General features: G+C 73.5%; 54 protein-coding genes and 1 pseudogene (2 of these 55 cut by a window edge). 30 read left to right on the forward strand and 25 right to left on the reverse strand.

Annotated elements, in window-relative coordinates; translation table 11 throughout:
- The 7 genes from E0W78_RS06420 to E0W78_RS06450 form a co-directional block, all read left to right on the forward strand.
- Positions 1-113 carry the 3' end of an enoyl-CoA hydratase-related protein gene (locus E0W78_RS06420; RefSeq protein WP_131403024.1) on the forward strand. Its footprint begins 631 nt before the window's first position, so the window shows 113 of its 744 coding nt (coding positions 632-744); its start codon lies beyond the left edge, outside the window; the stop codon is at positions 111-113.
- A 12-nt stretch (positions 114-125) separates the two neighbouring features.
- Positions 126-440, forward strand: a complete 315-nt coding sequence (locus tag E0W78_RS06425) for a hypothetical protein (protein WP_131403025.1) — start codon at positions 126-128, stop codon at positions 438-440.
- A 147-nt stretch (positions 441-587) separates the two neighbouring features.
- The gene (locus E0W78_RS06430) at positions 588-3,344 is read left to right on the forward strand and encodes a carboxypeptidase-like regulatory domain-containing protein (RefSeq protein ID WP_165570422.1); all 2,757 of its coding nucleotides are present in this window, start codon (positions 588-590) and stop codon (positions 3,342-3,344) included.
- Positions 3,345-3,379: 35 nt separating this feature from the next.
- Positions 3,380-4,810 carry a carboxypeptidase regulatory-like domain-containing protein gene (locus E0W78_RS06435; protein ID WP_131403027.1) on the forward strand — a complete coding sequence of 477 codons (1,431 nt, stop codon included), beginning with the start codon at positions 3,380-3,382 and terminating at the stop codon, positions 4,808-4,810.
- Between the two features lie 23 nt (positions 4,811-4,833).
- Positions 4,834-5,754: a hypothetical protein gene (locus tag E0W78_RS16500; protein ID WP_165570423.1), complete on the forward strand. Its 921-nt coding sequence runs from the start codon at positions 4,834-4,836 to the stop codon at positions 5,752-5,754.
- A 131-nt stretch (positions 5,755-5,885) separates the two neighbouring features.
- Entirely contained in the window at positions 5,886-8,000 is a 2,115-nt protein-coding gene (locus tag E0W78_RS06445; RefSeq protein WP_131403029.1) for a UvrD-helicase domain-containing protein, read from the forward strand.
- A complete protein-coding gene (locus E0W78_RS06450) occupies positions 8,000-9,565 on the forward strand; it encodes a metallophosphoesterase (RefSeq protein WP_131403030.1) in 1,566 nt (521 codons plus the stop codon). The genes E0W78_RS06445 and E0W78_RS06450 overlap by 1 nt, the downstream gene beginning before the upstream one ends.
- A gap of 1 nt (position 9,566) precedes the next feature.
- On the opposite strand, the gene E0W78_RS06455 is transcribed toward E0W78_RS06450, so the two are convergent.
- Positions 9,567-9,887, reverse strand: a complete 321-nt coding sequence (locus E0W78_RS06455) for a hypothetical protein (protein ID WP_131403031.1) — start codon at positions 9,885-9,887, stop codon at positions 9,567-9,569.
- Between the two features lie 187 nt (positions 9,888-10,074).
- Here E0W78_RS06455 and E0W78_RS06460 point away from each other — a divergent pair, with 187 nt between their 5' ends.
- Positions 10,075-10,422: a hypothetical protein gene (locus E0W78_RS06460; protein ID WP_131403032.1), complete on the forward strand. Its 348-nt coding sequence runs from the start codon at positions 10,075-10,077 to the stop codon at positions 10,420-10,422.
- On the opposite strand, the gene E0W78_RS06465 is transcribed toward E0W78_RS06460, so the two are convergent.
- Positions 10,400-11,599, reverse strand: a complete 1,200-nt coding sequence (locus tag E0W78_RS06465; protein ID WP_131403033.1) for an ArgE/DapE family deacylase — start codon at positions 11,597-11,599, stop codon at positions 10,400-10,402. The two genes, E0W78_RS06460 and E0W78_RS06465, sit on opposite strands and share 23 nt — an antisense overlap.
- Positions 11,600-11,778: 179 nt before the next feature.
- Between E0W78_RS06465 and E0W78_RS06470 the strand changes: the two genes are divergently transcribed.
- Complete coding sequence (locus tag E0W78_RS06470) at positions 11,779-13,653, forward strand: anthranilate synthase family protein (protein ID WP_131403034.1); 1,875 nt, start codon at positions 11,779-11,781, stop codon at positions 13,651-13,653.
- Positions 13,654-13,691: 38 nt separating this feature from the next.
- On the forward strand, positions 13,692-14,093 hold the full coding sequence (locus E0W78_RS06475) for a VOC family protein (RefSeq protein WP_131403035.1): 402 nt from the start codon (positions 13,692-13,694) through the stop codon (positions 14,091-14,093).
- Between the two features lie 3 nt (positions 14,094-14,096).
- Here E0W78_RS06475 and E0W78_RS06480 read toward each other — a convergent pair whose 3' ends face one another.
- Positions 14,097-14,990 (reverse strand): DMT family transporter, encoded by an 894-nt coding sequence (locus E0W78_RS06480; RefSeq protein ID WP_131403036.1) that lies wholly within the window; start codon positions 14,988-14,990, stop codon positions 14,097-14,099.
- A gap of 165 nt (positions 14,991-15,155) precedes the next feature.
- Between E0W78_RS06480 and E0W78_RS06485 the strand changes: the two genes are divergently transcribed.
- The 4 genes from E0W78_RS06485 (at position 15,156) to E0W78_RS06500 (ending at position 20,551) form a co-directional block, all read left to right on the forward strand.
- Entirely contained in the window at positions 15,156-15,512 is a 357-nt protein-coding gene (locus tag E0W78_RS06485) for a hypothetical protein (protein ID WP_131403037.1), read from the forward strand.
- A 43-nt stretch (positions 15,513-15,555) separates the two neighbouring features.
- Entirely contained in the window at positions 15,556-15,780 is a 225-nt protein-coding gene (locus E0W78_RS06490; RefSeq protein WP_131403038.1) for a DUF2188 domain-containing protein, read from the forward strand.
- Between the two features lie 150 nt (positions 15,781-15,930).
- Positions 15,931-20,181, forward strand: a complete 4,251-nt coding sequence (locus E0W78_RS06495) for a family 78 glycoside hydrolase catalytic domain (protein ID WP_131403039.1) — start codon at positions 15,931-15,933, stop codon at positions 20,179-20,181.
- A 112-nt stretch (positions 20,182-20,293) separates the two neighbouring features.
- Entirely contained in the window at positions 20,294-20,551 is a 258-nt protein-coding gene (locus E0W78_RS06500) for a hypothetical protein (RefSeq protein WP_131403040.1), read from the forward strand.
- 63 nt (positions 20,552-20,614) lie between these two features.
- Here E0W78_RS06500 and E0W78_RS06505 read toward each other — a convergent pair whose 3' ends face one another.
- The 8 genes from E0W78_RS06505 to E0W78_RS06540 form a co-directional block, all read right to left on the reverse strand.
- On the reverse strand, positions 20,615-22,087 hold the full coding sequence (locus E0W78_RS06505) for a trypsin-like peptidase domain-containing protein (protein ID WP_131403041.1): 1,473 nt from the start codon (positions 22,085-22,087) through the stop codon (positions 20,615-20,617).
- A gap of 55 nt (positions 22,088-22,142) precedes the next feature.
- Positions 22,143-23,552, reverse strand: a complete 1,410-nt coding sequence (locus E0W78_RS06510; protein ID WP_131403042.1) for a HAMP domain-containing sensor histidine kinase — start codon at positions 23,550-23,552, stop codon at positions 22,143-22,145.
- The gene (locus E0W78_RS06515; RefSeq protein ID WP_131403043.1) at positions 23,549-24,247 is read right to left on the reverse strand and encodes a response regulator transcription factor; all 699 of its coding nucleotides are present in this window, start codon (positions 24,245-24,247) and stop codon (positions 23,549-23,551) included. The genes E0W78_RS06510 and E0W78_RS06515 overlap by 4 nt, the downstream gene beginning before the upstream one ends.
- A gap of 48 nt (positions 24,248-24,295) precedes the next feature.
- Positions 24,296-25,159, reverse strand: a complete 864-nt coding sequence (locus E0W78_RS06520) for a fructosamine kinase family protein (protein WP_131403044.1) — start codon at positions 25,157-25,159, stop codon at positions 24,296-24,298.
- A gap of 66 nt (positions 25,160-25,225) precedes the next feature.
- Entirely contained in the window at positions 25,226-25,600 is a 375-nt protein-coding gene (locus E0W78_RS06525; protein WP_131403045.1) for an RNA-binding S4 domain-containing protein, read from the reverse strand.
- A 76-nt stretch (positions 25,601-25,676) separates the two neighbouring features.
- Positions 25,677-26,195 carry a low molecular weight protein-tyrosine-phosphatase gene (locus E0W78_RS06530; protein ID WP_242686257.1) on the reverse strand — a complete coding sequence of 173 codons (519 nt, stop codon included), beginning with the start codon at positions 26,193-26,195 and terminating at the stop codon, positions 25,677-25,679.
- 1 nt (position 26,196) lies between these two features.
- A complete protein-coding gene (locus E0W78_RS06535; RefSeq protein WP_131403046.1) occupies positions 26,197-26,574 on the reverse strand; it encodes a phage holin family protein in 378 nt (125 codons plus the stop codon).
- A gap of 4 nt (positions 26,575-26,578) precedes the next feature.
- A complete protein-coding gene (locus E0W78_RS06540; RefSeq protein WP_165570424.1) occupies positions 26,579-27,523 on the reverse strand; it encodes an EamA family transporter in 945 nt (314 codons plus the stop codon).
- 33 nt (positions 27,524-27,556) lie between these two features.
- Here E0W78_RS06540 and E0W78_RS06545 point away from each other — a divergent pair, with 33 nt between their 5' ends.
- Positions 27,557-28,612, forward strand: a complete 1,056-nt coding sequence (locus E0W78_RS06545; protein ID WP_131403048.1) for a histidinol-phosphate transaminase — start codon at positions 27,557-27,559, stop codon at positions 28,610-28,612.
- A 62-nt stretch (positions 28,613-28,674) separates the two neighbouring features.
- Here the strand turns inward: E0W78_RS06545 and E0W78_RS06550 are convergent, their stop codons facing one another.
- Complete coding sequence (locus E0W78_RS06550; protein ID WP_131403049.1) at positions 28,675-32,355, reverse strand: Ig-like domain-containing protein; 3,681 nt, start codon at positions 32,353-32,355, stop codon at positions 28,675-28,677.
- A 285-nt stretch (positions 32,356-32,640) separates the two neighbouring features.
- Between E0W78_RS06550 and pdhA the strand changes: the two genes are divergently transcribed.
- From pdhA to E0W78_RS06570, 4 genes are read left to right on the forward strand one after another with little or no spacing between them, the layout of a single operon-like run.
- Positions 32,641-33,768 carry a pyruvate dehydrogenase (acetyl-transferring) E1 component subunit alpha gene (pdhA, locus tag E0W78_RS06555; protein ID WP_131403050.1) on the forward strand — a complete coding sequence of 376 codons (1,128 nt, stop codon included), beginning with the start codon at positions 32,641-32,643 and terminating at the stop codon, positions 33,766-33,768.
- Positions 33,765-34,736, forward strand: a complete 972-nt coding sequence (locus E0W78_RS06560) for an alpha-ketoacid dehydrogenase subunit beta (protein WP_131403051.1) — start codon at positions 33,765-33,767, stop codon at positions 34,734-34,736. The genes pdhA and E0W78_RS06560 overlap by 4 nt, the downstream gene beginning before the upstream one ends.
- Positions 34,737-34,746: 10 nt before the next feature.
- The gene (locus tag E0W78_RS06565; RefSeq protein ID WP_131403052.1) at positions 34,747-36,051 is read left to right on the forward strand and encodes a dihydrolipoamide acetyltransferase family protein; all 1,305 of its coding nucleotides are present in this window, start codon (positions 34,747-34,749) and stop codon (positions 36,049-36,051) included.
- A gap of 42 nt (positions 36,052-36,093) precedes the next feature.
- Positions 36,094-37,395 (forward strand): MFS transporter, encoded by a 1,302-nt coding sequence (locus E0W78_RS06570; RefSeq protein ID WP_131403053.1) that lies wholly within the window; start codon positions 36,094-36,096, stop codon positions 37,393-37,395.
- Between the two features lies 1 nt (position 37,396).
- On the opposite strand, the gene E0W78_RS06575 is transcribed toward E0W78_RS06570, so the two are convergent.
- Complete coding sequence (locus E0W78_RS06575; protein WP_131403054.1) at positions 37,397-38,251, reverse strand: alpha/beta hydrolase; 855 nt, start codon at positions 38,249-38,251, stop codon at positions 37,397-37,399.
- A 96-nt stretch (positions 38,252-38,347) separates the two neighbouring features.
- On the opposite strand from E0W78_RS06575, the gene E0W78_RS06580 reads away from it, so the two are divergent.
- Positions 38,348-38,920, forward strand: coding sequence for a TetR/AcrR family transcriptional regulator (locus E0W78_RS06580; protein WP_131403055.1), 573 nt, complete (start codon positions 38,348-38,350; stop codon positions 38,918-38,920).
- A gap of 68 nt (positions 38,921-38,988) precedes the next feature.
- Here E0W78_RS06580 and E0W78_RS06585 read toward each other — a convergent pair whose 3' ends face one another.
- The 5 genes from E0W78_RS06585 to E0W78_RS06605 all read right to left on the reverse strand — a co-directional run bounded on the left by E0W78_RS06585 (position 38,989) and on the right by E0W78_RS06605 (position 43,678).
- Positions 38,989-39,459, reverse strand: coding sequence for a GNAT family N-acetyltransferase (locus E0W78_RS06585; RefSeq protein ID WP_165570425.1), 471 nt, complete (start codon positions 39,457-39,459; stop codon positions 38,989-38,991).
- 70 nt (positions 39,460-39,529) lie between these two features.
- Positions 39,530-40,471, reverse strand: coding sequence for an oxidoreductase (locus tag E0W78_RS06590; RefSeq protein WP_131403057.1), 942 nt, complete (start codon positions 40,469-40,471; stop codon positions 39,530-39,532).
- 9 nt (positions 40,472-40,480) lie between these two features.
- Entirely contained in the window at positions 40,481-41,011 is a 531-nt protein-coding gene (locus tag E0W78_RS06595; RefSeq protein WP_131403058.1) for a hypothetical protein, read from the reverse strand.
- An 88-nt stretch (positions 41,012-41,099) separates the two neighbouring features.
- Positions 41,100-42,962 carry an acyl-CoA dehydrogenase gene (locus tag E0W78_RS06600; protein ID WP_131403059.1) on the reverse strand — a complete coding sequence of 621 codons (1,863 nt, stop codon included), beginning with the start codon at positions 42,960-42,962 and terminating at the stop codon, positions 41,100-41,102.
- 68 nt (positions 42,963-43,030) lie between these two features.
- Positions 43,031-43,678: an HAD hydrolase-like protein gene (locus E0W78_RS06605; RefSeq protein WP_242686258.1), complete on the reverse strand. Its 648-nt coding sequence runs from the start codon at positions 43,676-43,678 to the stop codon at positions 43,031-43,033.
- 24 nt (positions 43,679-43,702) lie between these two features.
- On the opposite strand from E0W78_RS06605, the gene E0W78_RS06610 reads away from it, so the two are divergent.
- The 5 genes from E0W78_RS06610 (at position 43,703) to E0W78_RS06630 (ending at position 48,940) form a co-directional block, all read left to right on the forward strand.
- On the forward strand, positions 43,703-44,857 hold the full coding sequence (locus E0W78_RS06610) for a histidine kinase (RefSeq protein ID WP_131403060.1): 1,155 nt from the start codon (positions 43,703-43,705) through the stop codon (positions 44,855-44,857).
- Positions 44,854-45,516, forward strand: coding sequence for a response regulator transcription factor (locus E0W78_RS06615; RefSeq protein ID WP_165570426.1), 663 nt, complete (start codon positions 44,854-44,856; stop codon positions 45,514-45,516). Before E0W78_RS06610 ends, E0W78_RS06615 begins: the two co-directional genes overlap by 4 nt.
- A gap of 82 nt (positions 45,517-45,598) precedes the next feature.
- Positions 45,599-46,342, forward strand: coding sequence for an ABC transporter ATP-binding protein (locus tag E0W78_RS06620; protein ID WP_131403061.1), 744 nt, complete (start codon positions 45,599-45,601; stop codon positions 46,340-46,342).
- A complete protein-coding gene (locus tag E0W78_RS06625; protein ID WP_131403062.1) occupies positions 46,339-47,706 on the forward strand; it encodes an ABC transporter permease in 1,368 nt (455 codons plus the stop codon). Before E0W78_RS06620 ends, E0W78_RS06625 begins: the two co-directional genes overlap by 4 nt.
- Before the next feature lie 316 nt (positions 47,707-48,022).
- Complete coding sequence (locus E0W78_RS06630) at positions 48,023-48,940, forward strand: LysR family transcriptional regulator (protein WP_131403063.1); 918 nt, start codon at positions 48,023-48,025, stop codon at positions 48,938-48,940.
- A 42-nt stretch (positions 48,941-48,982) separates the two neighbouring features.
- Here the strand turns inward: E0W78_RS06630 and E0W78_RS06635 are convergent, their stop codons facing one another.
- From E0W78_RS06635 to E0W78_RS06660, 6 genes are read right to left on the reverse strand one after another with little or no spacing between them, the layout of a single operon-like run.
- Positions 48,983-50,224 (reverse strand): solute carrier family 23 protein, encoded by a 1,242-nt coding sequence (locus tag E0W78_RS06635; RefSeq protein ID WP_131403064.1) that lies wholly within the window; start codon positions 50,222-50,224, stop codon positions 48,983-48,985.
- Positions 50,225-50,260: 36 nt separating this feature from the next.
- Positions 50,261-51,010 carry an enoyl-CoA hydratase gene (locus E0W78_RS06640; RefSeq protein ID WP_131403065.1) on the reverse strand — a complete coding sequence of 250 codons (750 nt, stop codon included), beginning with the start codon at positions 51,008-51,010 and terminating at the stop codon, positions 50,261-50,263.
- 1 nt (position 51,011) lies between these two features.
- Positions 51,012-51,308, reverse strand: coding sequence for a DUF2470 domain-containing protein (locus E0W78_RS06645; RefSeq protein WP_131403066.1), 297 nt, complete (start codon positions 51,306-51,308; stop codon positions 51,012-51,014).
- Between the two features lie 9 nt (positions 51,309-51,317).
- A complete protein-coding gene (locus E0W78_RS06650; RefSeq protein WP_131403067.1) occupies positions 51,318-52,166 on the reverse strand; it encodes a metal ABC transporter permease in 849 nt (282 codons plus the stop codon).
- Complete coding sequence (locus E0W78_RS06655) at positions 52,163-52,894, reverse strand: metal ABC transporter ATP-binding protein (RefSeq protein ID WP_131403068.1); 732 nt, start codon at positions 52,892-52,894, stop codon at positions 52,163-52,165. Before E0W78_RS06655 ends, E0W78_RS06650 begins: the two co-directional genes overlap by 4 nt.
- On the reverse strand, positions 52,891-53,820 hold the full coding sequence (locus E0W78_RS06660; RefSeq protein ID WP_242686259.1) for a metal ABC transporter substrate-binding protein: 930 nt from the start codon (positions 53,818-53,820) through the stop codon (positions 52,891-52,893). The genes E0W78_RS06655 and E0W78_RS06660 overlap by 4 nt, the downstream gene beginning before the upstream one ends.
- Positions 53,821-53,911: 91 nt before the next feature.
- On the opposite strand from E0W78_RS06660, the gene E0W78_RS06665 reads away from it, so the two are divergent.
- From E0W78_RS06665 to E0W78_RS06675, 3 genes are read left to right on the forward strand one after another with little or no spacing between them, the layout of a single operon-like run.
- Positions 53,912-54,148: a hypothetical protein gene (locus tag E0W78_RS06665; protein ID WP_131403070.1), complete on the forward strand. Its 237-nt coding sequence runs from the start codon at positions 53,912-53,914 to the stop codon at positions 54,146-54,148.
- The gene (locus E0W78_RS06670; protein ID WP_131403071.1) at positions 54,145-54,570 is read left to right on the forward strand and encodes a GNAT family N-acetyltransferase; all 426 of its coding nucleotides are present in this window, start codon (positions 54,145-54,147) and stop codon (positions 54,568-54,570) included. The genes E0W78_RS06665 and E0W78_RS06670 overlap by 4 nt, the downstream gene beginning before the upstream one ends.
- A 41-nt stretch (positions 54,571-54,611) precedes the next feature.
- Complete coding sequence (locus E0W78_RS06675) at positions 54,612-54,833, forward strand: hypothetical protein (RefSeq protein WP_131403072.1); 222 nt, start codon at positions 54,612-54,614, stop codon at positions 54,831-54,833.
- A 4-nt stretch (positions 54,834-54,837) separates the two neighbouring features.
- Here E0W78_RS06675 and E0W78_RS06680 read toward each other — a convergent pair whose 3' ends face one another.
- Positions 54,838-56,052, reverse strand: coding sequence for an HNH endonuclease signature motif containing protein (locus E0W78_RS06680; RefSeq protein ID WP_131403073.1), 1,215 nt, complete (start codon positions 56,050-56,052; stop codon positions 54,838-54,840).
- Positions 56,053-56,124: 72 nt separating this feature from the next.
- Here E0W78_RS06680 and E0W78_RS06685 point away from each other — a divergent pair.
- Positions 56,125-56,658, forward strand: a pseudogene (locus E0W78_RS06685) (GNAT family N-acetyltransferase); the annotation flags it as partial.
- Positions 56,659-56,664: 6 nt separating this feature from the next.
- On the forward strand, positions 56,665-56,734 hold the beginning of the coding sequence (locus E0W78_RS06690; protein ID WP_131403075.1) for a DUF817 domain-containing protein. 737 nt of this gene lie beyond the right edge of the window; the window shows 70 of its 807 coding nt (coding positions 1-70); it begins with the start codon at positions 56,665-56,667; its stop codon lies beyond the right edge, outside the window.

A 56,734-nucleotide genomic window follows, 5' to 3' on the forward strand; every position in this document is an offset into this window, starting at 1 on the left:
TGGTGGCCCGCATCGACGCCCTGGGCGACGAGGTCGCGGCCCAGTCGGCGCGCCTGTTCGGCAGCGACGAGGCCCGCGCCGCCATGCAGGCCTTCCTGAGCCGGAAGGGCTGACAGGGGAGACCGATGGCGAAGAAGCGGAAGGTCGGGTCGCCGCGGTCGATCCGCATGATGAACTACGCGTTCTTCGACGAGCTCGGCCAACGGTGGGACTTCGTCAGGGCCCTGTCGAGGGCCGAGACCGAGGGGCTCATCTCGAGCCCGACGATCGCGCGGACGCTGGTGAACGACGTCGCCTTCAGCACAGTCCGGGCCTTGGACGAGCAGGAGGCGCACGACCTGATGTCGACGATGACGTGGGGGCCCGCGCCGACGCAGCTGCAGGCGGCGCTGTTCTCGCGGGCTGCCCTGAGCACGCTGGTCCTCGTCGTGGAGGACTGAGCCCGGTCGAGTGGTTGCGGGGGACAAAGGTCCCGCGCAACCGCATTCGCGCCCGCCAGGTCGTTCGAACTACGTACGGTGTCTCGACCGCCCGCGGGGGGTGGCCGCACGGACCGCTCGGTCGTGCCTCGACCGAAAGGGCCGACCGTGGCTCCTGCTCGTCCTTCTCTCGTCCGCCTCGTGCTGAGCCTGGTGCTCGCACTCGGCGGCCTCGTCGCCGTCTCCGGGACGGCCGTCGCCGACGACCCCCAGGTCCCGGCGCCGCTGTCGCTGGTGACCGGCAGCGTCACCCTGTCTGACGGCGCGCCGGCCGCGTCCGTCACCGTCTCGGCCGCGCCCAAGGCGGGCACCGACGGCACGACCGCGAGCACGTCCACCGACGCCAGCGGCGCCTACGCGCTCGAGCTCGGCACCGGCACCTACACGATCACCTACGGTCTCGATCGCTACGAGACCCGCAAGGTCGAGGACGTCATCGTCACGGCCGCGCGGACCCTCGACGCCGTCGAGCTGGTCCGCCTGTACCGCCTCTCCGGCACCGTGACGTTCAAGGACGGGACCCCGGCGACGGGCGCTCGCGTCCAGGCGTGGACGGAGGACGAGGACACCGAGCTCGAGTCCCGCACGACGGTCGGCAGCGACGGCCGATTCCAGCTGGACCTCCCCCGCGGCGAGTACGACGTCTACGTCGCCGGGCGCGGTGTGCCGGCTCGTGAGTACTACCTGGTGATGGACCGCGATCGGACCATCACGTACAGCGCGACCCGCACCCCGTCCGTGACCGGCACCGTCCAGCTGGACGACGGACAGTCGTTCGACCAGGTGGAGGGGTCCGTCGACGTCCAGCAGCGCATCGACGGCTACTGGGAGACCGTCGACTGGGCCGACGTCGAGAGCGACGGAAGCTTCGAGACCACCCTCGCGGCCGGCACGTACCGTTTCGAGTACTCGGCTGACGGCTACGCCTCCCGGACCGTGGACGTCGTCGTCACCTCGAGCGACCGGACGGTCGACTCCGTGGTGCTGGCGCGCCTGCCTCGGGTGACCGGGTCGGCCACGCTGTCCGACGGCGCGTCCTTCGCCGACGTGGACGGCCTGGTCGTCGTCGACCGCAAGCTCGCAGGCGGCGCCTGGGACGAGGAGCACGACCTGCGCGGCATCCGGGCCGACGGCTCGTTCACGCTGCCGCTCGCGCCGGGCACCTACCGGGTGTCGGTTCAGGCGTACGGGTACTCGACCGTCCTGGTGCAGGACGTCGTCGTCACGTCCGCCGACCAGGCGCTCGCTCCGGTGACCCTCACCCGGCTGCCGCGCCTGACCGGCACGGTGTCGCTCAGCGACGGCGGCTCGCACGCCGAGGCCGAGACCACCGTCGCCCTCATGCAGCAGCAGGCGGACGGATCGTGGGACCACCTCGACTACGCCTGGGTGGAGCCGGACGGCTCGTTCACCCTGCCCGCCCCGGAGGGCACCTTCCGGCTCGAGTACGACGCGTACGGCTACTCGCAGAAGCTGGTCGACGTCACCGTGACCGGCGACCGCGTCCTCGAGCCCGTCGTGCTCACCCCGCTCCCGGTGGTGTCCGGGACCGTGTCGCTCGCCGGCGGTGTGTCGCCGGTGTCCGTCGATGCCTACGTGGTCGCCGTGCAGCGGGACGAGGTGGTCGGCGGCGCCCAGGTCGAGGCGAACGGCTCGTTCTCCTTCGCCGTCCCCGACGGCGCCTACACGCTCGCCTACTACGCCGACGGCTTCGACACCCTCGAGCGGGCGCTCACCGTCTCGGGCGACACGACCGTCCCGGCCGTGACCCTGGCGAAGCTGGCGCGCGTCACGGGACGCGTCGTGCTGGGCACCGGCACGAGCCCGGTCAGCGCCAACGCGCGCGTCGTGGCGCTGCGGCAGCAGGCCGACGGCACCTACGTCCGTGAGACGGGGGCATGGGTCACCGCTTCCGGCACCTACACGCTGCTCCTCGGTGCCGGCACGTACCGGCTGCAGGTCAGTGCGGACGGCCACACCACGGCGACCCTGTCCGATGTCGTCGTCACCGGCGACCGCGCGCTGGAGCCCGTCGCCCTGACCCGCCCCGACGCGCCGCTGGAGAACCTCGTCGCTCCCACGATCCCCGCTCAGGTGGTCGCCGGCCAGAAGCTCACCCCCACGCCGGGCACCTGGAGCCGCGACGGCGTCACGCTCAGCTACCAGTGGCTGCTCGACGGACAGCCGGTGAAGGGCGCGACCTCGCGCACCATCACCGTGCCCGGCAGCTGGGTCGAGCGTCGTCTCTCGGTCGGCGTCAAGGCCACGGTCGCGGGCCAGCCCGCCGCCTGGGCGTTCTCGGACGAGGTGCCCGTGGGCGCTGGCCGGCTCGTCGTGACGACGCCCGTCGTCGTCGGGACCCCGCGGGTCGGCCAGGCGCTGCGCGTCGGCGGCGGTGCGGTGTCGCCGGCCGCCCAGTGGCTCGTCTACACCTGGCGGGTGGACGGCCGGATCCAGTACGGCAACAACAAGCCGACGTTCGTCCCGCAGGCCAAGCACCTCGGACGCCGCGTGACGGTCGAGGTCGAGGGCTCGCGAACCGGCTTCCACTACGCGAAGGCGATCTCGCAGCCGAGCGCCGCGATCGGTGTCGGCACGATCGGCGTCCGCGCCCAGCCGTCCGTCAAGGGCAAGTCGCAGGTCGGCTCGACGTTGACCGTGCGCCCGGGTGCCTACACGCCGGGCACGGTGCGACTGCGCTACCAGTGGTTCGTTGCAGGCCGGAAGGTCAGCGGCGCGACCGACTCGACCTTCCGACCGACGTCCGCCCACCGCGGTCGGAAGGTCAGCGTCCGGGTGACCGTGTCAGCGACCGGCTACACCACCCGCTCGATCACCACCACGGCCAAGCGCGTCGCGCGCTGAGCCCCGCACCTCCCCACGAAGCAAGGATCTCCCTCGTGCCTGCTCTGACCCCGTCGCGCGCTGCGCGGCTCCTCGTCGCGCTCGTCGTGGCCGCCGCCGCGTTCGCCCTCCCGGCCACGGCCGTGGCTGCCGTCCCCGGCCTCCTCACCGGCACCGTCGTGCTGGCGGATGGCTCGGACCCGTGGGACGCCAACGCCGCCGTCGTCGTCCGCTCCGGCGAGGACGACCTGGGCAGCGACTGGATCGACAGCGACGGCTCCTACGAATTCGACCTCGACCCGGGTTCGTACACGCTCGTCTACAGCGCGCGGGGATTCGGCACGGTGGAGCGCGACCTCATCGTGGACGGCGACGCCGTCCTGCCGACCATCACGCTGAGCGCCCCGGTGAAGGTGACGGGCCTGATCGTCCGCGCCGGTGCCGGCGAGGTGCCTCTCCCGTTCGCCGATGTCGAGCTCCGGGCGGTGAAGCCGGGTGGCGGGCTCGGCCGTCCGGTGACGACCAGCAGCGACGCGTCCGGGCGTTTCGAGGCCACGGTCGCCCTGGGCACCTACCGGGTGAGCTACACCTCCTTCGGCCGCATCCCGGTCGTGGTCCCGTCGGTCCAGGTGGACGCGGCCCGCGAGCTCGCGCCGGTGACCATGGAGATGCTGCCGGCGCCGATCGACAACTTGGAGCACCCCTCGCTGCGCTCGGTCCACGTGAACGGCACGGCGACGGTCTCGAACGGCCGCTGGAACTACGCCGCGCTCGACTTCGCCTACCAGTGGTACCTCGACGGCGCGCCGATCGCTGGGGCCACGCGGTCGACGTTCCCGCTCCAGGCCAAGCACGGGGGACACCGCCTGCGCGCCTCCGTGACGGCGAGCGGCAGCCACCGCGAGCCGGTCGTGATGTTCACCGAGGAGACCGTCGTGGCGGCTGCGCTGGCGACCCTGAGCGCCGCGCCGCGGGTCGTCGGCACCACGCAGGTCGGCCAGACGCTGCGCGCCGTGCTCGGAAGGCCCACCCCATCGAACGCGAAGGTGACCTACCAGTGGACGGCGGGCTCGGTCCGCGTCCCCGAGACCGGCCCGACGGTGATGCTTCGACCCGAGCTCCGCGGCAAGCGCCTGCGACTTCGGGTGCGCGTCTCGGCTCCGGGCTACAGCACCAACGAGTACCGGGTCCCGGCGACCACGGTGGTGAAGGTCGGCACGATCGCCCTGCGGTCGGCGCCCACCGTCTCCGGCTCGCCGAAGGTCGGACGCACGCTGCGGGCCCGGGTGGCCGTCGCCGCGCCGAGCGGCGTGCGCGTCCGGTACCAATGGCTGGCGAACGGGAAGGCGATCAAGGGAGCCACGAAGTCCACCGTGCGGTTGACGAAGGCTCAGCGGAAGCGTCGGATCAGCGTCCAGGTCAGCCTGTCCGCCTCGGCGTACTCGCCCCGCGTCGTCCAGTCCGCCCGCACCCGGGCCGTCCGATGACGCCCACCCGAGAGGCCCGACTCGTGACCACTGCCACTGTCCGTCCCGTGCGCGCCCTGCTGGCGCTCGTGCTCGCGCTGGCCGCGCTCGCAGCCGTGCCCTCGTCCGCGTCCGCGGCCGACGTCATCGAGAACCGTCTACGGCCGCGCGTCGAGGGCGACATCCGTGTCGGCGAGACGTCGGTGATCGACACCGGGGCGTGGAGCCACAGCGGGCTGACCTTCGCCTTCCAGTGGTACGTCGACGGTGAGCCGGTGGCGGGGGCGACCGGTCGCACGTTCGTCCCCGCGCGGGGCACGGAGAACCACCTGCTGAGTGCGACCGTGACCGCCAGCCTCCCGACGTACGCCCCGGTCACGGTCGGCACCGAGAACATCACGCACATCAACCGCCAGTACCTGGACTGGCCGCGGAACCCGTACACGCTCGGCACGTTGAAGGTGGGTTCCACCCTCCGCGTGGTGACCGGGCTGATCACGAAGACGCCCACCCCGCCAAGCATCCAGTGGTACGTCGACGGCCGTCGCGCCGCGGGCGAGACCGGCACGACCTTCGTCCCCCGTCCCCAGGACGTCGGCAAGCGGGTCATGGTCCAGGTGTCCGCCAGCGCGCCCGGCTACGAGCCGTTGACCCTGGGGAACTACGACCGCCACGCCCCGAAGGTCGCTCCGGGCACCATCGCGGTGCGCGTCCGCCCGACGGTGAAGGGCACGGCGAAGGTCGGACGGACGCTCCGGGTGCGGCCCGGTGCGTACGGTCCCGTTCCGGTCCGGCTGACGTACCAGTGGCTGGTCGGCGGCAAGGCCGTGGCCGGCGCGACTCGTTCGACGTTCAAGCCCCGGACCGCCCACCGGGGCCAGCGGGTGAGCGTCGTGGTCCGCGTGCGCTCGTCCGGCTACACGACCGTGAAGGTCACCAGCCGCGGCACGACGAAGGTTCGCTAGACCACGACGGCGGGCGGTCCTCCTGGGAGGGTCGCCCCGCCGCGTGCGTCCGGGGTCCGGGCACCGCCGCGCCGCTGGTGCGCAGTGCCTAGACTGGGGAGTTCCCGTTCGACCCCCTCCTGAGGAGCTCAGTGACCGCCACGCACGACCAGGCGCAGGCCGAGATCGCCCACGAGCAGGCGTACGTCGACGCCGTCTACGACCGGCTCGATGAGTCGGCCAAGGTCGCCACCTCGCTGGTCAAGGAGGGCTACGCCCGCGGGCACGTCGGCAACGAGGGTGGCCTCGTCGAGCGTGACGCGATGGTCTTCCAGGCCTCGAAGCGGCTCGCCGCGCTCAACGCCGCGCACGACGGCCTCGTGTTCGGCCGCCTCGACCTCACCGACGGTCACGCCCGCTACATCGGACGCATTGGGGTGCGCGACGCCGACCGCGAGATCCTGCTCGTCGACTGGCGCGCCCCCGCGGCCGCGCTGTTCTACCAAGCCACGGCCAACGAGCCGAGGGGTGTGATCCGCCGTCGCGTCCTGCGCTCGTCCGGCAAGACCGTCGTCGGCGTCGAGGACGACCTGCTGGACGCCGAGCACGCCCCCGACGACATGGTCGTCGTCGGTGAGGGCGCGCTGCTGGCCAGCCTCAGCCGCGCCCGCGACGCGAAGATGCACTCGGTCGTCGCGACCATCCAGAAGGAGCAGGACGAGGCGATCCGCGCGCCCGCCCGCGGCGCCACGATCATCGGCGGCGGCCCGGGCACCGGCAAGACCGTCGTGGCCCTGCACCGCGCCGCCTTCCTGCTCTACAACGACCGGCGCCGGTTCGAGTCCGGCGGCGTGCTCGTCGTCGGCCCGTCGGGCGTCTTCATGAGCTACATCGAGCGCGTCCTGCCCAGCCTCGGCGAGACCGCCGTGACGCTGCGCGCGCTCGGCGAGGTCGTCGACGGCATCCGCACCGACCGCCACGACGAGCCTGCCGCGGCCGCCGCCAAGGGCAGCGAGCGCATGGCCTCGCTGCTCTCGCGCCTGGTCACCTGGAGCCAGCCGGGCGAGCCGGAGTCGTTCCGCTTCTTCTACAAGGACGACGTGCTGCGCCTGGACCAGCGCCAGCTGCGCGGCATCCGTCGCCAGCTCATGAGCAACCTGCGCCGCAACCAGGCGTACGCCAAGGCGCCCGGGGCCCTGGTGGACGCGCTGTGGCGTCAGGTCCGGGGCGAGCGCGCGCTCGAGAAGGGCAAGGAGGGCTTCGCCGACGAGATCACCGGCTCGGCCGCCTTCCGCGAGTTCGTCGAGGACTGGTGGCCCCCGCTGGGGGCCGTCCAGCTCTGGCGCACCCTGCCGCAGGTCATCGAGCCGCTCGCCTCGCGCACGTACTCGCGCGACGAGGTCGCGGCGATGAAGGCGTCGTGGGAGCAGCACGCCGAGCCGTCCATCGAGGACGTCCCGCTCATCGACGAGCTGCGCTACCTGCTCGGCGAGGTGCCGGTCGAGGACGACGAGTCCGACGACGGGCCGCGCGAGCTCATGAGCTTCGAGCGGGCCGAGCGCGAGCGCCGCAACGAGCTGCGCTCCACCTCGTCCATCGAGGACGACGGCTTCGCCCACGTGCTCGTCGACGAGGCCCAGGACCTCTCGCCGATGCAGTGGCGGATGCTCGGCCGTCGCGGCCGCTACGCCAGCTGGACGATCGTCGGCGACCAGGCGCAGTCGTCCTGGCCGCACCGCGACGAGTCGGCCCGTGCCCGCGCGGCGGCGCTGTCGAACCTGCCGCTGCACGAGTTCCGGCTGTCGACGAACTACCGCAACTCCGCCGAGATCTACGACTTCGCCGCCGAGGTGGCCAAGGTCGCCGCCCCGGACGCCGACCTCGCGCGCGCCGTGCGCGAGACCGGTGAGCACCCGCAGCACCGCGTGGTGGCCGCGGGCGACGAGATCGGCGCCGTGGCACAGGCCGTCGACGAGCTGGCCGGCCGGGTCGAGGGCACCATCGCCGTCGTCACCGCCGTCACCCGCCGCGAGCAGGCCCGCCGCGACCTGGCCGACGCGCTCGCCCCGCACGGCGACCGCGTCCGCGTGCTCGACGGCCTCGACACCAAGGGCCTGGAGTTCGACGCCGTCGTCGTGCTCGAGCCCGACGAGATCACCGACGAGTCGCCGTCGGGCTGGCGGACGCTGTACGTCGTCCTCACCCGGGCGACCCAGCTGCTGACCACGGTCGGCACGAGCGACCGCTGGCTCAAGCGGGTCCGCTGATGCGCCGCGTCGTCGCGGCCCTGCCGCTGCTCGCCCTCGGGCTGGTGGTGACGGTCGGCGTCGGGCTGACCGCGTTCCTGCACAGCGAGCGAGAGGTCTCCATCGGCGCGCACTCGTCGCTGGTGCGCCCGACGTTCGACGGCTGGGCGACGCTCGACTTCGGCCCGCTGCTGCCCACCGTCCGCGTGCCCGTCGAGGGCACCGGCGGCATCGGCGTCGAGATCGACCTCGGCGACAGCCAGGTGACGTCGCTCGAGCAGCTCGCCGCCCAGGACGCGGTCATCGCCAGCCAGCCGGCCGGTGAGATCCGCAAGGTCACCTCGACCGTCGAGGACATGGCGTGGGTCGCGCTGTCCAAGGGCGCGGGCGCCGGCGTCCTCACCGTCCTGCTCGTGCTCGGCGTCTGGCGCGCGATCGGCGCCGACCGTCGGGCCGAGCTGCGCGGCTCGGCCCGTCGCGCGCTGCACCGGCGGCCGTCGCGGCGGACGGTCGTGGGCGGGGTCGTCGTCACCGCGCTCGTGGCCGGCTCGGTGGTCGCCATCGTCATGCCGGTCGACGACGCGGACGTCGCCGGTGACCGGACGTGGGAGCCGATCACCGAGGTCTTCCCCGAGCTCGACGGCACGGACCCCGTGCTCGACACGGTGCAGATCGCCGAGGGCGCCGCGGCGTCGGGCGGCAGCGCGCTCGTGCAGGGTGCGCTCAACACGTACCGCGAGTCGATCAGCTTCTACGGCGACCTGGCCGAGACGGCGTCGCAGGCCGTCGTCCGCACGCCCGCCGAGGGTGAGACGACCGCCCTGGTGGTCACCGACCGGCACGACAACATCGGCATGGACCAGGTGGCGCGGGCCATCGCCGACCAGGCGCAGGCGTCGACGGTGCTCGACCTCGGTGACGACACGTCGGTCGGCGGCAGCTGGGAGGAGTTCAGCATCAACTCCCTGGCCCGCGAGATGCGGGACCTCGACGTGGTGGCGATCGCCGGCAACCACGACACCGGTGGCAACATCCAGCGCTGGTACCGCGACGCCGGCTTCACCGTGCTCGACGGGGAGCCGGTGGAGGTCGACGGCGTCCGGTACATCGGCACCAGCGACCCGCGCAGCTCGGGCCTCACCTCGGGCTACGAGGGCGACGCGGCCGACAACAGCGCCGCGCTCAAGGAGCAGGACGCCGCGCTGACCGAGACCGCCTGCGAGGACGGCGACGTGTCGGTCGCGCTCGTGCACAGCGCCTCGTCGGCCAAGCAGCTGGCCGCGTCCGGGTGCGTCGACCTCGTGCTGTCGGGCCACCTGCACCGCCAGGTCGGGCCGGACGTCGTCGAGGGCGAGAACGGACGCCGCACGGTCACGCTCACCACGGCGTCCACCGGTGGCGCGGTCTACGCCTTCGCGCTGGGCAGCAAGCTGCGCCGGGCCGCGCAGGTCACGATCGTGACCTTCCGCGACGGCGCGCCGGTGGGGCTGCAGCCGGTGAACCTGGAGCCGGGCGGCATCGTCACCGTGCAGGACTTCGTGCCGATCACCCCGTCGCCGCGCGACGCGGTGGAGGCGCTGCGCTGAGCTAGCCGGCCTTCGCCGGCTCGACCTGCTCGAGCAGCGCCTCGACCTCCGTGGCGACCCCGATCGTCCGCTCGCGCTCGTCGCGCGGCCAGTCGGTGAGCCAGGCGTGCAGGGTGTCGCCGACGGCGACGGTGCGCACGGTCCGGCCCATCGAACGGGCGGCGGCGCGGGCGGCCCGGCGCCACGCCTCGAGCTCCAGCGGGCACTGCGGCGTCGGACGTGACACGTGGCCGCGCTCGCCGAGCGCGGCGCCGATCGTGGACTTCATCTCGTCGTAGGTGAGGCCGGCCGGCATCGGGGTCAGGCGGGTCCTGCGCTCCATCGGGGGTCCTTCGTTCGGGGACCGCCCCCGCGGTCGTAGGTCGCCCGACGAGCGCCGGGCACGTCCGCGAGGCTAGCCCTCCCCGGACCCGGCCGTCGGCGACGCGCCGGTCCGCGGGGCGGCGTTCGCGCGGTGTTCGTGGCCCGTTCCGCGCCGCGGCCTCGTCCGTTCGTGGGACGCTCTCGCCGTGAGCGCCTGGAAGAGCCTGGCCCTGGTGGCGGCGGTCCTGGTCGTCGGGTCGGGCTTCCTCCTGGTCGCCACCCCGTACGTCCCCGGCGACGACAGCGACTACCAGTGCGCGGCACCGTGGCGGATCGTCCGGTACGACACTGACTCCGTCCGGTGGGGCGAGCCTCCCGTGGACGAGGAGGGGATCGAGCGTCGCTGCCGTATCGCGGCGCACGACAGCGTCGACCTCGCCGGGCGGACCGGGACGGCCGCCCTGCTCGTCGCCGGGCTGTCCGTCCTGGCGCTCGCGCGGGAGCGTCGTGAGCGCCGCCCCGTCCGGACCCCTACGAGCAGCGGGCGAGGATGAGCCGGGCGTAGGTCTCGGCTGCGGCGACGACCTCGTCGACGCGCACCGACTCGTCCACGGCGTGCGCGTTCGCGATGTCGCCCGGGCCCAGCTGCAGGGTGGGGACGCCCGCGGCGGCGTACTGGCGCAGGTCCGATCCGTAGGGGGCGCCCACCGCCGCCATCGCCGGGTCGCCGGCCGCGGCGCGCACCTCGTCCAGGAACGGGTGCCCCTCGGGCAGGCTTCCCGCGGCGAACTGGCCGCCGGGCCAGGTGACGACGGCCGGGTTCTTCTCCAGCCACGGGTGGTCGGCCGCGGCCGCCGCGGCCTCGAAGACGGCCCGCGCCTGCTCGAACGTCTCGCCCGGGCGCGTGCCGAACCGTCCCTCGGCGACGAGTCGGTCGGGGATCGTGGAGGCCCAGTCGCCGGCCTGGATGGTGCCGACGCTGATCGGGAACGGGTGCGCGTCGAACGGCGCGGGCGGGGCGGCGTTGCGTTCGGCGTCGAGCCGGCGCAGCGCGGCGTGGACGGCCTCGAACACCTCGATCGCGCTCACGCCCGCGTCCGGTCGGGAGCCGTGCGTGGACGACCCGGACAGCTCCAGGCGGAAGGTCAGGGCGCCCGCGTTGGCGGTGACGATCGTGCCGGCGGTGGGCTCGGCGATGAGGCACGCGTCGCCGGTGTGCCCGCGGCGCAGCGTCGCGAACGCACCCAGGCCACCGTCCTCCTCGCCCACGACGGTGTGGACGGCGAACGGACGCTTCAGCTCGACGCCGCTCGCCGCCACGGCCCGCGCCGCGGCGAAGATGGCGGCGACCCCGCCCTTCATGTCGCACACGCCCCGGCCGAACCAGGTGCCGTCCACCTCGCGCAGCACCCACGGGTCGCCGCCGGTCCACGCCTCGGGCTCGCCGGGCGGGACGACGTCCACGTGCCCGTTGAGGATCAGCGCGGGCGTGCCGGGACCGGACGTCGCCACGCAGCCCCACGCCTCGGCGCGCTCGACCTCCTCGCCCGGGTGGTCGGGGTCGGCCCGCATCGCGTCGACGTCGATCTGCCACAGGTCGACGTCCAGACCCAGGCCGGCGAGGGTCGCGGCGCACCAGCGCTGGGCCAGCACCTCGGACTCGCTGCCGCCGACGCTCGCCAGGCTGACGAGCTGGGTGAGGTCGCGCCGCACCAGGTCGATGTCGATCATGGCGGCGAGCGTAGGACACGCCCCGGAGCCCGGCCGCCCTGCGGTACGCTTCGACGCATGACAGCCCGGCCCCTGACCTGGTGGCGCCACCCGTAGGTGGCCTGTCGACTTCTGCCCAGACCGCCTCACGGCCGGCTCTGGGCTTTTCTCTTCCCGGGCCGCCGAGCCAGGAGAACCACATGACGCACCTCGACGACCTGCTCGCCCAGCCCGCCTGGGCGATCGTGCGCACGCGCGACAGCGACACCGTCACGCTCGTCGGCGGCCCCCGCACGGACCTCGAGCGGCTGGCGGACGTCCCGCTGGGCGCCGGTCCGGGCCACGGCTGGGAGCAGCTCGTGCTCGTGCCGTTCCAGCAGGTGCGCGAGCGCGGGTTCGAGGCGCACGACGACGGCACGCCGCTGACGTCCATCGCCGCCGAGCTGCTGCGCGAGGTGCCGGTCGACGAGGTGCTCGCGCTGCTGCCCGACACCGAGATCGAGCTGGCCGACCGCGGCGGCTTCGAGACGTCCGACGAGGAGTACGCCGGCATCGTCCAGGCGATCATCGACGACGAGATCGGCCGCGGCGAGGGCGCCAACCTCGTGGTCGGACGCCGCTACCGCGCGCAGGTCGCCGACTGGGGCCACGACCGCGCGCTCACCGTGCTGCGCCGCCTGCTCGAGCGCGAGCGCGGCGCCTTCTGGACGTTCTGCGTCTTCACGGGCGACCGCTACCTGATCGGTGCCAGCCCCGAGCGGCACGTCAGCGTCGACGCCGGCCAGGTGCGCATGAACCCGATCAGCGGCACCTTCCGCCTGCGCGGGCTGGACACCCAGGCCGAGCGCAAGGCGGCGCTGCTGGAGTTCCTGCGCGACGAGAAGGAGATCTACGAGCTGTTCATGGTCGTGGACGAGGAGCTCAAGCAGATGTGCGACATCTGCCACGAGGGCGGCATGGTGCTCGGCCCGTTCCTCAAGCCGATGACCCACCTCGTCCACACCGAGTACCTGCTCGCCGGCCGGACCCGCATGGACGTGCGCGACGTGCTGCGCCAGTCGATGTTCGCGGCCACGGTGACCGGCAGCCCGGTCGAGAACGCCTGCCGCCTGATCAAGCAGTACGAGCCGCAGGGCCGCGGCTACTACGCGGGCGTCGCCGCGCTCGTCGGCCGTGACGCCAACGGGGCGCAGGTGGCGGACGCGCCCATCCTCATCCGCACCGCGGACGTCGACCTGCAGGGCAACGTCGTGGTGACGGCCGGCGCGACGCTCGTGCGCGACTCCGACGCGATGTACGAGACGAAGGAGACGTGGGCCAAGGCGTCCGGCGTGCTCAGCGCGTTCGGCCTGGTCGAGCAGGCGCCCGAGGCGGTGCCCGGCCACGACGACTTCACCCGCGACGACGAGGTGCTCATCGCCCTCGGCTCGCGCAACCAGCGGCTCAGCCAGTTCTGGCTGAGCGACCAGTCCGGCGCCGCGCCGCGGCCCGAGCTGGCTGGCAAGCGCGTCGTCGTGCTCGACGGCGAGGACGACTTCGTCAACATGCTGCGCCACGTGTTCGGCGTGCTGGGCATGACCACGGACGTCGTCCGCCACGACGAGTACGCCGACGGAGCGCTCGACGGCTACGACCTCGTGGTGCTCGGCCCGGGGCCGGGGGACCCGCGCGACGGCGACGACGCGAAGATCGCCACGATCGGCCGCGCCGCCGACGCCCTGCTCGAGGCCGAGCGGCCGTTCCTGGCCGTGTGCCTGGGCCACCAGGTGCTCAGCGGCAGGGTCGGCCTCGACCTGGCGTTCAAGGACATCGTCTTCCAGGGCACGCAGAGCCGGCTGCCGGTGCTGGGCCGCGACGAGACGGTGGGCTTCTACAACACGTTCGTGGCCCGCGTGCCCGACGGCGGCCTGCCCGAGGGCGTCACCGTCGAGCGCGACGAGGCCAGCGGCGACGTCCACCTGGTGGCGGGCCCGCACTACCGCGGCATCCAGTTCCACGCCGAGTCGGTGCTGACCCAGAACGGCTTCCGGATCCTGCGCGACCTCGTGCTCCAGCTGCTCGCCCCGCAGCGCTGAGCCGACCGGGTGCCCCGGCGCGGCACTAGCGTCGGGGCATGACCGCACCCGTGCCGTACCTGCTCCTGCCGGGCACCGCCCGGGACGCCCTGCGGGCCTACGCCGAGACGTTCGGCGGCCAGGTCGAGCTGCACACCTACGCCGACTTCGGCCGCGACGACGGGCCGGGCGACGCGGTGGCGCACGGCCACCTCGGCGGCGGCCCGGTCGAGCTGTTCGCCGCCGACGTGACGGGCGACGAGGCGTCGTTCCGGGCGGAGGGGCTGCTGCTGTCGCTGCTGGGAGCAGCCGACCCGGACACGGCGCACGCGTGGTTCACGGCTCTGCGGGACGGCGGACGCGTCGTGTCCGACCTGCAGCAACGGCCCTGGGGCGCGTCCGACGGACAGGTCGTCGACCGCTTCGGGGTGCCGTGGCTGCTCGGCTACGAGCCGGCGTGACGCCTAGGCCTCGGCGGCGACCTTGCGGCGGGGCCGGATGCGGGTGATGGCGACGCCGGCCAGGCTCAGCACGCCGCCGACCAGCGCGAGCGCAGCCGGGGTCTCGTCGAGCAGCGCCCAGGCGATGCCCGTCGCGACGACCGGCACGAGGTACGTGGTGGACGCCGCCTGGCCGCTGCTGATGCGCGCCAGTGCGTACGACCAGGTGCTGAAGCCGATCGCGGTCGGGAACACGCCCAGGTAGACCAGCCACAGCACGTCGGACGTCGTCGCGTCGCCGAGCTCGCGCACCAGCTGCGGCGCGAACGGCAGGCAGACCACCGCGCCGACGACGCAGCCCAGCCACACCGACATGACCGGCTTGACGTGGGCCAGTGCGGGCTTCTGGGTGAGCGTGCCGATCGCGTAGGTGACGGCGGCGACGAGGCACAGCACGACGCCGGTGGTGCTGGCCGTCGCGACGGCGTCGGGGTCGCGGGTGCCCAGCGCGATGAGCGCGACGCCGGAGAAGGCCACGGCGATGCCGACCAGCAGCGGCTTGGGGAAGCCCTCGCCCAGCACGAACCCGGCGAACAGGGCCACGAGCGCAGGCGCGACGTTGACGACGAGCGCCGCGGTGCCGGCGTCGAGGTGCTGCTCGCCGGCGTTGAGCGCGATGTTGTAGATGCCGAACCACACGACGCCGTAGATCACCACGAGCAGCAGCGGGCGTCCGGTCGGCATGGCCGCCCGGGTGGGCCGGGCGATGAGCGTGAGCGCCAGGGCGCCGACGAGCACCCGGCCGAGGGTCAGCGAGCCGGGGGAGAAGGCGTCGCCCAGGGCGCGGATGGCCACGAAGGCCGAGGCCCAGAGCAGGACGGTGACGGCCAGGGCCGGCACGGAGAGGTCGCGTCGCACGGACCCACGCTAGGGCGGGCCGCCGACAGGGACGAGGCCCGGACCGGCCAGACGAGCACGAGATCCCGCCACCGAGGAAAATCACGTGTTCACATGCGGCGATCCGCGCCCGGTCCCCCGCGCCGCCACCCCTAGGTTGTGCCTCGACCTGAGGAAGAGGTGGAGATGCGTAGCAGGCCGCTGAGGGAGATGGTCGACCTGGTGATCGACCAGGCCGAGATGGAGAACCCGCACGTCCGCTTCAGCGTCTGGCTGTCCCCGGACAACGCCGACGCGTTCGCCGCGACCTACCGCCGTCACGAGGTGGTCGGCTCGGACCTGGTCGGCGACGAGCTGGTCCGGCTCGAGCCGGTGCTCGACGGCACCGTCGCGTCCGCCCGGGCCAGCAGCTACGTGGCCGACCTCGACGAGGAGATCATCAGCGTCTTCGGCTCGGTGCTCGACGTCGCGCGCGTGACGGCCGCCTCGGCGACCGCCGCCGGTCGCGCCGTGCCCGAGGGCGCCCGGGCCCTGCCGGCCTGACCCGGCTGGCTCGCGCCACCACCCCGCGTCTACCGTGGACGTCGTGCACGACGCGGTCCCGGCTCCCTCCGACGAGGTCGAGACGTACCCGCGCCACGGTCTGTGGCACAACCGCCTGATCGCCTCCGACGGCGGGTTCCTGGGCACGCACACGACGCGCGACGAGGCGGTCGCCGCCGGACGCGACGAGGCTCGCTGGCGCCGGGTGCCGCACGTCGTCCGCGAGGTCGACGGCAGCACGCAGCGGCGCATCCTCGACGACGCCTGACCCGCCCGGACGCGGAACCTCCCTGGCCGGATCCGGCAAAGTGCTGGCGGCGATTGAATCCTTTCACTAGGTTCGTGACCTACGTCACGTCCCCGACGATCGGACTCTCCCGTGCGCAGGTCGACCCCCCTTTCCGGACGGCGCCTCCTGGTGCTTCCCCTGGCCGCCGCGCTGACCGCGGCCGGGCTGCTGGCGGCACCGGCCGCGACGGCCGCACCGCGGGCCGAGGCGGCCGCCGCTGCCGTGCCGCACGAGCAGCCGCCCACGGGCCTGACCGTGAACGGCCTGGACCGCCCGGCCGACCTCGAGGACCTGCAGACGCCGACGTTCTCCTGGCACCTGCCCGCGATCGCCCGGCAGTCGGGCTACCGCGTGGTGGTGTCCACCAGCGCGGCGAAGGCGGCCGCCCACGACGGCGACGTGTGGGACTCGGGACCGGTCGACTCGGCCGACCAGACCGACGTCGCGTACGAGGGGCCGGCGCTCGAGACCTCGCGCCGCTACTACTGGACGGTCCAGGCCCGCGACGAGCAGGACCGCGCGCTGCCGTGGGCCGAGCCCACCTGGTTCGGCACGAGCCCCGGCGCCACCTGGGAGGGCGCGACCCCGGTCTGGGCGCCCGCGCCCACGTCCCGCTGGACCGACTACACGCTGTCGGCGCGCCTCACGATCGGCGAGACGGCGGTCGGCCTGCGCTTCCGGGCGAGCGACTCCAACAACTCCTACATGTGGCAGTTCCGCGGTGCGGACAACCGCCTGGTGCCGCACAAGCAGACCAACGGCGCCTACGCGACGCTCGGCACGGCGGTGAACCTGCCGGCCGGCACCCTCGCGGTGGGCACCGAGGCGACGGTCCAGATCCAGGTCGCCGGCTCCACGATCACCACGCGCATCAACGGCGTCCAGGTGGACCAGCGCACCGACGCGTCCCTCGCCTTCGGCGTGGTCGGCGTGCGCACCGGCAACTCCGAGTCGGGCCGCCTGGACGACGTGCGGGTGGTCTCCTCCTCCGGCACGACGCTGCTGGACGCCGACTTCTCCGGCGCCAACCCGTTCGCGTGCGGCACGGTCTCCGGCGGCGCCCTGCAGGTGCCGCGGGCCGCGAACTGCCTGCTGTCGGGCTACGGCACCGACTGGGTGATGCTGCGCAAGGACGTCACGCTCGAGGACAAGCCGATCGCCTGGGCCACCCTGAACGCCACCGGCACGGACTGGAGCGCGTCCAAGCAGTACGTGTTCAAGGCCGCCATCGACGGCGAGGTCGTGGGCCTCGGGCCGACGGCCCCGGTCGGCACCGAGACCCGCTTCGACGGGTTCGACGTCACGTCCCACCTGGAGCCCGGCACGACGTCCACGATCTCCATGATCGCCAACAGCCGGAGCACGAACGCCCGACTGCTCGCCCAGCTCCGCGTCGTCTACACCGACGGCACGAGCCAGGTCGTCGGCACGGGCTCGGACTGGAAGGCGCTCTCGGCCGGCGCCGTCTACCCGTCGCCGGGCAGCTACGGCACCAGCTACTTCACCGCCCCGCGCGAGGACCTGGACGCCCGCCGCTTCCCGACCGGCTTCGACCGGCCCGGCTTCGACGACTCCGGCTGGGCGGCCGCGGAGGAGCGGTCGGCCATCGCCGACCTGCGTGCCGCGCCGATGGCGAAGGTCCAGGAGCAGCGCCGCGACGCCGCCACGATCAGCGACAAGGGCGACGGCCGCTACGTCGTCGACTTCGGCCGGACGTGGATGGGCGGCATCGCCTGGGACGCCCTCGGCGCCACGGACGGCAGCCAGGTGCAGGTCCGCTTCGGCCAGGTGCTCAACCCCGACGGCTCGGTCAAGCACCAGACGTCCGCCACGAACACCTACCTCGACACCTGGACGCTGCGCGGCGGCGACCAGCACCTGGAGACGTGGGGCATGCGCACGTTCCGCTACGTCGAGATCATCGGCGCCACCGCGCCGGTGACGGCGCAGACGCTCAAGGCCGTCGCGCTGGTGTACCCGTTCGACGAGGAGGCGTCGGCGTTCGCCTCGTCCAGCGACAACCTCGAGCAGGTCTACGCGCTGTCGAAGAACACGATCGAGGCGACGAACCTCAACTTCTACACCGACTCGTGGGAGCGCGAGCGCACCAACTACGAGGCCGACGCCTACCTGCAGCAGATGTCGTCGCTGTACCTCATGGACGACCTGTCGCTCGGGCGCTACTCGATGGACTACTTCCGCAGCAACCGCACCTGGCCGACCGAGTGGCCGCCGTACGTGGTCCTGGCCGTGCACGACGCCTGGCGCCAGACCGGCAGCACCGACCAGGTGCGCGACTACTACGAGAACCTCAAGACGAAGCTGCCGTCGAGCCAGTGGCTCGACGCCACGACCGGGCTCATCCGCAAGACGACCCGCTCGAACGGGTGCAGCTCGCAGACCGACTGCGACATCGTCGACTGGCCCACGAGCCAGCGCGACGGCTACGTCTACCGCCAGCACAACACGGTGATCAACGCGATCGCCTACCGCGCGCTGGCCGACATGGCGGCGATGGCCGAGGCGATCGGCGAGGACGCGGACGCCGCGACGTACGCGCAGCAGGCCGACGACCTGCGCGACGCGATCAACGCGAAGCTCTACGACGCCCAGGCCGGCGCCTACGACGACGGCGCGGACGCCGACCTCGTGCTGACCGGGCACAAGTCCATCCACGCCAGCGCCTTCGCGCTCGCGTTCGGCGTGCCCGAGGCGTCGGAGCGGCCGCGGGTCGCGGCGTTCGTCAAGAGCCGCGGCATGGCCTGCAGCGTCTACTGCGCGGCGTTCGTGGTGAAGGGCCTGTACGACGGAGGCGACGGCCAGACCGCGCTCGACCTCATGACGGCCGAGGGCACCAGCAGCTGGATGAACATGATCCGCGTCGGGGCCGGCGCCACGATGGAGGCCTGGGACCTGTCGCAGAAGTCGAACACGAGCTACTCCCACCCGTGGGCGGCGTCGCCGGCGTTCAACGTCCCGTCCGGCCTGTTCGGCATCCAGCCGCTCGTGGCGGGCTACGAGAAGGTGGCGATCAAGCCGCAGCCCGGCTCGCTGGAGTGGGGCACGATCCGGACGCCGACGGTGCGCGGCAGCATCGGTGCCGCCTTCCGCCGCGACGGCGACGCCACGACGGTCGTGGCGTCGGTGCCGGGCAACACGGCGGCGACCGTGAGCGTCCCGACCCGGGCGACCGAGCCGACCGCGCTGTGGGTCGACGGCGCCCGGCGCACCGTCACGCCGACCGACGGCTTCCTCGTCGTGCCGGTCGAGGCGGGCTGCCACGTGCTCTCGCCGGCCGCCGACACCGACGTCGACCGGCTCACCTCGGTGTGCGCGCAGGCGCCGGTGGCCGCGCCGACCGTCGAGGCAGCCGTCAGCGCGGCCGGCGAGGACGGCTGGCACGGCGCGGGTGCCGCGCTGACGCTCACCGCGACCGAGCCGTCCGCCGACCGCACGGTCGAGGTCAAGGTCGACGCCGGTTCCTGGCAACCGTACACCGGCCCGGTCGCGCTCGAGGACGGGGCGCACACGCTCGCCTGGCGCCTGGTCGAGGGCGGCACGACCGTCGCCGACGACACGCTCCAGGTGAAGGTCGACGGTGTCGCGCCGACGGTCGAGGCGTCCGTCCAGGGCCGCACGCTGACGCTCGCCGCGCAGGACCACGCGTCCGGCGTCCGGGCGATCGAGTACCGCTTCGGCGAGGAGTCGTGGCGTCGCTACTCGGCCCCGGTCGCGCTCGACTCGGCTGCCCGCACGGTGACCTACCGGGCGACGGACCGGGCCGGCAACGCCTCCGGCACCGGGTCGGTCGAGGTGCCGGCCGACGCCAGCGCCCCGGTGGTCCGCCGGGCGCCGACGGTCAGCGGGACGGCCCGCTACCGCCAGCGCCTCACCGCGACCGCCGGCACCTGGAGCCCGTCCGGCGTGAGCACCACCTTCCAGTGGCTGCGCGACGGACGCCCGATCGCCGGGGCGACCGGTCGCTCGTACGTGGCCGGCCGGGCCGACGTCGGCACGCGGCTCTCGGTGCGGGTGCGGGCGACGCTGCCCGGCCGCGCCGCAGGCGTGGCCACGTCGGCCGCGACGGCGCGCGTCGCCAAGGCGTCGAGCCGGACGCAGGTGACGGCCTCGCCGCGCACGGTCCGCAAGGGCCGCAAGGTCTCGGTGACGATCCGTGTCTCCGGGGCCGGCGAGCGGGCCACCGGCGTGGTGCGCGTCGGCCGGACGCGGCTGCCGGCCGTGACCCGCCAGCTGTCCGGTGGACGCGTGCGCATCACCTTCGTGCCGCGCGGCACGGGCCGGCAGAAGGTCACGGTCCGCTACGGCGGCAGTGCCGTGCTGCTGGCGAGCACCGCGTCGGTGCGGTACCGGGTGCGCTGAGCCGTCGGTCGTCCGTCCCCGGACGGGGCGGACGACCGGCTGTCCCCGAGGGGTGACCGGCTGCGGACGGTAGCGTCGGTGGCTCATGTCATCCATCGGGGGAGGAACCCACATGAACGTCCGAGTCATCACCCGCACCGCGGCCGCCGGCGCGCTCGCCGCGGGCATCCTGACCGCCACGGCCGGGCCCAGCACAGCCGCCGGCTACACCAGCCCCGGCTACCACTCGCGGGCCGCGTGCGAGGCCGCGCAGCGAGCCTGGCAGAGCTCGTGGACCCGGGTCACGAAGTCCTGCTACAGCTACCTGGTCACGGCCAACGGCTGGTCCCTGGACTACTACAAGTACCGCTTCGAGGGCGTCACGCGCTGAGCCGCCCGGACGCGACGAGGGCCGACGACCACGTGGTCGTCGGCCCTCGTGCGTGCGGAGCGATCAGCTGGAGAGGTCGCCGCCGTCGGAGTCGAGCGTGACGTCGGTCGTCTGCGTCTTGCCGTCGCGGACGTACGTGACCTCGACCTTGTCGCCGGGCTGGTAGCCGCGGATCGCCGCGACCAGCGCGTCGGAGCTGCCGACCGCGTTGCCGCCGACCGCCGTGATGACGTCGCCCACCTCCAGGCCGGCCTTGTCACCGGCGCTGCCCTCGGACACCTCGCGCACCTGCGCGCCCACCGTGGTGATGCCGTCGGACTCGACCGCGGGGGTCACCGTCACGCCGATCCGGGCGTGCTCGACGGTCTTGCCCTCGACGAGCTGCGAGGCGACGTTCTTGGCCAGGTCGATCGGGATGGCGAAGCCCAGGCCGATCGAGCCGGACTCGCCGCCCGAGCTCGTCCGGATGGCCGAGTTGATGCCGATGACGCGTCCGTCGGCGTCGACGAGCGGGCCACCGGAGTTGCCCGGGTTGATCGCCGCGTCGGTCTGCACCGCCGGGAAGACCGTGCTGTTCGAGCCGGTCGCGTCCGCGGACGTCACGGGCCGGTTGAGCGCCGAGACGATGCCGCTCGTGACCGTCGACTCCAGGCCGTACGGCGAGCCGATGGCGACGACCTCCTGGCCGACGCGCAGCGCGGCCGAGCTGCCCAGCGTCGCCGGGGTCAGGCCGGTCTTGCCCTCGGCCTTGATCACCGCGAGGTCGGTCTTGGGGTCGCGGCCCATGATCGCGGCCTTGGCCAGCGAGCCGTCGTCGAACGACACGGTGATCGTGCCGCCGTCGGCCGCGGACTCCACCACGTGGTTGTTGGTGAGGATCTCGCCGTCGCTGCTCAGGATGACGCCGGTGCCCGTGCCGGACGCGTCGTTGCCGCCGACGTTGATCTGGACCACCGATGGCATGACCGCCTCGGCGACCTTCTCGACCGTGCCGGCCGGCAGGTCGGACGCCTTGGCGTCCTGCGCCAGCGAGCTGACCGTCGGGCTGCTGGAGCCGCCGTCGTCGTTGGCCGCGTACAGCGCGGCGCCGCCGAAGCCGGCCGCGGTGCCGATGAGTGCGGCGCCGACGAGGCCGGCGACCAGCAGGCCACCGCGACGGGGCCGGTCGTGCTTCTCGGCGGCCAGCGCGCCGGCCGCGGCCGGGGCGGGCTGCTGGGCGGCGTGGTCGCTGTAGCGGTGGGTCCACGCGGCGTCGTCGGCCGGCGGGCCGGCGGGCGCACCGGCGGCGGACGCCGCGGGGGCGGCGGGGGTGCTCCAGTCGGCCGCCGCGGGCTGCTGGGTCGTGGACTGCTCCGCGGCGGGCTGCTCGGCGGTCACGTCGTGCTGCGCGGGAGCATCGGGCCCGGGTCGCTCGAAGCGGGTCGTGTCGGACGTCGCGGCGTCGGAGCCGGCGTCCAGGCGCGTCGTCGGCTCCTCGTCACGCTGTCCCGGCGGGACGTACGGACGGCCGGCGTAAGGATCCTGCGGTTCGCTCATGCTCCGAGATTCTCCTGCCTCGCTGAGAGAAGACTGTGTCCAGTCTGTACGTCGCTCAAGAAATCGGCGCGTCGGGTCCGGGGGACCATCCGGGCAGCCGCACGGTGAGCAGGGCGCCTCGTCCGGGGGCGGAGTCGGCGGTGACCGAGCCGCCGTGGCGGGCCACCGCCTGGGCGACGATCGACAGGCCCAGGCCGGAGCCGGGCTGGGTCCGCGCCTCGCTGGAGCGGTAGAAGCGCTCGAAGACGTGCGGCAGGTCCTGCGGCGGGATGCCGGGCCCCTCGTCGACGACCGTGAGCTCGCCGTCGACGAGGCGCACGGTCACCGTGCCGCCCTCGGGGCTCCACTTGGCGGCGTTGTCGAGCAGGTTGATGACGGCGCGCTCGAGGATGAACGGCTCGCCGAAGAACATCCACGGCTGCAGCCGCACGTCGAAGGTGAGCCCGGGTGCGCGGCGCCGCACCCGGTCGACCGCGGCCTCGACGACGGTGGCGAAGTCGGCCGCCTCGGGGCTGCGCCGCAGCGGCTCGTCGCGGGCGAGCTCGACCAGGTCGCCGACGAGGGTGGTCAGCTCGGCGAGCTGCCCGTGGACGTCGTCCATGACCTCGCGTCGCTGCTCGGGCGAGAGCGGACGGTCGCTGGCGAACGCCTGCTCCATGAGCTCGATGTTGGTGCGCAGGCTGGTGAGCGGGGTGCGCAGCTCGTGGCCGGCGTCGGCGACGAGCTGACGCTGGCGCTGCTGGGACGCGTCGAGCGCGGCCAGCATCGCGTTGAAGGACGTGCCCAGGCGGGCGAGCTCGTCGTGGCCGTGCACCTCGACGGGGGTCAGCTGCTGGGTGCGGGCGACGCGCTCGGTGGCGGACGTCAGGCGGCGCACCGGGCGCAGGCCGGTGGACGCGACGAGCCATCCGGCGAGCGCCGCGACGAGGATGCCGACGCCGCTGGTCGCCCACAGGATGATGTTCATCCGGCGCAGGCTCTGGTAGATCGACTCGGCCGACTGGGCCAGCACCAGCGCCTTGCCCGAGCCCGCGTTCACCGCGACGACCCGGTAGTGGGTGCCGTTGATGCGGGCCGTGCGGGTGGAGTGCTCGCCACGACCGAGCGCGACCTCGCGCTCGACGCTCGAGACGTACTGCATGGCGGCGAGGTCGTCGAGCGCCTCGCTCTTGAACAGGGTGCCACCGTAGATCACGCCGACCTGCACGCCGCCGAGCGAGAGCGCCTCGGGCTGGTAGCCGCGGATGATGTCCTCGGTCGTGTGGTTCTCGACCGCGTTCTCGGCGCGCTGCAGCAGCGCGTCGTCGAGGGAGTGCACGAGCTCGTCGCGCAGCACGAAGTAGACCGAGGCGTTGATCGTGGCCAGCACGAAGCCCACGGTCGCGGCGGTGAGCACGAGGATGCGCGTGGCCAGCGAGAGCCGGCTCGTGGCGGCGCTCAGCGCACGGTGGACCGGGTTCGTCACGACGCGCCCGGCGGCTCGCGCAGGACGTACCCGACGCCGCGGACGGTGTGCAGCAGGCGGGGCTCGCCCTCGGCCTCGAGCTTGCGCCGGACGTAGCCGACGTAGACCTCCAGCGAGTTGGCGGTGGTGGGGAAGTCGAAGCCCCACACCTCCTCGAGGATGAAGCTGCGCTCCAGCACCCGCCGGGGGCGGCGCAGGAACAGCTCCAGCAGGTCGTGCTCGGTGCGGGTCAGGACGATCTCGCGGTCGCCGCGGAACACCTCGCGGGTGACGGGGTCCATGCGCAGGTCGGCGAAGACGAGCGGCGCCTCGTCGGGCTCGGTCGCGGCGGCGCTGGCGGCGCGGCGCAGCAGGGCGCGCACGCGGGCCAGCAGCTCCTCGAGCGCGAAGGGCTTGGCCAGGTAGTCGTCGGCGCCGGCGTCCAGGCCGTCGACCCGGTCGTCGACCGCGTCGCGGGCGGTGAGCACCAGGATGGGGACGTCGTTGCCCGCGCCGCGCAGCGCGCGGGTGGTCTCCAGGCCGTCCAGGCGCGGCATCATCACGTCCATGACGATGGCGTCGGGGTCGACCTGGGAGACCCGGGCCAGGGCCTCGGCGCCGTCGGACGCGGTCTCGACGGTGTAGCCGTTGAACTCCAGGGAGCGCCGCAGCGAGTCACGCACGGCGCGGTCGTCGTCCACCACGAGGATGCGCATGGCCCCAGTGTGCCGGGCCGGTCTGAGACGAGACTGAGCGTCCACGCGTCACCGGCCCAGCAGCGAGCGGGCGGCCGTGGCGGCCCGGGCGCCGTAGGAGCCGCCGAACAGCACCGCGTGCACGAGCAGCGGGTGCAGCTGGTGCAGCCCGACCCGGCGCTGCCACCCGTCGGCGAGCGGGAACGCCTCGTCGTATGCGGCCAGGACGTGCGGCAGGTTCGGGACGCCGAACAGCGCGAGCATCGCCAGGTCGGTCTCGCGGTGCCCGCCGTGGGCGGCGGGATCGATCAGCCAGGCGCTGTCGGCGGTCCACACCACGTTGCCGGCCCACAGGTCGCCGTGCAGCCGCGCGGGCGGCTCGGCCGGCCCGGACAGCTCGTCGATCCGGTCGAGCACGGCCTGGACGTCCGCCGCCTCCTCGGGAGTGACGGCGGCCCGGTCGACGGCCAGCCGCAGGTACGGCTGGACGCGGCGGGCGGCGTAGAACTCCGGCCACGTGCCGAGCGGACGGTTGGGCAGCGGCGCGAGCCCGACGTAGCCGTCGCGCTCGGCGCCGAAGACGTCCGCGCCGGCGCGGTGCGTGGTGGCCAGCGCCCGGCCGAACGCCTCGGCCGCCTCGACGCTGGGGCGGGCGGGCTCGACCCAGTCCAGGACGAGGCAGTCGTCGGTGACGGCCAGCACCTCGGGGACGGGGGCCCCGCCGGCCTCGCGCAGCCAGCGCAGGCCGTGCGCCTCGGCGGCGAAGAAGCCCGCGGGCGGGTGCGGCCGGGTCTTGAGCACGACGCTGCGGCCGCTGGTCAGCCGCAGCCGGGTCGTGGTGCAGATGCTGCCCCCGGCGACGGGGGACGTGGACACGACGGGCTGGCCGAGGAGCGACTCCGCCCTCGCCGCGGTCGCCGCGTGTCGTGCCATGGGGACGACGCTACCGGCCCGGGGCCAGCGGCGCGGTCGGAGCGACGCCGGCCCGCCCCGGCTCGGTCAGCTGCCCCGCAGGCGGTCGATCTGGCGTCGCTCGCGCTTGGTCGGACGTCCGGCACCCCGGTCGCGCCGCGGCATCGCCAGCCGCTCCTCGCGCGGCGGCGGGGGCGGGGAGTGGTCGGTGTAGCACTCGGCGGCCACGGCGGCGCCGACCCGCTTGGTCAGCAGCCGCTGCACGACCACCACGCGCTCGCCGCCGGGCGTCGTGGCGGTGACGCGGTCGCCGACGTGCACCGGCTGGGACGGCTTGGCCCGCTTGCCGTTGACGTGGACGTGCCCGCCCTTGCACGCCGTGGTCGCCGCCGACCGGCTCGCGAACAGCCGGACCGACCACACCCAGGCGTCCGTCCGCACGCTGCCCGGCTGCTCGCTCATGCCGGCGCCGACGCGGAAGAGGCACGGTACGTCGACACCGGCATGAGGATCCCGATGCTTCGCTCGCGCTGCTCGCTCATGCCTCCAGTGTCGCCCGCAGACGGTCGACCAGGACGTCCGCCGTGCGCTCGACCATGGCCAGGACGACCTCGAACCCCTCGCCGTCGCCGAAGTACGGGTCGGGCACCTCGGCGTCCTCGTCACCGGCCTCGGGGTCGAAGGCGCGGAACATCATGAGCCGTCCGGCGGCGTCGACCGTCGGCGTGAGGTCGTGCATGTCGGCCCGGTTCGACTGGTCCATCGCCAGAAGCAGGTCGTTCTCGGCGTACCAGTCGGTGCTGAAGTGCCGGGCGACGTGCCGGGTCGGGTCGTAGCCGTGGGCGCTGAGCGTGGCGGCCGCCCGCTCGTCCATCGGCCGGCCCAGGTGCCAGTCGCCGGTGCCCGACGACGTGACGGTCACGCGGTCGGCGAGCCCGGCCTGGTCCAGACGGTGCTCCAGCACGACGTGCGCCATGGGGGAGCGGCAGATGTTGCCCAGGCAGACGACGGCCAGGCGGTACCGGCCGTCCTCCTCCGGCGGCGGGAGCGTGGGCACGTCAGTCCAGGACGGCGCTGACGACCGCGTTCACGATCGAGATGACGATGGACGCCAGGATGGCCCAGCCGAACCCGTCGACGAAGAACCCGAGGTCGAGCTGGCCGGCGATCCACTCGGTGAGCAGGAGCAGCAGGGCGTTGATGATCAGCAGCGCCAGGCCGAGCGTGAGGATGATGAACGGCAGCGACAGCACGTTCAGCACGGGCTTGACGTAGACGTTGATGAGCGCGAACACCGCGGACACCACGGCCAGCGTCAGCCACACGGTGGACGACTCGGCACCGGCGTCGGCGATGTTCATGTGGTCGCCGAGCAGGCCGGCGGCGGCGGCGAGCGCGATGGCGCTCGAGATCCAGGTCACGAGCAGAGCAGGCATGTCCTCATTGTGGCGTGGGGAGCTCGGCGGGCGCCGCCCGGCGCGCCGACTGGGCCAGCACGATGCCGGCCATGACGACGGCGACGCCCAGCAGCTGCACCCCGGCCAGCGACTCGGCGAACCAGGCCCAGCCGAGCAGCACCGCGAGCACCGGCTCGAGCGTGGCGACCATCGTCACCTGCGTCGCGGGCAGGTGCTGCAGCGCGACGAGCTGGAGGAAGAACGGGGTGACGGTGCCGAGCACGACCACCCACAGCAGCGGCAGCCAGAGCGGGACGCTCAGGTGGTCGAGCCGCTCGAGCGCCGACACGTCCTGGGTCAGGTCGGGGAGCCGCCAGCTCGGGCTGACCAGGTTCATCAGCACCGCGGCCATGACGAAGGACCACACGATGACGTGCAGCGGGTCCTGCGTGCCGACGTTGTGCTCGCCGAGCAGGAAGTACGTGGCGAAGCTGACGGCCGCGAGCAGTCCCATGGTCACGCCGAGCGCGTCGAGCTGGAGCCCCTCCCAGACCTGGGCGACGAGGGCCAGGCCGCCGACGGCGCAGGCGACCGCGCCCCACATGCGTCGGTGGACGTCCTCGCGGCGCACCGCACGGACCCAGAGCACGACGAGCACGGGCGCCAGGTACTCCAGCAGCAGGGCGATGCCGAGCGGCAGCCGGTCGATCGCCACGTTGTAGGTCAGCTGCAGCGCGGCGACGCCGACCAGGCCGAGCCCGGCGATGAGCAGCAGCGAGCGTCCGCGCGGGGGACGCAGGGCCGCCGGCCGCCACAGGGCCGCGAGCAGCGCCAGCACGATCGCGGCGCCGGTGATGCGGGCGGACGTGAACGGCAGCGGGTCGATGCCGCCGTCCATGGCGATGCGGGAGATGCCGCCGTTGAGGCCGAACAGCACGGCTCCGGTCAGCACGAGCACGTAGCCCCGGCGGGCGGTGGCGGCGGTCACGGGGCGATCATGCCAGCCCACTACCCTGCCCCCATGGCCACGCCGACCTCGCGAGACGTCCTCGCCTCGATGCCCGTCTACAAGCCCGGCCGCGTCGCGCTCGACGAGGCGCACAAGCTGTCCAGCAACGAGCTGCCGTACCCGCCGCTGCCGAGCGTGCTGGAGCGCCTGGGCGGCGAGCTCGGCCGCATCAACCGCTACCCCGACGCCGGCAACACCGCCCTGGTGGAGCGTCTGTCGCAGACGCTGGGCCAGCCGCCCGAGGCGTTCGCGGCCAGCACCGGCTCGGTCGCGGTGCTCTACTCGCTGCTCAGCGCCTACTGCTCGCCCGGCGACGAGGTCGTCTACGCGTGGCGCTCGTTCGAGGCCTACCCGATCGCGGTCGGGCTGGCCGGCGCCCGCTCGGTCGGTGTGCCGCTCACCGCGGACGGCCGCCACGACCTCGACGCGATGGCCGCCGCGGTCACCGACCGCACCAAGGTCGTCATGGTCTGCACGCCGAACAACCCCACCGGGCCGGTCGTCGAGCACGACGCCCTGGTGCGGTTCGTGGACGCGCTGCCGCCGCAGGTGCTCGTCGTGGTCGACGAGGCGTACGTCGAGTTCGTCCGCGACCCCGCCGCCGCCCGCGGCCTGGACGTGCTGGAGGGCCGCCCGAACGTCGTCGTGCTGCGCACGTTCTCCAAGGCGTACGGCCTGGCCGGCCTGCGCGTCGGGTACGCGGTGGCCCACCCGCAGGTGGCCCAGGAGGTCCGCAAGGTCGTGGCGCCGTTCAGCGTGTCCGGCGTGGCCCAGGCCGCCGCGATCGCGTCGCTGGACGCTGCCGACGAGCTGGCCGAGCGGGTCGAGGGCGTGGTCGCCGAGCGCACGCGTCTGCGCGACGCCCTGCTCGAGGCGGGCTTCGAGGTGCCCGAGGCCCAGGGCAACTTCGTCTGGCTGCCGCTCGGGGACGACGCGCTCGAGTTCGCCGAGGCGGTTGCGCCGATCAGCGTCCGTCCGTTCGCCGGGGACGGCGTCCGCGTGAGCGTCGGCCTGCCCGAGGCCGGCGACCACTTCCTCGACCTCGTGCGGGCCTGGCGCGCCCGCTGAGACCGCCGGGGGGCGCGCGAGGGGGAGGGACCGGGGCGGTCCCTCCCCCTCGCGCTGTCAGGTCAGCGGACGGTGACCCGCGTGACCTTCGACGTGCTCGCGCCGTAGCGCGCGTCGCCGGAGTAGACGACCTTGACGGCGAGCCTGCCGCGCTTGGACGCCTTGACCTTCGCGGTGATCTTGCCGGTGCTGCTCACCCGCACGGTCTTGACGACCTTGTAGCCGCGGGCACCCGGCGCCTTGACGTAGACCTTGACGGTGCCGGTCGGGCTGACGCCGGCGACCGTGCCGCCCACGCGCGCGGTGACCGTGAACGAGCGGCCGCGCTTGACCCGCGAGGACGCCGAGACGGAGGCGCTCGTCGCCTTCTTGGTCACCTTCAGCGCGGACGTCACGCTGCTCGGCTCGGTCGTGTCGCTGCCCGAGTAGCGGACGGCGACCTTGTACGAGCCGACGGCGAGCGTCCGGGGCAGCGTGAACCGCGCGGTGCCCGAGGCGTTCACCGGAGCGGTCACCTTCGTGCGTCCGGCCGTGACCGTGACCGAGCCGGCCTTCGCGCCGGAGACGGTCACCGTGCCGGTCACCGCGGTGCCGAACACCGACGTCGACCGGCTGAGCCGCAGCGTGCTGGACGAGCCGTCACGGTTCAGGGTCAGTGCGACCGGGGTCGCGGACGACGCCTGCGCCGTGGCGGTGCGGACGAACCGCGCCCCCAGGCTGTGCGCCCCGGCCTTGAGGCCGCGCGGCAGCGTCAGGGTTGCCGTCCCCGCGTCCACGGTCGCGGTGCCGAGCACCGTCGACCCGTCGAGGAACTCGACCTGTCCGGCCACGTCGACACCGGTGACGGTGGCGGTCAGCGTGAGTGCCTGCCCGATCTTCGGCGCCACCGGCGAGAGCGCCAGCGCCGTCGTCGTCTCGTGCAGCACGTCCACGTCCGTGGCGGCGGTGCGGGCGTACGCCTGGCCGACCGCGGTGAGGCGGGCCGAGCCGAGCTTCGCGTCGGCGGGGACGACGACGTCGGCCGAGACCGAGCCGTCGGCACCGGCCACGACGCGTCCGAGCGACGTGCCGCCCAGGGTGATCGCCACCGACTCGCCGGCGCGGAAGCCGGTCGCGGAGACGGTCGTCGTCTGGCCGGGGGCCGGCGTGACGTCGCCGGTGGCCAGCTCGGTCACGGTGCGCGAGGCGGCGGCCTCGGCGCACACGTCGCCGGGCGTGCCCGACTCCGGCAGCGGGGTCACGGTGTTGGTGAGCCCGTCGTCCTCGCGGACGGTCTGCCAGGTGACGGCGTTGTCGGACATGACCGCGCCGGCGGTGTTGATGACGCTGACCACGACGGCCGTGCTGGCCGTGGTGCTCGGGTTCTTGTCACCCTGCAGCGAGCCGGTGACCACCTTGCAGGTCTCGCCCGGGGCGAACGTCACCTTCTCCATGGCCGCGCCGGCGCGCGACGTCGTCGACCCGAGGATCGAGACGTAGCCCGACGCGGTGCCCGACACGTCGCCGCGGCGCAGGACCGCCACGTCGGTCGTGCCCGGTCCGTTGCCCTCGTCGACCTGCGGCGCGAACACGTGCAGCGTCGGCTGCGTGCGCGCGACCGGCGTGCCCACCGAGGAGCGCTCGAAGGCGAGGTCGCTCAGGTACGCCGCGCCGTTGGCCGTCGCGTCCAGGCCGGTCGCCGCGGTGAACCGCACCTCGCGCAGGTCGGTCAGGTCGAGCCCGGCCGCCGCCACGTCGGCGAGCGGCACGTTGACCTGCTGCAGGACGATCTTCTTCAGCGTCGTCGAGCCGCTCGACGTCGGCATGCGCACGAGCGCCTGGGGGTTGAGCGCCGACACGAGCGCCGAGTAGGTGGCGCCCTCGCCGTCGACGACCGACAGGGTCAGGTCGGTGCCGGTGGTCACCGTCTCGTCCGCGGCGAGCTTCACCGAGAGCCGCTCGTACGCCGAGGCGTCACGCGCGGTCTTGGGGACGGTCGTGCGGATCTCGCCGGTGGCGGACGTCCACGTCAGGCGCGTGACCGGCGTCGCCGGGACGTTGGCGCCGTTGGTGGCCGGCGTCCAGTGCGGCACCTGCGCCGAGCCGATGGTCGCGGTGGTGCACGCGGCCAGGGCCTGCGGGATGGTGCGGCCGCCCATGCTGGCGCAGGGGACGGCGGTGGCGGTGCCGAACTGGCGCACCGACGACGTCGCGGACTCGAACGACGCGATGGTCGCGCGGGCCGACGACGGGGCGGTGGTGACCGTACGGACGTCCACCTCGCCGAGCGACTCCGGCGTGGCGCCCGAGCCGTCGAACAGCGGCAGGAACTGGTCCTCGCCGCCGAGCGTCAGGCGGAACCAGCCGGCCATGTAGGCGGTGCCCTGGTCGTACTGCTCCTGCGCGGTGAGCCGGATCGAGGTGGCCTCGACCGTCGGGTCGGTGCCGCAGATCGCGTCCGTGCGCCGCGCCGTGCTGTTGCTCCAGTCGTCGGAGACGGCGGCCGGGAACAGGCCCGGCGTCCAGACCGTGTTGTAGAAGTTGTGGTTGGCGCCCATGACCCAGGTGCCCGAGCGCAGCGCGTCGTCGCCGAAGGCGTAGCGCGAGTCGTCGAGCATGTGCTGGCCCTGCTGGTTGGAGACGTCGCCGTCGCAGTAGGGCAGGACGACGTTCATCGCGACGTCCGGCACCGTCATGCGGGCGAAGTCGACCGGCGCGAGCGGCAGGATCGTCTTGATGCCGAACGGGTCGGCCAGGCTCTGGTTCAGCGTGGTGGCCGAGGTGATGCCCTCGCCGCCGCGGCTGTGGCCCATGAGGCCGATGTCGTCCAGGTCCCACTTGCCGACCAGGTCGGCGACGCTCACGTCACCGGTCAGCGCATTGGCCAGGGAGACCTCGAGGTTGTCGCGGTTGGCGTCGACGAACGAGACGGCCTGGCCGGCGTTGGCCTTCTTGAGCATCGTCAGCGTGTCGAGGATCAGCTGGCCGCGGGCCTGGGCGCCGCGGTCGGGCGCGTACGTGTTGTCGCGCGCGTTGATGCCGTTGGCCGCGATCGAGATGACCGAGTAGCCGTGGCTGGCCAGCGCGCGGGCGGTGCCGTCGTAGCCCGCGTACGAGGGGATCGGCACCTGGCCGGCCGCGCACGGCCACGCCTGGCCGCTCGCGTTCGTCGTCGGGTTGTAGCACCACGAGTGACGGCCGTGCAGCAGCAGCACGGTCTTGTGCTCGCCGGTGGTGGTGGGGACGTAGAGCTTGCCCTGCATCTCGCCGCGGTAGCCGCTGATGTTGGCCAGCGGGACGCTCAGCTGGCCGAAGTCGTACTCGCCCTCCTCGAACGGCACGGACCCGAGCGACGCCGGGTCCACGTCGAGCGCCTCGGCCGCGGCCTCCGGCACGGCGGTCAGCGCCTTGCGCGCACCCTTGCCGCCGGTCTCGGCGGACCAGCCGGCCTCGATCTGGTCGGCCCGGACGACCGCGGGGTCGGAGGTGAACACGGTGAGCGAGCGGCGGTCGGGCGACTCGACGGCCAGGCCGATCGACTCGCCGTCGGCGACCAGGGTCGGGGCGTCGTCGCGCACCTCGAGCGGCTCGTCCAGCTCGACGGTGACCTCGTAGCCACCGGCGACCTGGTTCACGACGTAGTTCGGGCCCTCGGCCACCGTGGGGTCGCCGGGGGCGGCGACGGCCGGGCCGGCGGCGAGCACGAGGGGCAGGGCAGCGAGGGCCACGGCGACGTGGCGTCCTCGGCGTCTCAGGTAGGACACGCGTTCTCCTCAGGGGGTCGTGCCACCGGGGGCTGGCGGCAGGACGACGCTAGGAACGCGACGCTTCGGGTCCAGGCTCGCGAGCGAACAGTTCTGTTAAATGACGCGGTGTCATGTTTCAGGCGGTCGCGCGGCCTGGTCTCGTGCCCGGGCGTCCGCTACGGTGCTGCCAGGACGTGACCTGGGTCACGCCCTGTGCGACGCGGACGGCACCACCCCCGTTCGTCCCGGCGCACCTGAGTACGCGGACCGGTGACCCCGGGCCGTCCGACGAAGGGCCAGCGCATGACCGTACCCACGCAACCCCGCACCGACGTGCTCGCCGAGCACGACCTGGTACAGCTCCTGGCCCCGGACGGCCGCCGACGCGAGCACCCCGAGTACCGCTGGGACGGCGACGTCGCCACCCTCTGCGGCCTGTACCGCGACCTGTTCCTCGTCCGCCGCGTCGACACCGAGGCCCACGCCCTGCAGCGGCACGGCGAGCTCGGCCTGTGGGCGCCCTGCCTCGGCCAGGAGGCCGCGCAGGTCGGCGCCGGCCGCGCGCTGCAGAACCAGGACTTCGTCTTCCCGACCTATCGCGAGCACGGCCTGGCCTGGACCCGCGGCATCGACCCGGTGAAGCTGCTCGGGCTGTTCCGCGGCTCCGACCTCGGCGGCTGGGACCCCACCGAGGCGGGCATGGCGCTGTACTCGATCGTCATCGGCGCCCAGACGCTGCACGCGGTCGGCTACGCGATGGGCCTGGGCCTGGACGACCAGGTCGGCCACGCCGACGCCGAGCGCGACAGCGCCGTCCTGGCCTGCTTCGGCGACGGGGCGACCAGCCAGGGCGACGTCAACGAGGCGTTCGTGTGGGCGGCCAGCTTCCACGCCCCGGTCGTCTTCCTGTGCCAGAACAACCAGTACGCGATCTCGGTGCCGCTCGAGCGCCAGACCCACGTGCCGCTCGCCCAGCGCGCCGAGGGCTTCGGCTTCCCGGGCGTCCGGGTCGACGGCAACGACGTGCTCGCCGTGCAGGCGGTCGTCTCGGCCGCGCTCCAGCGGGCGCGCAACGGCGAGGGCCCGACGCTGGTCGAGGCGGTGACCTACCGGGTCGGTCCGCACACGACGTCCGACGACCCCACGCGCTACCGCGACCCGCAGGAGGTCGAGCACTGGAAGGAGCGCGACCCGCTGCTGCGGCTGCGCCGCCACCTGGAGGCCGAGGGCATCGAGGAGTCGTACTTCGCCGACCTCGACGCCGAGGCCGAGGCGCTCGGCCGGCACCTGCGCGAGGCCTGCAAGGCGCTGCCCGAGCCGGACCTCGCCGACATGTTCGACCGCGTCCACGCCGAGGGCACCCCGGAGCTGGCCGAGCAGAAGGCGGCCTACGTCGCCTACCGCAGCTCGTTCGAGGGAGGTGCAGCATGACTCAGAAGATGAGCATCGCCAAGGCGATCAACGCCGGCCTGCGGGCCGCGATGGACACCGACCGCCACGTGCTGGTCATGGGTGAGGACGTCGGCCGCCTCGGCGGCGTCTTCCGCGTCACCGACGGGCTGCAGAAGGACTTCGGCGAGGGGCGGGTCATCGACACGCCCCTGGGCGAGTCCGGCATCGTCGGCGCCGCGGTCGGCCTGGCCATGCGCGGCTTCCGGCCGGTCGTGGAGATCCAGTTCGACGGCTTCGTCTACCCCGCGTACGACCAGATCGTCAGTCAGGTCGCGAAGCTGCACGCCCGCAGCAGCGGCCAGGTGAAGATGCCGATGGTCATCCGCATCCCGTTCGGCGGCGGCATCGGCGCGGTCGAGCACCACTCCGAGAGCCCCGAGGGCCAGTTCGTCCTGACCGCCGGGCTCAAGGTCGTGTCGCCGTCCAACGCCCACGACGCGTACTGGATGATCCAGCAGGCGATCGCCAGCGACGACCCGATCGTCTTCATGGAGCCCAAGCGGCGCTACTGGGAGAACGGCGAGGTCGGCGACGAGGACACCCCGCTGCACGTGTCCCGGGTCGTCCGCGAGGGCGCGGACGCGACGCTGCTCGCCTACGGCCCGATGGTCCGCACGTGCCTGGACGCCGCGGAGGCGGCCCAGGCCGAGGGGCGCGAGCTCGAGGTCGTCGACCTGCGCACGCTCTCGCCGCTCGACCTGGCGCCCGTGCACGAGTCGGTGCGTCGCACCGGCCGCGCGATCGTCGTCCACGAGGCCGCGCGCACGCTCGGCCTCGGCGCCGAGATCGCCGCCCGGGTGCAGGAGGAGTGCTTCTACTCGCTCGAGGCCCCCGTGCTGCGCGTGACCGGCTACGACCTGCCCTACCCGGCCAGCCGGGTCGAGGACGAGTTCCTGCCCGACCTCGACCGCGTGCTGGACGCCGTCGACCGCTCGCTGGCGTTCTGAGGAGACCTGCATGGACGTGTTCAACCTGCCCGACGTCGGAGAGGGCCTGACCGAGGCCGAGATCGTCACCTGGCACGTGCAGCCCGGCGACGTCGTCGAGGTCAACCAGCCGATCGTCGACATCGAGACGGCGAAGTCGGTCGTCGAGCTGCCCAGCCCGTTCGCCGGCACGGTCGGCGCGCTGCTCGTCCCCGAGGGCGAGACGGTGCCGGTGGGCACCCCGATCGTCCGCTTCGGCGACGAGGCGGCGGCCCCGGAGCCCGAGCCGGAGGTCGTGGCGGCTCCGGTCGCGGAGTCGGTCGAAGGGGAGCCGGTCGAAGAGGAGCCTGCGCCGACCGCGGACGCCGAGCCGGCCGCACCCAAGCGCGAGCCCGTGCTCGTCGGCTACGGGCCCAAGGTGCCCGGCGCGAACGTCCGCCGGCCGCGCCACGTCGCCTCGGTCGACACCGAGAAGGTGGCGCAGAAGCCGTCGCCGAAGGTGCTGGCCAAGCCGCCGGTCCGCAAGCTGGCCCGCGACCTTGACGTCGACCTGGCGTCCGTGCCGCACGACGGCGAGGTCGTCACCCGCGACGACGTCGAGGCATTCGCCCGGCCGCCGGTGTCCGCGCCCGCTGCGGGCACGGCGACGACGGTGCGCGGCGTGCGCAAGGCGACCGCCGACGCGATGGTGCACTCGGCGTTCACCGCCCCGCACGTGACCACCTGGGTCGACACCGACGTCACGGCCACGGTCGAGCTGGTCGAGCGGCTGCGTCGCGACCGGGCGTACGACGGCGTGCGGGTCACCCCGCTGCTGCTGGTGGCGAAGGCGGTCACCCTCGCTCTGCGTCGCCACCCCGAGCTGAACTCGTCGTGGCGCGACACCGACGGGGGTGCCGAGATCGTCCGGCACGAGGGCGTGCACCTGGGCATCGCGGCCGCCACCGACCGCGGGCTGCTCGTCCCGGTGGTGCGCGACGCCGAGCGACTCGACGGTCCCGGCCTGGCGGGCGCGATCGGCGAGGTCGTCGAGCTGGCCCGGTCGGGCAAGGCCCAGCCGGCCGACCTGTCGGGCGGGACGTTCTCGATCACCAACATCGGCGTGTTCGGCATCGACGGCGGCACCCCGATCCTGCCGCCGGGCCAGACCGGCATCCTGGCCACCGGCCGCATCGCGAAGCGGCCGTGGGTGGTCGGCGCCGACGTCGTCGCGCGCCACGTCATGACCCTGGCGCTGACCTTCGACCACCGCGTGGTCGACGGCCAGCAGGGGGCCGGGCTCCTGGCCGACGTCGCGGGCCTGCTCCACGACCCGGGGGCCGCGCTCACGTACTGAGCCGGTGGGGTGCGCCGACGCGCGGCTTCCTACGATGGTCGGGTGAGGCAACCGTCGTCGAGGAACAGCGCGACGGCGTACCTCGTCTGGTCGGTGGGACTCGCGGTCTACTTCCTCGCGGTCTTCCACCGGTCCTCGCTCGCGGTCGCCGGCCTGGCCGCCGCCGAGCGCTTCGACATCACCGCCGCGCAGCTGTCGACGTTCACGATGCTGCAGCTGGTGGTCTACGCCGGCATGCAGATCCCGGTCGGGCTGCTCATCGACCGCTTCGGCGCCCGCGCGGTCATGATCACCGGCACCGCGATCATGGCACTGGCCCAAGCCGGGTTCGCGCTCGCCGAGTCGTACCCGACCGCCCTGGTCGCGCGGGTGTTCGTGGGGCTGGGCGACGCGATGACGTTCACCGCCGTGCTGCGTCAGGTGAACGAGTGGTTCACGCCGCGCCGCATCCCCGTGGTCACGCAGCTGACCGGCGTCGTCGGGCAGACCGGTGCGCTGGTGGCCGCGCTGCCGATGACCTGGGCGCTGTCGCACCTGGGCTGGACGCGCGCGTACGGCGTCGCCGCCGTGCTGGGCGTCGTCATGACGGTGGTGGCGGCGGTCGTCCTGCACGACACGCCGGAGGTCCGCTCGCTGCGCGGGCCGCGGCTGTCGTGGTCGCTCGTCCGCGACGGCATCACGCGGTCGTGGGCCGAGCCCGGGACCCGCACCGGCTTCTGGGTGCACTTCACGACCCAGTTCAGCGGCACGGCGCTGTCGATGCTCTGGGGCTACCCGTTCCTGGTGCGTGCGGAGCACCTCAGCGAGACCACGGCGGGCGTCCTGCTGACGGTCATGGTGCTGGCGACCATCTCGGCGGGCCCGGTCGTCGGCTCGGTCGTGGCGCGCCACCCCTGGTACCGCTCGACGATCGCCATGGGCGTCGCCACCGCGATCGCCCTCTCGTGGACGGTCGTGCTGGCCTGGCCCGGGGACGCGCCTCTGTGGATGCTGGTGGTGCTCGTGGTCATGGCCGGTCTCGGTGGCCCGGCCTCGATGATCGGCTTCGACCTCGGACGCTCGTCCAACCCGTCCGAGCGGCTCTCGACCGCCACGGGGATCATCAACCAGGGCGGCTTCCTGGCCAGCCTGCTGCTCGTGGTGGCCATCGGCCTCGTGCTCGACTGGCGCACGCCCGGCGCCTCCACCGCCTACACGCCCGAGGCGTTCCGCTGGGCGATGTCGTGCCAGTACGTGCTGTGGGCGCTGGGCATCACGATGATCTGGCGCAACCGCCGCCGCGCCCGGGCCCTGCTGCTGGAGCAGGACCCGGACGCGAAGCGGCACATGACCGGCCTGGGCTAGGTCAGCCCTGGCGGACGCGCTCGACGAAGCCGAGCAGCGCGCGGTTCACGTCGTCGGCGTGGGTCCAGAGCAGGCCGTGCGGGGCGCCCTCGACCTCGACGTACTCGGCCTCGGGCACCGCCTCGTGGAACGGGCGTCCGGTCGAGTCGATCGGCAGGATGCGGTCGGCGGTGCCGTGCAGGATGAGCGTCGGCAGGCCGGTCGCGCGGACGGCGGCGACGTCGGGGCGGAAGTCCTCGATCCAGCTGTCGACCACGGCGTAGGCGGCGACCGGGGCCGAGCGGGTGGCGGTGTTCCAGCTGGCGCGGACGGCCTCCTCGCTGATGCGGCTGCCCAGCGTCTCGTCCAGGTTGTAGAAGTCCTGGTAGAAGCTGGTGAACCAGGCGAAGCGGTCGGCGTGGGCGTTCTCGCGGATGCCGTCGAAGACGTCGCCGGGCACGCCCGTGGCGTTGTCGTCGGTCTGCAGCAGGAACGGCTCGAGCGAGGCCAGGAAGGCCAGGCCGGCGACGCGGTCGTGGCCGTGGTTGGCGACGTAGCGGGCGAGCTCGCCGGTGCCCATCGAGAAGCCGACCAGGATCACGTCGCGCAGGTCGAGGGTGGTCAGGAAGGCGTCGAGGTCGGCGGCGAAGGTGTCGTAGTCGTAGCCCTCGCCGACCTTGCTCGACGAGCCGAAGCCGCGGCGGTCGTAGGTCAGGACGCGGTGGCCGGCCGCGACGAGCTCGCGCGTCTGGCGCTCCCAGGACGAGCCGTCGAGCGGGTAGCCGTGGATCAGGACGACCGGCTGGCCGGTGCCCTCGTCAGTGTAGGAGAGCTCTACCGGGGTGCTGTTCTGCTGGCCGACGGTGATGAGTGCCATGGGTGGGTCCTCTCGATCCGAGTGGGAGAACGGTCGTTCTCCGCCTGTCGGCTACGATAGAGAACGACCATTCTCGGCGCAAGAGGGGGTAGGTGAATGGACGACGACGAAGCCCGACGACGGGTCGTCGACGCGGCGGACGCGCTCTTCTACGCACGCGGCATCCGCGGCGTGGGCATGGACGCGGTCCGCAGCCGGTCCGGCGTGTCGCTCAAGCGCATCTACGCGCTGTTCCCCTCCAAGGACGACCTCGTGGTCGCGGTGCTGCGCGGACGCAGCGCGCTCTGGAACGAGGGCGTGGCGGGCGCTGCGGCGGCCGCCGGCACGCCGCGCGAGCGACTGCTGGCCGTCTTCGACTTCCTCGAGCGCTGGTTCTGCGAGGACGACTTCCGCGGCTGCGCGTTCATCAACGCGTTCGGCGAGGTGGGGGGCACGTCCCCCGTCGTCGCCGACCTGGTGCGCAGCCAGAAGGCCGACTTCGTCGAGCACGTCGCCGCCCTGGTGGACGAGATCGGCGGCAGCCGTGAGCTCGCCGCCCAACTGGCCCTGCTCGCCGAGGGCGCGCAGACGACGGCCGCCATCACCGGTGGGGGCGAGACCGCCCGCGTCGCGCGCCGCGCGGCCGAGGTGCTGGTCGACACCGAGCTCGCCGCCACCGTGCCGGCCTGACCGACGCTCCACCCACGACGAAGGGGACCCCGCTCGTGCGGGGTCCCCTTCGTCGTCGTGCGGCAGGCTCAGGCGGCCGGGCGCACCATCATGATGTTCGTCGGGCCGTCCTCGGTCAGCTCGCCGACCTTGCGGAAGCCGCGGCCGTCGTGGAAGGCCAGCGACGCCTCGTTGTGGTCGTAGACCTCCAGCGCGATGGGCAGGTCGCCCTCGATCGCGTCGTACAGCCGGGAGGCGACGCCCTTGCGTCGGTGGTCGGCCGACACGACGATGCGGTCGAGGTAGACGTAGTCCTCGAGCCGGTCCTCGAACCAGCGGTAGCGGCTGGAGTCGTACGGCGCGTCGGTCGGCAGGGTGATGACGAAGCCGGCGATGTCGCCGTCGTCCTCCATCACGAGGGCCTGGTGGGCCATGTCGACGAGGGCCGCGGCGCTGTCGACGTCGAGCGGCCCGACGCCCTCCAGGGCGTCCTGGTTCAGCTCGACGATCGTGCCGAGGTCGGCGTCGGCGATGGGGCGGATGGTCGTGGTCTCTGTCATGACTGGGCTCATCGCTTCCCTACGTTATGTCACATTCCGTCGGTACGCGAGTCGGGCGCCCGTCGCCGCATCACTTCCCGGCGACGTCGAAGGGCACCCCCGTGGCCCGTTCGGACGCCGCCCAGAGCCGCTGCGCGAGCTCGGGATCGCGGGCCAGCCGGGTCGATCCGACGACGCCGGGACGTCCACGCGTCTGCCCCGGACCGAGCGGCCCGACGTACTCGCCGCCGGCGAGCGCCGGGTCGGTCGCGGCCATGAGCAGGGGCCAGGACCCGGCCTCCGCCGACTGCGAGGCCAGCCGCGAGACCTGGTGCACGGCGTTCGTGAGCAGGGCGGAGCGTCCCATGCCCAGACCGGTCCGGGTGAGGTTCGTGCTGGCGATGCCTGGGTGCGCCGCGACGCTGACGACGCCGAGCCCGGCCGCCTTGACGCGGCGGTCGAGCTCGAGCGCGAACGACAGGTTCGCCAGCTTGGACTCCGCGTACGCGCGCCAGCGGCGGTAGGGACGCGGCGAGCCCTCGGGCGTCAGCACGCGCAGGTCGAGGTCGCGGGCCTGGGCGTGGGCGAGCGAGGAGACGGTGACGACGCGGGCTTCGCTGGAGCGCAGCAGCGGCCACAGCTGGGCCGCCCAGGCGAAGTGCCCGAGGTGGTTCGTGCCCATCTGCAGCTCGAACCCGTCGGCGGTGGTGCGGTAGGGCGGGATCATGATGCCGGCGTTGTCGACCATCACGTCCACGCGGTCGAACCGGGCGAGCACGTCCTTGGCGGCCCGGTGGACGTCGGCGAGGTCGGCCAGGTCCAGCGACACCGTCTCGATCGACGCGCCGGGCACCTCGCGCCGGACGTCGGCGACCGTGCGCTCGGCCTTGGCCGCGTCGCGCGCGGTGACCACCAGGTCGGCGCCGTGCCGGGCCAGCTCGAGGGCGGTGTGGTGGCCCAGGCCACCGGTCACGCCGGTCAGCAGCACACGTCGTCCGGTCAGGTCGCCGATGTCGGCCGTCGTCCAGGTCATGCCGCGACGCTACCGGGCGGAGGCACGCACCCGGTGGCGTCCGTAGGCGGTCCAGCCGGCCAGGCCGACGGCCAGCGCGGTGCCGAGGGCGCCGACGCCCTGGCCCGTGCGGGCGGCGCTCGGGTCCGGCACGGTGGCCCAGGCGTACGCCGCGGTGTCGACGACCTCGTCGTCCATGCGGCAGCGGACGGCGGTGCCGGACCGGTCGGTGCCGGGGTCGGACACGGCCACCAGGTGCCAGGTGATGCCGTCCTGCTCGGTGGTCAGCTCGACGCCGGGGTCGTGCAGCGGCGACTCGGTGCGCGTCGCCTTCGAGCCGTGGACCAGGACGCAGGACAGGTCGCGCTCGGGCTGCAGCGTGTCGGTGTACGCGGCGACCCGCCCGGAGCCGGCGTCGTCGGGCAGCCGGTCGCGCACGCGGGTGACCTCGGCGTCGCGCATCGGGTCCCAGTCGCCGGCCGCGATCGCGGCGGCGGCCATCCAGGAGCCGAGGGCCAGCAGCAGCGCGAGCAGGTACCACAGCGGGCTCGTCGGTCTCACTGGCTCACCCTCGCACACGGGCACCGCCGGGACGCCGAAGCGGCCCCCGAGTCGTGCTCGGGGGCCGCTCCGCGTGGATCGGGACGGGTCAGAACGCCGACTCGTCGAGCTCCATGACGTCGAGGTCGACGGCCTCGGCGATGGCGCGCTCGGCGGTGATCTTCGGCAGCACCTGGCGCGCGAAGAACTGCGCCGCGGCGACCTTGCCCTCGTAGAACGCCTTGTCGGCGGCCGACGGCGTGCCGTCGAGCTTGGCCAGCGCCACCTCGGCGCCGCGCAGCAGCAGCCACGAGGTCACCATGTCGCCCAGGACGTACAGCAGACGGGTGGTGTTGAGGCCGACCTTGTACAGGTTCTTCAGGTCGCCCTTCTCGTCGGCCGGGTTGGACGCCATGAGGTCGTTGAAGACCGCGCCCAGGATCGCCTGGGTGTCCTCCAGGCCCTTGGCCAGCAGGTCGCGCTCGAGCTTGAGCCGGCCGTTGCCCGACTCGTTGTCGATGAACGACTGGATCTGCTCGTTCATGTGGCCGATCGCGCGGCCCTTGTCCTTCACGATCTTGCGGAAGAACAGGTCCTGGCCCTGGATCGCCGTGGTGCCCTCGTAGAGGGTGTCGATCTTGGCGTCGCGGACGTACTGCTCGATCGGGTACTCCTGCAGGAAGCCCGAGCCGCCGAACGTCTGCAGGGACTCGGTGCCCAGCAGCGTCCAGGAGCGCTCCGAGCCGTAGCCCTTGACGATCGGGAGCAGGAAGTCGTTCATCGACTCCTCGAGCGCGGCGTCCTCGCCGGCCGCCTTCTTGACCATGATCGCGTCCTGGAAGGTGGCGGTGTAGAGCATGAGCGAGCGCATGCCCTCCGCGTAGGCCTTCTGGGTCATGAGCGAGCGGCGCACGTCGGGGTGGTGCGTGATGGTGACGCGCGGGGCCGTCTTGTCGGCGGACTGCGTCAGGTCGGCGCCCTGGACGCGCTCCTTGGCGTACTCGAGCGCGTTGAGGTAGCCGGTCGACAGCGTCGCGATGGCCTTGGCGCCGACCATCATGCGGGCGTTCTCGATGACCTGGAACATCTGCGCGATGCCGTTGTGCACCTCGCCGAGCAGCCAGCCGCGGGCCGGCTCCTTCTCGCCGAAGGTGACCTCGCAGGTCGTGGACACCTTGAGGCCCATCTTCTTCTCGACGTTGGTGACGTAGGCGCCGTTGCGCTCGCCGGTCAGGTCGCCGGTCTCGAGGTCGAAGTGGTGCTTGGGGACGAGGAACAGGCTCAGGCCCTTGGTGCCCGGGCCGCCGACGCCCTCGATGCCCACGGGGCGCGCGAGCACGAGGTGCATGATGTTCTCGCTCATGTCGTGCTCGGCCGACGTGATGAAGCGCTTGACGCCCTGGATGTTCCAGGTGCCGTCCTCGTTCAGCGTCGCCTTGGTGCGGCCGGCGCCGACGTCGGAGCCGGCGTCGGGCTCGGTCAGCACCATCGTGGCGCCCCACTGGCGCTCGACCATGTGCTCGGCGATCTTCTTGTCGCGCTCGGTGCCGTTCTCGAACACGATGCGCGAGAAGCCGGCGCCGGCGGAGTACATCCAGATGGCCGGGTTGGCGCCCAGGACGAACTCGGCCGAGCCCCACACGAGCGAGCTGGGGACGCGCTGGCCGCCGAGCTCCTCGGGGATCTGCATGCGCCACCACTCGGCGTCCATCCACGTCTTGTAGGACTTCGCGAACGCCTCGTTCATGACCGCCGAGCTGGTCGCGGGGTCGAAGACCGGCGGGTTGCGGTCGGCGTCCTCGAAGGAGGTCGCGAGGTCCTCGCGGGAGAGGCGCTCGATCTCGCCCAGGATGCTCCGCGCGGTGTCGGCGTCGACCTCGTCGAAGGGGCCCTGGCCGAGGACGGAGCCTCGGTCGAACAGCTCGAAGAGGTTGAACTCGACGTCGCGCAGGTTGCTCTTGTAGTGGCTCATGGGCCGGTTCCTCACAGGGTGTCTCTGGTGCCGGGACCCCAGCGGCACGAGGCGAGGAGGCCAGCGTGCTACTGGTTAGTAACTTCAGTATCCCCCGTCGGGGTGCCTGCGACAAGGGCGGGGTCGGAATCGGCCAGCCGGGCCGGCAGGTCGGCCAGCGAGCCGAGCACCAGTGCGGCGCCGGCGGCGGTCAGCTCGGCGGCCGAGCAGGGTCCGGTGGTGACGCCGACGCCCGGCACGCCGGCCAGCCGCGCGGCCTCCATGTCGTGCACGTGGTCGCCGACGTAGAGGGTGGCCGACTCCTGCGTCAGGACGTCCGCCTTGCCGCCGCGCCACACGTCGCCGTGGACCGCGTCGACCGGCAGGTGCAGGTGCTGGACGTGCAGCACCGCGTTGCGCTGGGCCTTGGCCGTGATCAGCAGGGTGCGGCCGCGCTCGGCCGCGGCCTCGAGCGCCTCGCGGGCGCCGGGCAGCAGCGTCACCCGGTCGACGGCGATCGCCGGGTACAGGGCGCGGTAGCGGTCGGCCATCGCCGGGACGTCCTCGGCCGGGAACCAGTTCGCGAGCTCGGCCTCGACGGGCGGTCCGAGCCGCGACACGACCAGGTCGGAGTCGATGAAGGTGCCGGTGCGCGCCGCGAGCTCGTCGTAGACCGCCTTGATGCCGGGTCGGGAGTCGATGAGGGTCATGTCGAGGTCGAAGCCGGTGCAGGTCACGCCCCGACCCTAGGCTGTGTGCTCGTGCCCGGCCTCTCGTCCCTGCAGCGACCCGACCGGCTGTGGGTCGACGTGCCGCTGGCCGTCGCCTTCACCGCCTTCGGGCTGCTGCTGAGCCCGCAGTACGGCGCCGGCAACGGCGGGCTGGCCGCGCTGCTCGTCATGGCTCCCGCCGTGGCGCTGCGCCGGGTCGCCCCGGCGCTGGCGCTCGCCGTGGCCTGGCTGTCGGCGCTGGTGCAGATGGCCACGCTGAGCGACCCGGGCTACGTCCAGCTCGGCACCGCCGCCGTCGTCTACGCCTGCGCGGCCTACGGACGCCGGCCGCTCGTGGTGGCGGCCGCGGCGTCGTGCGTCGTCGGACCGGTCCTCGCGGTGACCTACCTGGTGCTGCGGACGCAGGCCCGGACCGCCGGCGACTTCGTGGTGGTCAACTCCGTCGAGTCGGCCCTGGCCGTCGGGGTCGCGGCCTTCGCGGTGCTCGGCCTGGGCTGGGTCAGCGGCCTGCTCGTGCGCGTCGCCGCCCAGGCCCGCGACAGCCGGCTGGGCCGCGAGCAGGCCGAGCGCGACGCCGCGACGGCGCGCGAGATCGCCGGCCTCGAGCAGTCGCACGCCGAGCTGGCGCGCGAGGTGCACGACGTCGTGGGGCACTCGCTGGCGGTCATCGTCGCGCAGGCCGACTCGGTGCGGTTCCTGCCCGCCGACGACCGCACCGCCGTCGACCGGACGGTGGAGACGATCGCCGAGACCGCGCGCGGGTCGCTGGCCGAGGTGCGCGCCGTGCTCTCGCGGCTGGACGAGCCGCGGCCCGGCGACCTGGACGCGCTCGTGCGCCGGGTCGAGGCGACCGGTCGCGAGGTCGTCCGGAACCGGGTCGGCGACCCGCGCCCGCTCCCGGCGTCCGCGGAGCACGTACGGTTCCGGGTCGTGCAGGAGATGCTGACCAACGCCGTGCGGCACGGCACGCCTGGCACCGTCCGGCTCGACGAGCACTGGGGCGAGGGCGGCGTGCGCATCACCGTCCGCAACCCGGTCGCGCCCGACGCGGCCGACGCGGTGCCCGGCTACGGCACGGTCGGCATGCGGGCCCGGCTGGCCGAGCTCGGCGGCACGCTGACCCTGGAGCGCTCGGCCGACGAGTACCGGGCCGAGGCGTTCGTCCCGGCGGAGGTGGCGTCGTGAGCGAGCCGATCCGCCTCGTCCTGGTCGACGACCAGGCGCTCTTCCGCGCCGGCGTGGCGGTGGTCGTCGACGCCCAGCCCGACATGGAGGTCGTCGGCCAGGCCGGCGACGGGCGGGAGGCGCTGGACGTCGTCGAGCGCGAGCGGCCCGACGTGGTCCTGATGGACCTGCGCATGCCGGTCATGGACGGCGTCGAGGCCACGCGGGCGCTGTTCGACCCGGCGCGCGTCCAGGCCCGCACCCACCCGCTGCGCGTGGTCGTCCTGACCACCTTCCACCTCGACGACGCGGCGGCGTCGGCCATCCGGGCCGGGGCTAGCGGCTTCCTGCTCAAGGACGCCACGCCGGAGTTCCTCTGCGCCGCGATCCGCACCGTCCACGCCGGCAACGCGGTCATGACGCCCGGCGACCTGACCGCCCTGCTCGACCGGCCCGCCGCCGCGCGTCCGGTGCCGCCGGCCTACGAGCGGCTCACCGAGCGTGAGCGGACGGTCTTCGTGCACGCCGGCCGGGGGCTCAGCAACGCCGAGATCGCCGCGGCCGAGCACCTCAGCGAGTCGACGGTCAAGACCCACGTGAGCAGCGTCCTGGCCAAGCTCGGCCTGCGCGACCGCGTGCAGCTCGTCGTGTTCGCGCACGAGCACGGCCTCCTGGCGTAGGGGCAGGTCGGTACCGCAGGACGAGCAGGTCGGTACCCGCGGCCGAGGTGGGGAGGGGTGCCGCGTCCCTAGCGTCGGTGCCATGACCACGACACCCGTCCTGCAGGCCCGCGGCCTGCGCCGCAGCTACCAGTCCGGACCCCAGACCGTCCACGCCGTCGACGGCATCGACCTCGCGCTCGACGCGGGGGAGTTCATCGCCGTCATGGGGCCGAGCGGCTCGGGCAAGTCCACGCTCATGCACCTGCTCGCCGGGCTCGACCAGCCGTCCGAGGGCACGGTCCTGCTCGACGGCGACGACCTCACCGCGATGGACGACGAGGAGCTCACCACGGTGCGCCGTCGTCGCATGGGCTTCGTCTTCCAGTCCTTCAACCTCGTGCCCGACCTGACCGTGCGCGAGAACCTGCGCCTGCCGCTGTCGTTCGAGCGTCCGCCCGTGCGTCCGGACGGCGCCTGGGAGGCGACGCTGACCGACCGGCTCGGCCTGGCCGGCCTGCTCGAGCGGCTCCCGCACGAGCTGTCCGGCGGCCAGCAGCAGCGGGTCGCGATCGCGCGGGCGCTCGTGCGCACCCCGTCGGTCGTGTTCGCCGACGAGCCGACCGGCAACCTCGACGTCGCCACCGGGCGGGCGGTGCTGAGCCTGCTCGGCGAGCTCGTCCGCAGCCTGGGCTGCACCGTCGTCATGGTCACCCATGACGCGACGGCCGCCTCGCACGCCGACCGGACGCTGTTCCTGCGCGACGGCCGCGTGGTCGACGCGCTGGACGACGCCGACGACGAGGCCATCGCGCGCACGATGCTCGACCTGGTGCGGGCTTCGTGAGGCGCCGCGGACCGGGCTCGGTCACGAGCCTCGTGGTGGTCGCGCTGGTGACCGCCTACGCGACCGTGCTGCTGACCACGATCGTCATGCTCGGCCGGATCTCGCGCGAGAACGGCTTCACCGGTGACGGGTCGCGCGAGGTGCTGGCCATCCTGGGCACGGGCTTCCTGGTCGTCGCCGTGGTGGTGAGCGCGACCGTGCTGACCAACGCGTACGCGGTGGTGACCGCGTCGCGGGCGCGCGACGTCGCGCTGCGCCGGCTGCTCGGGTCGTCCGTCGCCCAGGAGCGCCGGCTCGTGGTGAGGGACGGCCTGCGCACCGGCGTGCTGGGCGTCGCCGCGGGACTCGTCGGCGGCGTGGCGATCAACGCGGTCATCGGGGTCACCGTCGGCGGCGGCCTGCGCTCGGGCGTGGTCGAGCCGCTGGTCGTCGTCCCGTGCGCGGGGGTGCTGCTGACCGCGGTGCTGGCCGCCTGGCGCGGGTCGTCCGCGGTGCTCGACGTGCAGCCGGCCCAGGCGCTCGGCGCCGCCGCTGCGGTGGAGACCGGTGCGCCGGCCGAGCCGCCGCGCTGGACGGCGGTCGCCCGGGTGCTCGTCGTGCTCGGACTGCTGGGAGTCGGCGGGGCCGCGGCGGGCGGCGTCCTCGCGCCGCAGGCGGCCTACCTCGGGCTGCTCGGCGGGCCGCTGCTGGCCTTCGGCGTGGTGCTCAGCGCACCGGCGCTGTTCCCGCGCTGGCTGAACCTGCTCGGCCGGCTGTGGCCGAGCACGCCGTCGGGGGTGCTGGCCCAGCGCCGCCTGGCCCACAACCCCGAGCGGACCGGCCGCACGGCCGCGGGCGTCGTGGTGATCGTGTCGGTCGTGACGATGTTCGTGGTCGCCTCGGCCACGCTCGACCGCGCGGTGGACCGGATGTACGAGGGCACGAGCGGCGCCGAGGGGGCGGCGGACACGACGATGGTGCTCGCCGGCGTCGTCTCGGTGATGGTCAGCGCGGCCGCGCTCATCTCGGCGATCGGCCTGTGCCAGACGATCGGCCTGGGGGCGCGCATGCGCCGCCGCGAGACCGGGCTCATGCGGGTGCTCGGCCAGTCGCGGGCGGACGTCCGCGCGGTGACGATCGGCGAGAGCGCCCGGCTCGGGCTCGGGGCGGTCACGGCCGGCCTGCTGCTGGGGACGTTCGTCGGCTGGGCCGGCGCGCAGAGCCTCATGGGCTCGGTGGTGCGCGAGCACGTGGTGGCGCCGGTCGTGCCGTGGTGGCTGCTGCTCGCGCTGGCCGTGGTCACGATGGCCCTGGCCGTGGGCGCGGCGCTCGCGCCGCTGCGCGACAACCTGCGCGGGACCCCGCTGGCCGCGCTCCGCGGCTAGGAACGACGACGCCCGCCTCCCTGCGACGGAGGCGGGCGTCTCGTGGTGACCGGCGCGACGGACGCTCGGGGGAGGTCGGCCGTCGCGCCGGAGTCAGCGGGTCAGAACTGCTTGATCGTGGGGACGCGACCGTAGCCGTCGGTCGCGACGGTGATGACGGACTTGGTGATGCCGATGGCGGCGACGACGGCGCAGGCGCCGAGCAGGACGGTCATGGTCGTTCCTCCTTCAAGGGGTTCGTGGACACCTCCATGGTTGCGCTCTCAACTGTCAAGGACAATCGAACTGTTCTACACGTAACGTGTAGTGTCGCTACATGGACGAGCGGCGCCTGCGGGTTCTCAGGGAGTTTTCCGAGCGCGGCTCGGTGCAGGCGACTGCGGATGCGTTGAACGTCACACCGTCCGCGGTGTCGCAGCAGCTCAAGCAGCTGTCGCGCGAGGCCGGCGTGCCGCTGGTCGAGCCGCACGGGCGGGGCGTCGCGCTCACCAGCGCGGGTCGCCGGCTCGCCTCGATCGCCACCGAGCTCGCGGTCGCGTCCGCTCGCGCCGAGGCGTCCTGGCAGGAGTACCTCGAGCGTCCGGCCGGTGAGGTGACGGTGCTGTCGTTCCCCACCGGTGCCGAGATGCTGCTGCCCGGGGTGCTCTCCCGGCTGGTCGACGTGCCGCAGCTGGACGTGGTGTGCCGCGACCTGGACGTGCACCTGGCCGACTACGCCGACTTCACCTCCGACCACGACGTGGTGGTCGCCGACAGCCCGACCGCGTCCGAGTCGTGGCACCGGCGCGGGCTGCAGGTGGTGCCGCTCATGAGCGAGCCGCTCGACGTCGCCCTGCCCGAGGACCACCGGCTCGCGTCGCGGCCCAGCCTGTCGCCGAAGGACGTCGCGGACGAGACCTGGATCGGCGTCCCCCGCGACTACCCGTACGACCGGGTGCTGAGCCAGCTCGTCGCGGTGACCGGGGAGCCGGTGCGGGTGGTGCAGCGGTTCGCCGACAACGGGGTGGTCGAGGCGATGGTCGCGGCCGGCCACGGCATCGCGATCCTGCCCCGGTTCACCACGCGTGAGCACGGCAACGGACTGGTGACCCGGCCGCTGGTGGGCATCCGGGCCAAGCGCGACATCAGCGCCCTGCTGCGTCCGGACCGGTTCGAGCGGCCCTCGGTGCGCCTGGTCGTGCAGGCCCTGCGGGACGAGGCACGGGCCGTCGCCGACTCCCACCACAGCGTGTAGGAGGGGCGCCGGCCCGTGCGGGTCGTGCGTGCGAGGCGTCGGTCAGCGGCGGCGGACCAGCGTCATCACGTGGTAGATCACCACGGCCGCGACGCTGCCGAGCACGATGCCGGTCACCGTGACGTCGCCGGACGTGAGCGTGAGGTTGCCGATGCCGATGATGAGCGCGGCGGCGGCCGTGTACTGGTTCACCGGGTCGGAGAAGTCGACCTTGTTGTCCATCCAGATGCGGATGCCGATGAGCCCGATGAGGCCGTACAGCGCGACGGTCACGCCGCCGATGACGCCCGGCGGGATGGTGATGAGCAGCGCGCCGAGCTTGGGCGAGAGGCTCAGCAGCACCGCGACGACGCCGGCGACCACGTAGGCGGCCGAGGAGAAGACGCGCGTGGCGGTCATGACGCCGATGTTCTCGCCGTACGTCGTGGTGGCCGAGCCGCCGAAGGAGCCGGCGACCGCGGACGCGAAGCCGTCGGCGAACAGCGTCCGGCCGGTCATGCGGTTGATCTCGGGCTGCTCGGTCAGGTGCGCGACGGAGCGGACGTGGCCGACGTTCTCGGCGACCAGGGCCAGGACGATCGGCAGGAACATCGGGAGCACCGACCACTCGACGTCCATCGTGTGGAAGTCGGGCAGGCCGAACCAGTCGGCGGTGCCGACCTTGCTGAAGTCGACCTGGTCGGTGACGATCGCCGCCAGGTAGCCCGCGACGATGCCGATGAGGATGGACAGGCGGGCCGGGAAGCCGCGCAGCACGACCGCGGACAGCACGATGACCGCGAGCGTGAACGTCGCCAGCCACGGGCCCTGCTGGTAGTTGTTCGTGGCCGCGGTGGCCAGGTTCAGGCCGATGAGGGCGACGATGGCGCCGGTGACGACCGGCGGCATGAGCAGCTCGAGCCAGCGCACGCCGGTGGCCTGCACGATCGCGCCCACGACGGCCAGCGTCACGCCGGTGACGAAGATGCCGAACAGGGCCGCGCCGGTGTCGCCGTCGTTGACGAGGGTGCTGACCGGGGCGATGAACGCGAACGACGAGCCGAGGTAGCTCGGCACGCGACCGGCGGTGAGGGCCAGGAAGAACAGGGTGCCGACGCCGGAGAAGAACAGCGTCGTGGTCGGCGGCAGACCGGTGAGGATCGGCACCAGGAACGTCGCGCCGAACATGGCGACGACGTGCTGGGCGCCGAACCCGATGGTGCGCGGCCAGGACAGTCGTTCCAGGGGCAGGACGATGGCGTCCTCGGCGACGGCGCGGCCGTCTCCGTGCAGCTTCCAGACCACAGGGTCTCCTCGGATGGGGGTGGGGCGGGGCAGGGGTCAGGCGGTGAAGCGGGCGGCGAACGCCTCGAACTCGTCGCTGGCCAGCGAGGCGGCCTGGGCCCAGGACTCGAAGTCCAGGGACGTGGCGAGGTCGGCCTCGGCGGCGATGCGCACCGAGCGCTTCACGTGGGCGGTGAGGGTGCGGTCACGGGCGGCCCAGCGCGTCGCGAGCTCGTGGGCGCGCGCAGCGGGGTCGTCGGCGAGCTCCTCGGCGAGGCCGAGCCGCACGGCGTCCTCCACACGCACCAGGTCGCCGTTCAGCAGCGCGTAGGTGGCGCGGGCACGGCCCATGCGCTCGGTGAGCATCCAGCTGCAGCCGCCGCCGGGGTGCAGGCCGATATCGGTGAACGTCGGGCCGAAGCCGGCCCGCGGTCCGGCGACGATGACGTCGCAGGCCAGCGCGATGTTGAGCCCGGCGCCGACCGCCGCGCCCTGGACGGCGGCGATCGTCGGGATGCTCAGCTGGCGGATCGGCAGGAACGAGTCGTAGACGCCCATGAGGTGGTCGCGCAGCACGGACGTCGGGCGGGTGCGGTCGCCGAACAGGCTGGCCAGGTCGGCGCCGGCGCAGAACGCCTTGCCGGCGCCGCGGACGACGAGGGCGCGGGCGTCGTCGTCGGCCGCCACGGTCGCGACGGCGGCGGCGAGCTCGTCCAGCAGCGGGCGGTCGAGGGCGTTGCGCCGCTCGGGCGCGTTCAGCGTGATGGTGCGGACGCCGCCGTCGGACTCGAGCAGGACGAGCGCCATGTCAGTGCCCCCGCGGCTCGACGCCGAGACGCTCGCAGGCCTGCTCGTAGAGGACGACCACGGCCTTGCGCAGGTCGGCGCGCTCGGTCACCTCGATCGGCCACGGCACCTCGACGGCGGTCGTGGTGTCCTCGACCTCGGCGGTCCAGCGTCCGGCCGTGGCGTCGAGACCGACCATCGTGGCCGTAATGGCCTGGGGGTCGGCGAACGCGCGGACGATGAGCAGCGAGTCGTCGGCGTGGTCGTCGTTCATGTGCGTCAGGACGGCCTGCACGACCGAGTCGTCGAAGGTGGTCACGGCCGTACGCTAGCGGCTCCGACGCCTGGTGCGGGCGAGGACGCCGTGCCGGGGCGCCAGCAGGAACACCAGCGCGAACAGGCAGCCCTGGGCGAGGACGATCATCGCGCCGGGCGCGGTGTCGAGGTAGTAGGCGCCGTAGAGGCCGACCAGCGCGCACAGCGCGGACGCCGCGGGGGCCACGAGCAGCATCCGGTCGAAGCGGTCGGTCAGCAGCCGGGCGGTCGCACCGGGGGTGATGAGCATGGCGACCACCAGCACGACGCCGACGGTCTGCAGCGCGACGACGGTGGTGAGCGCGAGCAGGGCCAGGAGCAGCCAGCGCAGCCGCGCGGGGCTCAGCCCGATGGCGAAGGCGTGGGTCGGGTCGAAGGCCACGAGCGTGAGGTCGCGGCGCTTGAGCAGCAGCACCACCAGCACGACGGCGGCGATCCCGATGATCTGCCAGAGCTCGCCGGCGTCCACGCCGAGCACGTTGCCGAAGACGATGTGGTTGAGGTCGGTCTGGCTCGGCGTGACCGAGATGAGCACGAGGCCGAGCGCGAACAACGTCGTGAAGACGATGCCGATCGCGGCGTCCTCCTTCACCCGCCGGCCCTCGCGCACCGCGCCGATGAGGGCGACGGCCAGGAAGCCGAACGCCGCCGCGCCCACCGCGAACGGCAGCCCGACCACGTAGGCCAGCACGACGCCGGGCAGGACCGAGTGGGAGACGGCGTCGCCCATGAGCGACCAGCCGACGAGCACCAGCCAGCACGAGAGCACGGCGCACACGACGGCCGCGGCGAGGCTGGCCACGAGCGCGCGCTCCATGAAGCCGTACGCGAAGGGGTCGACCAGCAGGTCCCAGAGGGTCATCGGTCCTCACCCACGTCCAGGCCGAACGCGCGGGCCAGGTTCTCGGGCCGGACGACGTCGGTCGTGGGTCCGTGCAGGAGCACGGTGCGGCGCAGCAGGACCGACTCGTCGGCCAGCTCGGGCAGCCGGGCCAGGTCGTGGCTGGAGACCAGGACGGTGCCGCCGTCGGCCGCGAACGCGCGTAGCAGGACGGTCAGCGCCTCCTCGGTGCGCCGGTCGACGCCGGCGAACGGCTCGTCGAGCAGCAGCACCTGCGGAGCCTGGGCCAGGGCCCGGGCGACGAAGGCACGCTTGCGCTGGCCGCCGGACAGGTTGCCGATCTGGCGGTCGGCGAGGTCGGCCAGGCCCACGCGCTCGACCGCGTCGGCGACGGCCGCGTGGTCGTCCCGGCGCGGACGCCGAGTCGGCCCGAGCCGTCCGTAGCGGCCGGTCATCACCACGTCGCGGACGCTGACCGGGAACGTCCAGTCGACCTCCTCGCTCTGCGGCACGTAGCCGACGGCGCGGTGGCGGCGCGCCGCGGCGGGCGAGTCACCGAGGATGCGGACGGTGCCGCCGTCGGGCCGCACCAGGCCGAGCACGGACTTGAACAGCGTCGACTTGCCCGATCCGTTCATGCCGACGAGCCCGCACACGCGGCCGGGCTCGAGGGTGAAGGACGCGTCCTCGAGCGCGGTCACGGTGCCGTAGCGCACGCGCAGCCCGCGGACGTCCAGGGCGGGGGTCATGCGGGGCCTTCCGTCAGGCCGGCGACGATCACGTCGACGTCGTGGCGCAGCAGCTCGAGGTAGGTGGGCACGGGGCCGTCCGGCTCGGAGAGGGAGTCGACGTACAGCGTGCCGCCGAACCGGGCTCCCGTCTCCTCCACGACCTGCCGCATGGGGTCGTCGCTCACGGTCGACTCGCAGAACACCGCGGGCACGTCGCGCTCGCGGACGACCTCGATGGTGCGGCGGATCTGGCGCGGCGTGGCCTGCTGCTCGGCGTTGACCGGCCAGATGTACTGCTCGTCCAGGCCCGCGTCGCGGGCCAGGTAGGAGAACGCGCCCTCGCAGGTCACCAGCACGCGCTGGGCGGGCGGCACGGCGGCGACGGCCTCGCGCAGGTCGGCGGCGACGGCGTCCAGCTCGGCCCGGTAGGCGCGGGCGTTGGCGGCGAACTCGTCGGCGTGCTCGGGATCGAGCTCGGCGAACGCCCGGGCCATGGTGTCGACGTAGACCCCGGCCGCGGTGGGCGACATCCAGGCGTGCGGGTTGGGCTTGCCGGCGTACTCGTCCGAGGCGATGTCGATGGGCTCGACCCCCTCGGAGACGACGACGTGCTCGGCGTCGGCGTCCTGCGTGAGCTGCTCGAACCAGGTCTCGAGCCCCAGCCCGTTGTCGAGCACGAGGTCGGCGCGGGCGGTGTCGCGGATGTCGGTGGGGGTGGGCTCGTAGGCGTGGATCTCGGCGCCCACCTTGGTGATCGAGTGCACCTGCAGGTGGTCGCCCGCGACGCGCCGGGCGATGTCGGCCAGCACCGTGAACGTGGTGAGCACGTACGGCCGTGGGTCGGGCTCGTCGGCGACCTGGATGCAGCCGGACAGCGCGAGCGCCGCGGCGGCGAGGACGCCGGTCAGCGCCCGCCGGGGGCGTCGGCCAGCGCGGCTCGGCACCGGTGTCCTCCTGGAGGGTGGGCGGCAGTGGCGCCATGCTGTCACAGCCCGCAGGGGTCCACCGGGCGGACGGCTGCTCCATGATGGAGCCATGGACGAGCCTCGCGACCAGCCCGCTCCCGAGTCGCCGCAGGAGGGCTTCCGTCGCGCCCTCGTCATCGCCCTGGTCTGGATCGGGGTGCTGCTCGGCGTCCCGCTGCTCATCACGCTCGTGCTCGAGGTGCTGGGCGTGGACCGGCAGTTCACGTCGATGGAGCTGACGATCGTCCTGCTGGCCCAGCTCGTGCTCGCCCTGTGGCTGACCCGCAGGATCGTGCGGTCGCGATGAGCCTCGTCATCCGCTCCGCCACGACGGCGGACGTGCCCGAGGTCGTCGCGTTCTGGGCGGTGGCGGGCGAGAACGACGACCGGCCCACCGACAGCGAGGGCGCGGTCGTCCGCCTGGTGGAACGGGACCCGGACGCGCTGCTGCTCGCGCTCAACGGTGACGTGCTGGTCGGGACGGTCGTGGCCGGCTGGGACGGGTGGCGGGCCCACCTGTACCGCCTGGCGGTGCTGCCGGAGCGGCGCGGTCAGGGGGTGGCGAACGCGCTGCTGGACGCCGCGGAGGAGCGGCTGGTGCGCCTGGGCGCGGGGCGGCTCGACGCGATGGTGCTCGACGGGAACGAGCTCGGTCAGGCGGTGTGGCGGAAGCGTGGTTTCGCGCGCCAGCAGCGGTGGGGTCGCTGGGTGAAGCCGGTCGTCCGCTGATTCCGCTGCGGAACGAGCCCGGTCTGGCCGATCATCAGGGCATGACCTCGAGCCCGTCCGCCCCGTCGTCCCGCGCGCAGCGCGGCATCCTCGTCGTGCTGTTCTGGCTCGCCCTGTGGTTCGTCGGGCTCCCGCTGCTGGTCCTGGCGCTGATGGCGCTCGGGTTCAGCAACGCGGTCGGCATCGGTGAGATCGGTCTGTTCCTGCTGGTGTTCGTCGGCGTAGGGATCTACGGCACGCGCCGCATCCTGCGCGTGCGCTGACCCCTCACGTGCGCAGGCGCGCGAGCGGCGGTCGGACCGGCGGCACCCCCGAGCGGTAGCGGTGCCCGGTGGGCGTCGTCCACTCCACCTCGCGCCCGCGACCGCGCACCTGGACGCTCCAGCCGGGCAGGTGCTTGATGGTGTGCGACCGGACGCAGAGCCCCTGCGCGTTGTCGAGCGTCGTCGCACCGCCCTCGGTGAACGCGCGGACGTGGTCGACGTGCCGGATGCGGCAGTCGCACCCGGGCTGGCGGCACCGCCCGTCGCGCGAGCGGACGAAGCCGGTGTCGGCCCCGCTGAAGCGCCGCCGGCGCGGGTCGCGGGCGACGAGCGCACCGTCGACCGGGTCGGTGAGCAGCCGCCGGACGGACGCGTCGCGGGCGTGCGCGACGAGGTGCTCGGCGACCGCCGGCGTGAGCGGCCCGTAGCCCACCAGCTCGACGGGCTCGTCGGCGTCGCCCACGAGGGTGGGTGCGTCGAGGACGAGCTGCAGCTCGACGGCGGGCTTGCGGCCGGGCGTGAGGCCGGTGACGTCGGTGAGCAGGGTGTCGAACATGAGCTGGCTGACCGATCGGACGTCGCCGGCGGCGCGGGCGGTCTCGGCGCGGTGCCACAGGCTCTCGCGGATGGTCAGCACGTCCTCGGCCGGGCCGCGGACCCACAGGGCCGCGACCCCGTCGGGCTCGGGCGAGAGCTCGACCCGCTTGTCGGCGCGCGCCTGCTTCGCCCGCTCGTGGGCCGCCTCGGGGTCGAGCCCCACGACCACGTGGCGGGCGAGATCGGCAGCGCGTCGCGGGGTCAGCCCGTCGAGGTGGGGCGCGAGCTCGGCGTCGACCTGCGCGACGTCGTCGAGGCTGAGGGCGCCGCACTCGCGGCTGACGGCGTGGGCGCTGGTGACGGGGAGGCGTCCGGACCGCAGGGCGGACAGGACGGTGGGCATCGCCGCGAGGGTGACGGCGTGGCCGAGCTGGGTGCCCCCGGCCGACGGCGACACGCCCCGGGCCATCGCGACCTCTCCGGCCACGGTGAGCGTGGCGTCCATGCCGGTGCCGGCCCGCTCGGCGTGGAGGGCGGCCACCTGCTCGAGCTGCAGTGCGGTGGCGTGCCGCACGAGTCGCTCGAGCGCGGCGATGACGTCGATGCGCGAGCCGCCCAGCACGTCGTCGTGCTCGACCGCGGCGATCGCGGTCAGCAGCTGCTCGAACGGGACGTCCTCCATGACCCCACGTTATGACCGACCACCGACAGTTTTAGCCGCCGTTCCAACGGTTTCCTTCCGGTCCGGGCCGAGGTCCGACGCGCCAGCACCTACGCTGCGACCGTGGGCGACCTGACCATCCGCGCGGCGCGGGACGACGAGCACGCGCGGCTGGAGGACGTCGAGCGGGCGGCCGACACCGTGCTGGAGGCGCTGCTGCGTCCCGAGCGGCCGTCCACCCCGACCCCAGCGGCCGATCGGGCCTCCGCGCCCGGCTTCACGCTGGTCGCGGAGGACGGGAACGGACGCCTCGTCGGCTTCGTGCACGTGCTGGAGGACGCGGGCGAGGCGCACCTGGAGCAGGTCTCGGTGCTGCCCGACCACGGGCGCCGCGGGACCGGCCGGGCGCTCGTCGAGGCCGCCTGCGCCGGCGCGCGCGAGCGCGGCCACCGCGCGATCACCCTGCGGACGTTCGCCGACGTGCCCTGGAACGCGCCCTTCTACCGTTCGGCCGGCTTCGCCGAGTCCGAGCCGTCGGGCGCCGCCCAGCTCGCCCGCGAGGCGGACGAGCGCGCGTCCGGGCTCGACCGGCTCGGTCGCCGGGTCCAGATGACGCGCGAGCTCTGACCACCGATGACGCGACTCGTCCACGGCCTGGCCCAGCTGGCGCGCTTCGCGTGGGTCGAGGCGCTGTCGTGCCTGT

This window comes from Aeromicrobium sp. IC_218, assembly GCF_004336805.1.
In the GTDB taxonomy this organism is placed as follows: Bacteria; Actinomycetota; Actinomycetes; order Propionibacteriales; family Nocardioidaceae; genus Aeromicrobium.

Coding starts and splice junctions, on each gene's coding strand:
- E0W78_RS06425 (WP_131403025.1), top strand. CDS start 126: ATGGCGAAGAAGCGGAAGGTCGGGTCGCCGCGGTCGATCCGCATGATG.
- E0W78_RS06450 (WP_131403030.1), top strand. CDS start 8,000: ATGCGCCGCGTCGTCGCGGCCCTGCCGCTGCTCGCCCTCGGGCTGGTG.
- E0W78_RS06455 (WP_131403031.1), bottom strand. CDS start 9,887: ATGGAGCGCAGGACCCGCCTGACCCCGATGCCGGCCGGCCTCACCTAC.
- E0W78_RS06465 (WP_131403033.1), bottom strand. CDS start 11,599: ATGATCGACATCGACCTGGTGCGGCGCGACCTCACCCAGCTCGTCAGC.
- E0W78_RS06470 (WP_131403034.1), top strand. CDS start 11,779: ATGACGCACCTCGACGACCTGCTCGCCCAGCCCGCCTGGGCGATCGTG.
- E0W78_RS06475 (WP_131403035.1), top strand. CDS start 13,692: ATGACCGCACCCGTGCCGTACCTGCTCCTGCCGGGCACCGCCCGGGAC.
- E0W78_RS06485 (WP_131403037.1), top strand. CDS start 15,156: ATGCGTAGCAGGCCGCTGAGGGAGATGGTCGACCTGGTGATCGACCAG.
- E0W78_RS06500 (WP_131403040.1), top strand. CDS start 20,294: ATGAACGTCCGAGTCATCACCCGCACCGCGGCCGCCGGCGCGCTCGCC.
- E0W78_RS06505 (WP_131403041.1), bottom strand. CDS start 22,087: ATGAGCGAACCGCAGGATCCTTACGCCGGCCGTCCGTACGTCCCGCCG.
- E0W78_RS06515 (WP_131403043.1), bottom strand. CDS start 24,247: ATGCGCATCCTCGTGGTGGACGACGACCGCGCCGTGCGTGACTCGCTG.
- E0W78_RS06520 (WP_131403044.1), bottom strand. CDS start 25,159: ATGGCACGACACGCGGCGACCGCGGCGAGGGCGGAGTCGCTCCTCGGC.
- E0W78_RS06525 (WP_131403045.1), bottom strand. CDS start 25,600: ATGAGCGAGCAGCCGGGCAGCGTGCGGACGGACGCCTGGGTGTGGTCG.
- E0W78_RS06535 (WP_131403046.1), bottom strand. CDS start 26,574: ATGCCTGCTCTGCTCGTGACCTGGATCTCGAGCGCCATCGCGCTCGCC.
- E0W78_RS06545 (WP_131403048.1), top strand. CDS start 27,557: ATGGCCACGCCGACCTCGCGAGACGTCCTCGCCTCGATGCCCGTCTAC.
- pdhA (WP_131403050.1), top strand. CDS start 32,641: ATGACCGTACCCACGCAACCCCGCACCGACGTGCTCGCCGAGCACGAC.
- E0W78_RS06560 (WP_131403051.1), top strand. CDS start 33,765: ATGACTCAGAAGATGAGCATCGCCAAGGCGATCAACGCCGGCCTGCGG.
- E0W78_RS06565 (WP_131403052.1), top strand. CDS start 34,747: ATGGACGTGTTCAACCTGCCCGACGTCGGAGAGGGCCTGACCGAGGCC.
- E0W78_RS06575 (WP_131403054.1), bottom strand. CDS start 38,251: ATGGCACTCATCACCGTCGGCCAGCAGAACAGCACCCCGGTAGAGCTC.
- E0W78_RS06580 (WP_131403055.1), top strand. CDS start 38,348: ATGGACGACGACGAAGCCCGACGACGGGTCGTCGACGCGGCGGACGCG.
- E0W78_RS06585 (WP_165570425.1), bottom strand. CDS start 39,459: ATGACAGAGACCACGACCATCCGCCCCATCGCCGACGCCGACCTCGGC.
- E0W78_RS06590 (WP_131403057.1), bottom strand. CDS start 40,471: ATGACCTGGACGACGGCCGACATCGGCGACCTGACCGGACGACGTGTG.
- E0W78_RS06600 (WP_131403059.1), bottom strand. CDS start 42,962: ATGAGCCACTACAAGAGCAACCTGCGCGACGTCGAGTTCAACCTCTTC.
- E0W78_RS06620 (WP_131403061.1), top strand. CDS start 45,599: ATGACCACGACACCCGTCCTGCAGGCCCGCGGCCTGCGCCGCAGCTAC.
- E0W78_RS06630 (WP_131403063.1), top strand. CDS start 48,023: ATGGACGAGCGGCGCCTGCGGGTTCTCAGGGAGTTTTCCGAGCGCGGC.
- E0W78_RS06640 (WP_131403065.1), bottom strand. CDS start 51,010: ATGGCGCTCGTCCTGCTCGAGTCCGACGGCGGCGTCCGCACCATCACG.
- E0W78_RS06650 (WP_131403067.1), bottom strand. CDS start 52,166: ATGACCCTCTGGGACCTGCTGGTCGACCCCTTCGCGTACGGCTTCATG.
- E0W78_RS06655 (WP_131403068.1), bottom strand. CDS start 52,894: ATGACCCCCGCCCTGGACGTCCGCGGGCTGCGCGTGCGCTACGGCACC.
- E0W78_RS06665 (WP_131403070.1), top strand. CDS start 53,912: ATGGACGAGCCTCGCGACCAGCCCGCTCCCGAGTCGCCGCAGGAGGGC.
- E0W78_RS06670 (WP_131403071.1), top strand. CDS start 54,145: ATGAGCCTCGTCATCCGCTCCGCCACGACGGCGGACGTGCCCGAGGTC.
- E0W78_RS06675 (WP_131403072.1), top strand. CDS start 54,612: ATGACCTCGAGCCCGTCCGCCCCGTCGTCCCGCGCGCAGCGCGGCATC.
- E0W78_RS06680 (WP_131403073.1), bottom strand. CDS start 56,052: ATGGAGGACGTCCCGTTCGAGCAGCTGCTGACCGCGATCGCCGCGGTC.